The 50,225-nt window shown below is 72.6% G+C and carries 48 protein-coding genes (1 of these 48 only partly in view); 26 read left to right on the top strand and 22 right to left on the bottom strand.

The features are described 5' to 3' along the window. A partial coding sequence (locus AC1DV7_RS07500; protein WP_477596140.1) for an HNH endonuclease signature motif containing protein occupies positions 1-1,205 on the top strand: 1,205 nt, incomplete at its 5' end. 169 nt (positions 1,206-1,374) lie between these two features. On the opposite strand, the gene AC1DV7_RS07495 is transcribed toward AC1DV7_RS07500, so the two are convergent. From AC1DV7_RS07495 to AC1DV7_RS07480, 4 genes are all read right to left on the bottom strand, one after another. Next, complete coding sequence (locus AC1DV7_RS07495) at positions 1,375-2,274, bottom strand: hypothetical protein (RefSeq protein ID WP_477596138.1); 900 nt, start codon at positions 2,272-2,274, stop codon at positions 1,375-1,377. 18 nt (positions 2,275-2,292) lie between these two features. After that, positions 2,293-3,825 (bottom strand): glycosyltransferase family 2 protein, encoded by a 1,533-nt coding sequence (locus AC1DV7_RS07490; RefSeq protein ID WP_477596136.1) that lies wholly within the window; start codon positions 3,823-3,825, stop codon positions 2,293-2,295. Continuing rightward, positions 3,822-4,307 carry an archaeosortase/exosortase family protein gene (locus AC1DV7_RS07485; protein ID WP_477596135.1) on the bottom strand — a complete coding sequence of 162 codons (486 nt, stop codon included), beginning with the start codon at positions 4,305-4,307 and terminating at the stop codon, positions 3,822-3,824. The genes AC1DV7_RS07490 and AC1DV7_RS07485 overlap by 4 nt, the downstream gene beginning before the upstream one ends. A 66-nt stretch (positions 4,308-4,373) precedes the next feature. Then, complete coding sequence (locus AC1DV7_RS07480; RefSeq protein WP_477596133.1) at positions 4,374-4,523, bottom strand: hypothetical protein; 150 nt, start codon at positions 4,521-4,523, stop codon at positions 4,374-4,376. Between the two features lie 124 nt (positions 4,524-4,647). On the opposite strand from AC1DV7_RS07480, the gene AC1DV7_RS07475 reads away from it, so the two are divergent. Both AC1DV7_RS07475 and AC1DV7_RS07470 read left to right on the top strand, forming a co-directional pair. Beyond that, positions 4,648-6,753 carry an NAD(+) synthase gene (locus tag AC1DV7_RS07475; RefSeq protein WP_477596131.1) on the top strand — a complete coding sequence of 702 codons (2,106 nt, stop codon included), beginning with the start codon at positions 4,648-4,650 and terminating at the stop codon, positions 6,751-6,753. A 62-nt stretch (positions 6,754-6,815) separates the two neighbouring features. Then, complete coding sequence (locus AC1DV7_RS07470; RefSeq protein WP_477596130.1) at positions 6,816-7,172, top strand: MmcQ/YjbR family DNA-binding protein; 357 nt, start codon at positions 6,816-6,818, stop codon at positions 7,170-7,172. A gap of 65 nt (positions 7,173-7,237) precedes the next feature. Here AC1DV7_RS07470 and AC1DV7_RS07465 read toward each other — a convergent pair whose 3' ends face one another. Further along, positions 7,238-7,744 (bottom strand): hypothetical protein, encoded by a 507-nt coding sequence (locus AC1DV7_RS07465; protein WP_477596128.1) that lies wholly within the window; start codon positions 7,742-7,744, stop codon positions 7,238-7,240. A gap of 279 nt (positions 7,745-8,023) precedes the next feature. Here AC1DV7_RS07465 and AC1DV7_RS07460 point away from each other — a divergent pair, with 279 nt between their 5' ends. Further along, positions 8,024-9,451 carry an FAD-binding oxidoreductase gene (locus AC1DV7_RS07460; protein ID WP_477596126.1) on the top strand — a complete coding sequence of 476 codons (1,428 nt, stop codon included), beginning with the start codon at positions 8,024-8,026 and terminating at the stop codon, positions 9,449-9,451. 206 nt (positions 9,452-9,657) lie between these two features. Beyond that, the gene (locus tag AC1DV7_RS07455) at positions 9,658-13,071 is read left to right on the top strand and encodes a BTAD domain-containing putative transcriptional regulator (RefSeq protein ID WP_477596124.1); all 3,414 of its coding nucleotides are present in this window, start codon (positions 9,658-9,660) and stop codon (positions 13,069-13,071) included. A 21-nt stretch (positions 13,072-13,092) separates the two neighbouring features. On the opposite strand, the gene AC1DV7_RS07450 is transcribed toward AC1DV7_RS07455, so the two are convergent. The 3 genes from AC1DV7_RS07450 to soxR all read right to left on the bottom strand — a co-directional run bounded on the left by AC1DV7_RS07450 (position 13,093) and on the right by soxR (position 16,716). Next, positions 13,093-13,818: a hemerythrin domain-containing protein gene (locus tag AC1DV7_RS07450; RefSeq protein WP_477596123.1), complete on the bottom strand. Its 726-nt coding sequence runs from the start codon at positions 13,816-13,818 to the stop codon at positions 13,093-13,095. Positions 13,819-13,854: 36 nt separating this feature from the next. Then, positions 13,855-16,041, bottom strand: a complete 2,187-nt coding sequence (locus AC1DV7_RS07445) for an MMPL family transporter (RefSeq protein ID WP_477596121.1) — start codon at positions 16,039-16,041, stop codon at positions 13,855-13,857. Positions 16,042-16,248: 207 nt separating this feature from the next. Further along, positions 16,249-16,716 (bottom strand): redox-sensitive transcriptional activator SoxR, encoded by a 468-nt coding sequence (gene soxR, locus AC1DV7_RS07440; RefSeq protein ID WP_477596119.1) that lies wholly within the window; start codon positions 16,714-16,716, stop codon positions 16,249-16,251. A 57-nt stretch (positions 16,717-16,773) separates the two neighbouring features. Here soxR and AC1DV7_RS07435 point away from each other — a divergent pair, with 57 nt between their 5' ends. Continuing rightward, a complete protein-coding gene (locus tag AC1DV7_RS07435) occupies positions 16,774-17,277 on the top strand; it encodes a mycothiol transferase (protein ID WP_477596117.1) in 504 nt (167 codons plus the stop codon). A gap of 20 nt (positions 17,278-17,297) precedes the next feature. Here the strand turns inward: AC1DV7_RS07435 and AC1DV7_RS07430 are convergent, their stop codons facing one another. Further along, positions 17,298-18,074, bottom strand: a complete 777-nt coding sequence (locus tag AC1DV7_RS07430) for a fructosamine kinase family protein (RefSeq protein WP_477596115.1) — start codon at positions 18,072-18,074, stop codon at positions 17,298-17,300. A gap of 191 nt (positions 18,075-18,265) precedes the next feature. Between AC1DV7_RS07430 and AC1DV7_RS07425 the strand changes: the two genes are divergently transcribed. The 4 genes from AC1DV7_RS07425 (at position 18,266) to AC1DV7_RS07410 (ending at position 22,298) form a co-directional block, all read left to right on the top strand. Further along, entirely contained in the window at positions 18,266-19,465 is a 1,200-nt protein-coding gene (locus AC1DV7_RS07425; RefSeq protein ID WP_477596113.1) for an endonuclease, read from the top strand. A gap of 30 nt (positions 19,466-19,495) precedes the next feature. After that, positions 19,496-20,392 (top strand): GAF and ANTAR domain-containing protein, encoded by an 897-nt coding sequence (locus AC1DV7_RS07420; RefSeq protein WP_477596112.1) that lies wholly within the window; start codon positions 19,496-19,498, stop codon positions 20,390-20,392. A gap of 154 nt (positions 20,393-20,546) precedes the next feature. Beyond that, complete coding sequence (locus AC1DV7_RS07415; RefSeq protein ID WP_477596110.1) at positions 20,547-21,215, top strand: DsbA family protein; 669 nt, start codon at positions 20,547-20,549, stop codon at positions 21,213-21,215. Positions 21,216-21,224: 9 nt separating this feature from the next. Beyond that, positions 21,225-22,298 (top strand): App1 family protein, encoded by a 1,074-nt coding sequence (locus tag AC1DV7_RS07410; RefSeq protein ID WP_477596108.1) that lies wholly within the window; start codon positions 21,225-21,227, stop codon positions 22,296-22,298. A gap of 33 nt (positions 22,299-22,331) precedes the next feature. Here the strand turns inward: AC1DV7_RS07410 and AC1DV7_RS07405 are convergent, their stop codons facing one another. Beyond that, positions 22,332-23,771 carry an MFS transporter gene (locus AC1DV7_RS07405; RefSeq protein WP_477596106.1) on the bottom strand — a complete coding sequence of 480 codons (1,440 nt, stop codon included), beginning with the start codon at positions 23,769-23,771 and terminating at the stop codon, positions 22,332-22,334. Positions 23,772-23,856: 85 nt separating this feature from the next. Here AC1DV7_RS07405 and AC1DV7_RS07400 point away from each other — a divergent pair, with 85 nt between their 5' ends. Continuing rightward, positions 23,857-24,717, top strand: coding sequence for an Fpg/Nei family DNA glycosylase (locus tag AC1DV7_RS07400; RefSeq protein WP_477596104.1), 861 nt, complete (start codon positions 23,857-23,859; stop codon positions 24,715-24,717). 13 nt (positions 24,718-24,730) lie between these two features. Here AC1DV7_RS07400 and AC1DV7_RS07395 read toward each other — a convergent pair whose 3' ends face one another. Then, entirely contained in the window at positions 24,731-25,672 is a 942-nt protein-coding gene (locus AC1DV7_RS07395; RefSeq protein ID WP_477596102.1) for an aminoglycoside phosphotransferase family protein, read from the bottom strand. A gap of 68 nt (positions 25,673-25,740) precedes the next feature. On the opposite strand from AC1DV7_RS07395, the gene AC1DV7_RS07390 reads away from it, so the two are divergent. Beyond that, positions 25,741-26,067 (top strand): rhodanese-like domain-containing protein, encoded by a 327-nt coding sequence (locus tag AC1DV7_RS07390; protein ID WP_477596100.1) that lies wholly within the window; start codon positions 25,741-25,743, stop codon positions 26,065-26,067. Positions 26,068-26,080: 13 nt separating this feature from the next. Then, positions 26,081-26,599, top strand: a complete 519-nt coding sequence (locus AC1DV7_RS07385) for a DUF3806 domain-containing protein (RefSeq protein ID WP_477596098.1) — start codon at positions 26,081-26,083, stop codon at positions 26,597-26,599. A gap of 66 nt (positions 26,600-26,665) precedes the next feature. Here the strand turns inward: AC1DV7_RS07385 and AC1DV7_RS07380 are convergent, their stop codons facing one another. Beyond that, a complete protein-coding gene (locus AC1DV7_RS07380; protein ID WP_477596096.1) occupies positions 26,666-27,214 on the bottom strand; it encodes a hypothetical protein in 549 nt (182 codons plus the stop codon). Between the two features lie 197 nt (positions 27,215-27,411). On the opposite strand from AC1DV7_RS07380, the gene AC1DV7_RS07375 reads away from it, so the two are divergent. The 3 genes from AC1DV7_RS07375 to AC1DV7_RS07365 all read left to right on the top strand — a co-directional run bounded on the left by AC1DV7_RS07375 (position 27,412) and on the right by AC1DV7_RS07365 (position 30,667). Beyond that, on the top strand, positions 27,412-28,623 hold the full coding sequence (locus AC1DV7_RS07375; protein ID WP_477596094.1) for an ATP-binding protein: 1,212 nt from the start codon (positions 27,412-27,414) through the stop codon (positions 28,621-28,623). A 296-nt stretch (positions 28,624-28,919) separates the two neighbouring features. Then, complete coding sequence (locus AC1DV7_RS07370) at positions 28,920-29,789, top strand: peptidase inhibitor family I36 protein (RefSeq protein WP_477596092.1); 870 nt, start codon at positions 28,920-28,922, stop codon at positions 29,787-29,789. Further along, positions 29,786-30,667 carry a peptidase inhibitor family I36 protein gene (locus AC1DV7_RS07365; RefSeq protein WP_477596090.1) on the top strand — a complete coding sequence of 294 codons (882 nt, stop codon included), beginning with the start codon at positions 29,786-29,788 and terminating at the stop codon, positions 30,665-30,667. Before AC1DV7_RS07370 ends, AC1DV7_RS07365 begins: the two co-directional genes overlap by 4 nt. A 160-nt stretch (positions 30,668-30,827) precedes the next feature. Here AC1DV7_RS07365 and AC1DV7_RS07360 read toward each other — a convergent pair whose 3' ends face one another. The 3 genes from AC1DV7_RS07360 to AC1DV7_RS07350 are packed head-to-tail and all read right to left on the bottom strand — an operon-like array spanning position 30,828 to position 32,988. Further along, a complete protein-coding gene (locus tag AC1DV7_RS07360; RefSeq protein WP_477596088.1) occupies positions 30,828-31,418 on the bottom strand; it encodes a mycothiol transferase in 591 nt (196 codons plus the stop codon). Beyond that, positions 31,415-32,392 (bottom strand): DinB family protein, encoded by a 978-nt coding sequence (locus tag AC1DV7_RS07355; protein ID WP_477596086.1) that lies wholly within the window; start codon positions 32,390-32,392, stop codon positions 31,415-31,417. Before AC1DV7_RS07355 ends, AC1DV7_RS07360 begins: the two co-directional genes overlap by 4 nt. 2 nt (positions 32,393-32,394) lie before the next feature. Then, positions 32,395-32,988 carry a dienelactone hydrolase family protein gene (locus AC1DV7_RS07350; RefSeq protein ID WP_477596084.1) on the bottom strand — a complete coding sequence of 198 codons (594 nt, stop codon included), beginning with the start codon at positions 32,986-32,988 and terminating at the stop codon, positions 32,395-32,397. A gap of 37 nt (positions 32,989-33,025) precedes the next feature. Between AC1DV7_RS07350 and AC1DV7_RS07345 the strand changes: the two genes are divergently transcribed. After that, positions 33,026-33,982, top strand: coding sequence for a helix-turn-helix transcriptional regulator (locus AC1DV7_RS07345; protein ID WP_477596082.1), 957 nt, complete (start codon positions 33,026-33,028; stop codon positions 33,980-33,982). 4 nt (positions 33,983-33,986) lie between these two features. On the opposite strand, the gene AC1DV7_RS07340 is transcribed toward AC1DV7_RS07345, so the two are convergent. From AC1DV7_RS07340 to AC1DV7_RS07325, 4 genes are all read right to left on the bottom strand, one after another. Continuing rightward, a complete protein-coding gene (locus tag AC1DV7_RS07340) occupies positions 33,987-35,321 on the bottom strand; it encodes an RNA polymerase sigma factor (RefSeq protein WP_477596080.1) in 1,335 nt (444 codons plus the stop codon). Then, entirely contained in the window at positions 35,321-35,689 is a 369-nt protein-coding gene (locus tag AC1DV7_RS07335; protein WP_477596078.1) for a YciI family protein, read from the bottom strand. Before AC1DV7_RS07335 ends, AC1DV7_RS07340 begins: the two co-directional genes overlap by 1 nt. 98 nt (positions 35,690-35,787) lie before the next feature. Next, positions 35,788-36,327 (bottom strand): dihydrofolate reductase family protein, encoded by a 540-nt coding sequence (locus AC1DV7_RS07330; RefSeq protein ID WP_477596076.1) that lies wholly within the window; start codon positions 36,325-36,327, stop codon positions 35,788-35,790. Between the two features lie 152 nt (positions 36,328-36,479). Next, positions 36,480-37,685, bottom strand: a complete 1,206-nt coding sequence (locus tag AC1DV7_RS07325) for a cysteine desulfurase-like protein (RefSeq protein WP_477596074.1) — start codon at positions 37,683-37,685, stop codon at positions 36,480-36,482. A gap of 106 nt (positions 37,686-37,791) precedes the next feature. Between AC1DV7_RS07325 and AC1DV7_RS07320 the strand changes: the two genes are divergently transcribed. Continuing rightward, complete coding sequence (locus AC1DV7_RS07320; protein ID WP_477596072.1) at positions 37,792-38,337, top strand: dihydrofolate reductase family protein; 546 nt, start codon at positions 37,792-37,794, stop codon at positions 38,335-38,337. Between the two features lie 5 nt (positions 38,338-38,342). Here AC1DV7_RS07320 and AC1DV7_RS07315 read toward each other — a convergent pair whose 3' ends face one another. Continuing rightward, positions 38,343-38,924 (bottom strand): methylated-DNA--[protein]-cysteine S-methyltransferase, encoded by a 582-nt coding sequence (locus AC1DV7_RS07315; protein WP_477596070.1) that lies wholly within the window; start codon positions 38,922-38,924, stop codon positions 38,343-38,345. Then, positions 38,921-39,406: an RNA polymerase sigma factor gene (locus AC1DV7_RS07310; RefSeq protein ID WP_477596068.1), complete on the bottom strand. Its 486-nt coding sequence runs from the start codon at positions 39,404-39,406 to the stop codon at positions 38,921-38,923. Before AC1DV7_RS07310 ends, AC1DV7_RS07315 begins: the two co-directional genes overlap by 4 nt. Before the next feature lie 75 nt (positions 39,407-39,481). Between AC1DV7_RS07310 and AC1DV7_RS07305 the strand changes: the two genes are divergently transcribed. The 5 genes from AC1DV7_RS07305 to AC1DV7_RS07285 all read left to right on the top strand — a co-directional run bounded on the left by AC1DV7_RS07305 (position 39,482) and on the right by AC1DV7_RS07285 (position 44,150). Next, positions 39,482-40,357, top strand: coding sequence for a glycerophosphodiester phosphodiesterase (locus AC1DV7_RS07305; RefSeq protein WP_477596066.1), 876 nt, complete (start codon positions 39,482-39,484; stop codon positions 40,355-40,357). Between the two features lie 134 nt (positions 40,358-40,491). Further along, a complete protein-coding gene (locus tag AC1DV7_RS07300) occupies positions 40,492-40,884 on the top strand; it encodes an ATP-binding protein (RefSeq protein ID WP_477596064.1) in 393 nt (130 codons plus the stop codon). Positions 40,885-40,920: 36 nt separating this feature from the next. Then, positions 40,921-41,805: a DUF5926 family protein gene (locus AC1DV7_RS07295; protein WP_477596062.1), complete on the top strand. Its 885-nt coding sequence runs from the start codon at positions 40,921-40,923 to the stop codon at positions 41,803-41,805. Between the two features lie 12 nt (positions 41,806-41,817). Beyond that, positions 41,818-42,633, top strand: a complete 816-nt coding sequence (locus AC1DV7_RS07290) for a glycosyltransferase (protein WP_477596060.1) — start codon at positions 41,818-41,820, stop codon at positions 42,631-42,633. An 11-nt stretch (positions 42,634-42,644) separates the two neighbouring features. Beyond that, the gene (locus AC1DV7_RS07285) at positions 42,645-44,150 is read left to right on the top strand and encodes an MptA/MptB family glycosyltransferase (protein WP_477596058.1); all 1,506 of its coding nucleotides are present in this window, start codon (positions 42,645-42,647) and stop codon (positions 44,148-44,150) included. Here AC1DV7_RS07285 and AC1DV7_RS07280 read toward each other — a convergent pair. Further along, positions 44,089-46,344 carry a hypothetical protein gene (locus tag AC1DV7_RS07280; protein ID WP_477596056.1) on the bottom strand — a complete coding sequence of 752 codons (2,256 nt, stop codon included), beginning with the start codon at positions 46,342-46,344 and terminating at the stop codon, positions 44,089-44,091. The two genes, AC1DV7_RS07285 and AC1DV7_RS07280, sit on opposite strands and share 62 nt — an antisense overlap. Positions 46,345-46,385: 41 nt before the next feature. On the opposite strand from AC1DV7_RS07280, the gene AC1DV7_RS07275 reads away from it, so the two are divergent. From AC1DV7_RS07275 to AC1DV7_RS07265, 3 genes are all read left to right on the top strand, one after another. Continuing rightward, a complete protein-coding gene (locus AC1DV7_RS07275; RefSeq protein ID WP_477596054.1) occupies positions 46,386-47,783 on the top strand; it encodes a glycosyltransferase 87 family protein in 1,398 nt (465 codons plus the stop codon). Further along, positions 47,780-48,730 carry a D-2-hydroxyacid dehydrogenase family protein gene (locus AC1DV7_RS07270; protein ID WP_477596052.1) on the top strand — a complete coding sequence of 317 codons (951 nt, stop codon included), beginning with the start codon at positions 47,780-47,782 and terminating at the stop codon, positions 48,728-48,730. Before AC1DV7_RS07275 ends, AC1DV7_RS07270 begins: the two co-directional genes overlap by 4 nt. A gap of 159 nt (positions 48,731-48,889) precedes the next feature. Next, on the top strand, positions 48,890-50,225 hold the 5' portion of the coding sequence (locus AC1DV7_RS07265) for an NAD(P)/FAD-dependent oxidoreductase (protein ID WP_477596050.1). Its footprint extends 320 nt past the window's final position; only the first 1,336 of its 1,656 coding nucleotides appear in the window; the start codon lies at positions 48,890-48,892; its stop codon lies off the right edge, out of view.

Here is a 50,225-nt window from a genome sequence, read left to right as displayed (position 1 = left end):
GTGGCGGCGGTCCCGAGGGGCTGGCCGGGCTCTTGTCGGAGGTCGACGCGTTGGGTGGCGCGTGCGACGTGGCGCGGGTGATGGTGACGGCCGAGGCGATGGGCCGGGGGGAGACCTCCGGTGGGTCGGCGGCGTTGACGGTCACCCAGTGGGTGCGGTGTCATGCGCCGTCGACCCGGGCAGGTGGGGCGCGGCAGGTGGTGGAGCTGGCGGCGGCGTTCGGCAAGCCGGTCAATGCGCCGGTGGCCGAGGCGGTGCGGGCGGGGGTGTTGCCGGTGCGGTCCGCTGCCGCGGTCGTGGTCGAGGCCGACAAGCTGCGCCCGCTGCTGACCGGCGGGGCCGAGCCGCACGTGCTGGCGGGGCTGATCGCGATGGCGGCCGAGCACGGGCCCCGCGGCTGCCGACTGGTGCGGCCGGCGCTGCTGGCCCGACACGGCCGCCAGGACGTCCTGCAACGCGAGCAGGACGCCGCCAAGGCGTTCGTGTCGCTGTCCCAGCCGCAGGACTGCCCGACCGGCATCTACGACTACCACCTGACCCTCGACACCGAGGGCAAGGCGGTCCTGGAGGCGGCCCTCGGACCCCTCTCGGCACCGCGCGGCGTCGACGGCGAACGTGACCTGCGGACCTCGGACCGCCGGCGCGGTGACGCGCTCATCGCGCTGGTGCGCCGGGCGGTGGCCGCGGACGACAGCGTGGGCAAGAACGCCAAGACCACGCTGCTGGTGACGATGGACTGGGCGTCGCTGCGCGATGCCACCGGGGCCGGTACGACGTTGGGTGGGCTCGACACCGGCACCCACCTGGCGCCGGAGACGGTGCGCCGGTTAGCGTGCGACGCCTCCGTGGTCCCGGTCGTGCTGGGGTCAAGGGGTGAGGTGCTCGACCTGGGCCGCACGGTCCGGTTCTTCACCCCCGCCCAAACCAGACGGCTGTGGCTGCGGGACGGCGGGTGCACCTACCCCGGGTGCGGGGCCCCACCCGCCTGGACCGACGGACATCACCTGGTGCACTGGGCCGACTTCGGCACCTCGGACCTGGCAAACGCCGCCCTGGTGTGCGAGCGGCACCACACCATCGTCCACCAGCGACGCCTCGCCGGGCAGGTCGTGACCGGTCCGGAGGGTGACCGGGTGCAGTGGGACCTGACCCGCGGCTCCTACGACCAGCTGCTCGCGCGGCGCGCCGCGCAGGAACCAGCGTGACCCCGCCCCACACCCGCCGACCCCGGCGGGGCCGGCGGCATGCCCACGGTCGGTCAGTGGGCGACCGCACTGTGGAGGTCGGCAACCGCAGCCGGGCAGTGAGGGTCGTGCCACAGGCGGGCGGATCTGCGACAGGCGATGCCGGCGGAGCCGCGGCGACGCCGGGATGTCAGCTGGAGACCACTGGGCGGCGGGCGCGGTGACGACGTACACCAGCGATTCCGGCAGTCATCACTCCCGCCGTACCCAGTGCGACGACCAGACCCTCGAGCGGGAGCATCGGGACGTCCTTGGTGAGGGCGTTGGCCCCGCAGGTGACCTTGCCGATGTCGAGGGACAGGATCGAGCTGTTGGGGCCGAGGCCGATGTGCAGCGCGGTGGCGGAGGTGGTCGGGCCGGTCGTGTCGACCTGGTTCAGCGCGACGCTGAGGACGGAGCTGAACGGTGCCGGGATGCTGACCGGCTGGTTCACGTTGAGCGGGATGGTCACGGCAGGGCCAGGAATCCCGAAGACGGTGGACTGGGCGACGATCTTGACGTTCGCCAGGGTGGAACCTGCCGAGAAGCCAGTCGCCGAGTCGGCCTGCGCGGCAGTGCAGAACGCGTACAACGAGCTCGCCTCGAGCCGGAACGTGAAGCCCGTCCCGGCCACGGAGAACGACGGCAGGTTGACGATGGCGGGTCCGCTGGTGCTCGCGACACAGGTGCCATCGGCTCCGACGGTCAGCCCCCCTCCCGTGCCCACGATCCCGCCACACGCGGCGGACGTCCCGGCGGCCGAAGCGATGGCGGTCTGGGCATAGACGCCGGTGTTCGTCAGGCTCTGGCCCGGGATCAGGGGGATGGCGCCGCTGAGGCTGCTGGTCGTCGTCGGGGTGCTGCCGTCATTGGCTGCGCCGGACACCGGGATGAGCGGGGTGGACAGGGCCGCGATGTTGATCGCTGACGCCGTCGACTGGCTCACGGTGGCGGCGTGGGCCGCCACGGCCGTCCCGAGCACGACGGCCAGCGCGGCGGCCGTCGCAGCCGTCGCCCTGCCCAGTGCGGTCTGGAGACGGGTTGTGTTCATGGTTCCTCCGGGTGTCAGTTATCGCTGGGCGATGACGGGCTGGGCAGCGGACTGGACGGCAGGGTGACTGCCGCGGTGGACGGCGGGGTGGACGGCGGGGTGGACGGCGGGGTGGACGGCGGGGTGGACGGCGGGGTGGACGGCGGGGTGGACGGCGGGGTGGACGGCGGGGTGAACGGCGGGCTGCTCGCGGACGGTGGGGTCCGGTTCGCGGTGGCGGAGCACGCGCGCCGTCTTCACCCAGTCGCCCCGCGATCGCAGGATCCGCCAGGCTCCGCGCCAGACGGCGGCGACCATCACGAAGGTGTAGAGCCAGTACGTGAGGCCCAGGACGAGCGCCCGACCACGGCTGACCGTCGGCTCGCCGCGGCGGTAGACCGCGGCCCAGATCGCGATGGGCGCGACGCCGAAGAGGACGACCAGCGGGATCAGACCCCAGGCGCCCGAGGCGAACCACTCCTGCACCCCACCAGGGGTGTGGACGGCGAACCAGCCGATCGAGACACCCGCCGCGACGTAGACGACCGTGCCGAGCAGTTGCGTCCACGGGACGAGGAGGAAGTACGCGATCTCGATCGCCGACGGCGTGCTGATCCGGGGGCTGGCGAGCACCGCCTTCAGGTACTTCGCGCACTGCATGCCGCCCTGGGCCCATCGCGTCCGCTGCCGGAGCAGGGCCCTGACGTCGGGCAGTCCCTCCTGGGCCACCCAGGTGTCGTCGCAGTAGCGGTTCCGTCGGCCGGTGAGCAGGACGTGCAGGCCCAGCTCGAAGTCCTCGAGCAGGGAGCCGTGCCAGGGAGTGCCGTGGCCCTCGGCGATGGTGTCGAGCGTGCTGAGCCGGGAGAACTGGCCGTTGCCACCCATGCCGGCGCTGCCGAGTCGGTGACGGAGGTGCTGCATCGCGGCGATGACTGTCCGGAACTCAAGGTCCTGGAGCGTCACGAGCAGCCGCCCGAAACCGGTGTCGGCCACGGGGTCGTCAGCATCCGGCCCGGCGAGGCCGCGGTTGAGCATGCGCACCTGCACCTGGACCGCGCCGACCTCAGGATCGCCGAACCCACCGTCACCTGAGATCACGGCGAGGGCGTCGAGGGCCAGCCGACCGTCAGCGTCCAGGACGCCGACGACGACCCTGGCGGGGTCGTGGTCGGGCAGGGTTGCCGACAGCCATGCCCGCAGGTGCGTCCACGCGTCGTTGAGCGCGTCCCCCTTGCCCCGTTGGGCGACCGGGTGCCGGCGGCTCACCACGTGGACGTGCCCGTCGTGCTGTGCGAGACGGCTCAGCAGTTCGGGGGTCGAGTCGGTGGACGCGTCGTCGATGCACCAGACATGGGCCAAGGGGTGGTCGGCCCGCAGGCGCCCCACCGACCGGGCGACGACCTGCTCCTCGTTGAGGCAGGGGACGAAGAAGTGCCATGAGAAGTCCTCCGGTCGCCCGAGCCGGGCGGGCGGGCGCCGCAGGTACGGGATGAGAATCGCCGCGACATACGCGAGGAAGACGATGCACAGCACCAAGGCGAGCAGGTCGACCTGCGGAGAGACGCGAGTCATGACGCCGCGGGGATGCGTGGCTGCGGGGCGAACAGGCGGACGAACACGATGGCGCCGAGGACGAAGCCGATCGTCGTGATCGCAGAGCCGAAGAACACGTGCGAGACCTCGTAGCCGCGGTCGAAGCCCCACCGCATCATCGCCACGACGATCACCAGGATCCGCAGCTGGTTGGCCAGGACGAAGATGGCGACGAGGACGACTGCGCTGGCCAGCACGCGCCGGGCCCGCACGGCGCGCAGGTGCGCGATCGGGGACGCGAGCAGGAGGAACACGCCCAGCAGGGGCCCCACGCTGCACCCGGGACTCAGGGTGACTCCAGCCCGCTGGCCGTCGATCGGGAACAGCACGGCCGTCTGCAGGTGGACGGCATCCACGCCCAAACGCTCGAGCATCCAGTGCTGGACGGAAGCCTCGAGCATGCATGCCTGACGGGTCACGGTGAGCAGTGCCGCACCGAAGGCGAAGAGTGCTCCGCTCACCAGGAGACGACGGATCCGGAGGGCTCGGCTGCGGCCCGGTCGCTCCGGCTTCAGCGACACGGTGAGCTACCGGTGGCGAACTGCGACGACTCGGAACAACCCGAGCCCGAGCACCACCAGTGCAACCGCCACGACCACCGTCACCGCAGTGTCGAAGCCCGTGGCCGCGAGCGCCGGCACCGAGCCGACAGTCACCACTGCGCCAGACCTGTACATCGTCATCCTCTGCCCTGAGGTCCACCCACTCGGTCGACTCACCCCATACAGACGCACGACTGGGCTGAGCGTGACGCCACTCCGCGAACACATCTGGCGACCGACGCTCTGACAGACTCGGACCATGGACCACGGGCCCGCGCAGTCTGACTTCCTGTCCGCGTACCGCCACGGCTTCGCGCGCGTGGCAGCGGCCACGCTGCCCGTCGCGCTCGGCGACCCCGCGCGCAACGCCGAGACGACGATCGCGCAGGTCAGGGCGCTGCACGACGACGGGGTCGCGGTGGCGCTGTTCCCGGAGCTGGGGCTGTCCGGCTACGCGATCGACGACCTGCTGCTCCAGGACGTGCTGCTCGACGAGGTGGACCGCGCCGTCGTCACCGTGGCCAGAGCCACCGCGAAGCTGCTGCCGGTCGTCGTGGTCGGCGCCCCGCTGCGTCACGGCAACCGGCTGTTCAACTGTGCCGTCGTGATCCACCGCGGTGAGGTGCTCGGCGTCGTGCCCAAGTCCAACCTCCCCAACTACCGCGAGTTCTACGAGAAGCGCCACTTCGCCCCCGGCGATGACACCCGCGGTGACTTCTTCCACGCGCCGCACTGGCCGGGCGCCGACGAGGAGGGCGACCTCCCCTTCGGTCCCGACCTCGTCTTCGAGGCCGAGGACGTGCCCGGGCTCGCCGTCCACGTCGAGATCTGCGAGGACATGTGGGTGCCGGTGCCGCCGAGCGCCAAGGCCGCGCTGGCGGGCGCCACCGTGCTGCTCAACCTCTCGGCGTCGCCGATCACCGTGGGTCGTGCCGAGGACCGGCACCTGCTCGCCCGCTCCGCGAGCTCCCGGTGCAACGCCGCCTACCTGTATGCCGCGGCGTCCGGTGGGGAGTCCACGACCGACCTGTCGTGGGACGGCATGACGATGGTCTACGAGCTGGGCGACCTGCTCGGCCAGACCGAGCGCTTCCCGCACGGCCCGCAGGCGACCGTGGTCGACGTCGACCTCGACCGGCTGCGCCAGGAACGGATCCGCCAGGGGTCGTTCGACGACAACCGCCGCACCGAGGGGGTCGACGCCGCCGACGGGGCCGACTTCCGCACCCTCGGGTTCTTCCTCAAGCCCCCGACGGGCGACCTCGGGCTCCGCCGCAAGGTCGACCGGTTCCCGTTCGTGCCCGACGACGCGGACCGCCTCGCACTCGACTGCTACGAGGCCTACAACATCCAGGTGTCAGGCCTCGAGCAGCGGCTGCGGGCGATGTCCACCGACAGCTGGGCGCCCAAGATCGTCATCGGCGTCAGCGGAGGGCTGGACTCCACTCATGCATTGATCGTGGCCGCCAAGGCGATGGACCGGCTCGACCGCCCGCGCACCGACATCATCGGCTTCACGATGCCGGGCTTCGCCACGACGGAGGGGACCCGCAGCAACGCCATCCACCTGATGGAGTCGCTCGGCATCACGTGGGAGGAGCTCGACATCAAGCCGGCCGCCACGCAGATGCTCAAGGGCCTGGGCCACCCCGCGGGCGACGGAGAGGCCGTCTACGACGTGACCTTCGAGAACGTCCAGGCCGGTCTGCGCACCGACTTCCTGTTCCGGGCCGCCAACCAGCGCGGTGGGATCGTGCTCGGCACCGGCGACCTGTCCGAGCTGGCACTGGGCTGGTGCACGTACGGCGTCGGCGACCAGATGTCGCACTACGGCGTGAACGGCGGCGTGCCCAAGACCCTGATGCAGCACCTCATCCGCTGGGTCGTGAGCAGCGGCCAGTTCGAGGGCGAGGTCAACGACACGCTCACCGAGATCCTCGACCAGGAGATCAGCCCCGAGCTCGTGCCCACCGAGCCGGGCGAGAAGATCCAGTCCACCGAGGACACCGTCGGCCCCTACGCGCTGCAGGACTTCACGCTCTACCACGTCCTGCGACGCGGCTACCGCCCCAGCAAGATCGCCTTCCTCGCGATGCACGCGTGGGCGGACGCGGCCGCCGGCGACTGGCCGGCTGGCTACCCCGAGGGCCGGCGCACGGCATACGACCTCGCGACGATCCGGCACTGGCTGGAGGTCTTCGTCACCCGCTTCTTCGCCAACCAGTTCAAGCGCTCCGCGCTGCCGAACGGCCCGAAGGTCGTCGCCGGGGGGTCGCTGTCGCCGCGCGGCGACTGGCGGATGCCGTCCGACGTCGCGGCCCGGGCCTGGCTCGAGGAGCTGCGCAGGAACGTCCCCGAGGCCTGACGGCCGATCCTGACCACCTCCGAGGGGTGGCCCGCTGTCGGTGGTCGCTGCGACAGTCGGGGGTGGCGATCACCGTCGAGGACGTCCGTCGCATCGCGGCGCCGCTGCCGCGCGCCTACGAGGTGGTGGTGCGGGACCGGATCAAGTTCCGGGTGGGAAGCATCGTCTGGCTGGCCTTCTCACGCGACGAGACCGAGATGGGGTTCGCCTACCCGCGCGAGGAGCGGGCGGCCCTCGTGGCGGCCGAGCCCGAGGTGTTCTTCATGCCGGGGCCCGTCGACCTGAGGTACCAGTGGGTCGAGGCGTGGACCGCGGCGCTCACCCCCGACCGACTGCCCGAGCTGGTCACCGAGGCCTGGGCGATGGTGGTGCCGCAGAGCGTCTCGGCGGCGTGGTTCGCGCAGCTCGACCTCGACTGACCACTCACACCGATCTGCCGCGCGACCTGGCTGGTCGCGCGGCAGATGGTTGGGGGTCGAGAGGGTCAGAGGTCGCCGGTGACGATCCAGTTGCAGGTCCAGTGCAGGGCCTCCCAGGCGTCGCCGCCGAGGGTCGTGCTGGTGCGCTCGCCCCAGCGAGACTGGGGGTCGACGAGCACGGCCTCCCACGCGGCCGACTTCGCGGACCGGGCCAGGATGGCCTTGCGCAGCAGTGTGCAGGAACGGATCTCCATCGTCATCGCGCCGTCGGGTCCGTTCGAGCGGCTGATCTGGAACGCGTGCCCGGCCACGATGTCGGTGCACCGGGCGGCCTCCGCGGCCCGGGCCTTGGCGCGCTCGTGCGCGGCCTTGACGGCGTTGCCGAGCGAGAGGGCCAGGGCCGTCCGGGTCGGCGCCAGGTTGGCCACGGTCCGCGCCCGCCGGACGTCCTCCTGCGCGGACTCGGCCTCCATCCACGTCCTCGTCACGTCCGCCGCCAGCTGCTCCCGGGCCCCCGGAGCGGCATTGGCGACGTACCAGTCGTTGTCGTAGAGACGCTCGATCACCGTCATGGAAGACCCCCTGCATGAGTCTCGTCTGAGCCAGCCGCCGGGTGCTCCCGGCGTCATGGTCAAGCGTGCCGGTCAGGAGTACTAGGCGCCTCGGCCCGCTGGCGGGCAACCGGTGTCCACCACGCGGCGGAGGCGCCGTTGCCGGATGCCGTCGGTCGCCTGCGTTCGGGTGCGGTTGGGGATCCCAAGTCCGGCCCAAGTTGACCCCAAGGGCCGCGCTCCATGGTGGTGGCACACCACGAACACCGCACCACGAACACAGGACCAGGAGTCACACCCATGACCATCGAGCTCACCACCCCCGACCAACGGGCCGACCGACGCGCCGACGTGCTGCGCGGACTGTCCGACGCCGTCGTCCACCTGCCGGGAGATCCCGGCTACGACGCGGCCCGGATGCCCTGGAACGTCGCGGTCGACCAGCGACCCGCCGCCGTCGCCTACCCGACGAACGTTGCCCAGGTGCAGTCCGTCGTCCGCGCCGCCGCGGCCGCAGACCTGCGGGTGGCGCCGCAGAGCACCGGCCACAACGCCGGCCCGCTCGCCGCCCAGGGGCTGGACGACGTGGTCGTCCTGCGCACCTCGGCCATGACCGGGGTCACCATCGACCCGGTCCGCCGGATCGCCCGCGTCGAGGGTGGCGCCCTGTGGGAGCACGCCACGGCCCCGGCCGGCGAGCACGGCCTCGCCGCCCTGCACGGCAGCTCGCCCGACGTCGGCATCGCCGGGTACTCCCTGGGTGGCGGCATCGGCTGGTACGCCCGCAAGCTCGGTCTGGCCACCAACAGCCTCACCGCGGTCGAGCTCGTGACCGCCGACGGCGAGCACGTGCGCGCGGACGCCCACCGCAACAAGGAGCTCTTCTGGGCCCTGCGCGGTGGCGGTGGCAGCTTCGGCGTGGTCACCGCCCTCGAGTTCCGCCTCTACGGCATCGAGTCCGCGTATGCCGGGATGATGGTGTGGGACCGCGACCTCGCCGAGCCCGTGCTGCGCCGGTGGGCCCAGTGGGCCCCGGGGGCGGCCGACGACGTGACCACCGCCTTCCGCATCCTCAACCTGCCGCCGCTGCCCGACATCCCCGAGATGCTGCGCGGCCGCTCGGTGGTCGTCATCGACGGCGCCGTCCTCGGCAGCGACACCCGCGGCGAGGCGGCCCTGGCCGGCCTGCGGGCCCTGCGACCGGAGATCGACACCTTCGGCCGGGTCCCGGCGAGCTCCCTCGTGCGTCTGCACATGGACCCCGAGGGCCCCTCGCCGTTCGTCTCCGACTCGACGATGCTGGGGTCGCTGCCGGACGCCGCCATCGACGCCTTCCTGGCGGAGGTCGGCCCGGGGTCGACGTCCTCGCTGCTGCTGGCCGAGTTCCGCCAGCTCGGAGGGGCCCTGGGGCGCGACCACGAAGGCGGCGGTGCGCTCAAGCGGCTCGACGCGGCCTTCGCCACCTTCGCCGGAGCCATCGCCGCGACGCCGGAGATGGGTCAGCAGGGCGAGCACGACGCGCACCAGCTGACCTCGGCGCTCGCGCCGTGGTCCAACGGTCGCAACTACCTCAACTTCTCCGAGAACCCGGTCGACCCGCGGACCGCCTACGACGAGGTGTCGTGGTTGCAGCTCAAGGGGATCCGCTCCGCCGTCGACCCGGAGGGCCTGTTCGTGGGGAACCACCGCATCCCGAGGCTCTTCGAGGACGGCCGGGTCACCGACTGAGCAGGCACGACGAAGCCCTCCTCCGGGGGTGAGGGGCAGGCGCCGGTGGTCTCAGACCGCCGGCGCCTGCGTCGGTGCTGACCGCCCCCGGCTCCCGAATCCCGGCTGCACCGCGAGCTGGTCGCCCGGAGGACCGCGTGCGGCGGACGATCGTCTGCGTCGAAAGGCGGAGCGGAGCGAAGCCACCCGGACCTATCCTCGGGCGGGTGAGGCTAGGGGTGCTCGGCGCCGTGCAGGCGTTCATCGGGCCGGACGCGGTGGATCTCGGGACGCGCAAGCAACGCGCCCTGGTCAGCGTGCTCGCCCTGGGGGCCGGCCGGCCGGTCTCGGTGGACACGATCGTCGACACCCTCTGGCCGGAGGCTGCGCCTCCCGGGGTGAGCGGCACGCTGCAGGCGTATGTCGCCGGGCTGCGCCGCGCCCTCGAGCCCGGCCGGGCGGCACGGGCACCGTCGACCGTGCTGGTCACGGTGGCCCCCGGGTACGCGCTGAGGGTCGCGGAGGACGACCTCGACGTCGCACGGTTCGACCGCGCCGTGAGCCGGGCACACCGCACCATCGGGCAGCACGGGCGGCTGCACGAGTCGAGCGGCCTGACCCGCGAGGAGCTGTCGGGCATCGTGGCCGACCTGGACGCGGCCCTCGCCGAGTGGCGCGGCACGCCCTACCTCGAGCTCGAGGACGCCCCCTCGGCCGTGGCCGAACGGGCCCGCCTCGAGGAGCTGCGCGTCGTGGCGTTGGAGGACCGTGCCGTGGCAGCGCTCGAGCTGGGCCACCACGCGACCCTCGCCGGCGAGCTCGAGGCGCTCACCACGGCATACCCGCTGCGGGAGCGGCTGTGGGGACTGCGGGCGATCGCGCTCACCCGCTCGGGACGGCAGGCCGAGGCGCTGGAGGCGCTGCGCACGGTCCGCGAGGTGCTCGACGACGAGCTGGGCCTGGAGCCCGGTCCGCAGCTGCGCGAGCTCCAGTCCGCGGTGCTGCGCCAGGACCCCGCCCTCGACTGGAGACCCAGCAGCACGACCACCGGAGCAACGGTGTCGCCGGCGGCACCGGTCATGTCCACCTCGCCGACCTCGCCGGGCGAGCGTCCGGCCAGGGCCAGGGCCGACGGCCCGGCCGAGGCAGACCACCGGGTGCAGGGGATCGTGCCGACCCTGCCGCCGTGGCCCCTCGTCGGACGCGACGACGAGCTCGATGACCTGGTGGAGGCCCTGGACCACGCCCGGGCGGGGACCCCCGGGCTCGCGGCCCTCGTCGGCGAGCCCGGGATCGGCAAGAGCCGCCTCGCCGCCGAGCTCGCCGCCCGGGCCGTCGAGCGCGGGGTGACCGTGCTGCTCGGACGGTGCTCCCAGGACGACGGTGCTCCTCCGCTGTGGCCGTGGCGGCAGGTGCTGCGCGGGCTCAATCGCGACTTGCCCGACGAGGAGCCGGACGACGACGGTGGTGGCCGGTTCCGCACCTGGGAGGCCATTGCGGGCGAGGTCGTCGACGCCGCGCGCGGGCGACCGCTGCTCGTGGTCCTCGACGACCTGCACTGGGCCGACGTCGCCTCCCTTCGCGTGCTGCGGCTGCTCGGCGAGACCATGCACGACGCCCGGCTGCTGGTGCTCGGCACGTGGCGTAGCCACCCAGAGCCCGCCGACGCCCTGCTCGACGCGGTCGAGACCTTCGCCCGTCGGCACGCCGTGCGACGTGACCTGCGCGGGCTCAACCCGGTCGAGGCCGGCCGGGTCGTGGCCGCCGTGTCGGAGGCGATCCCCTCGGACGAGGAGGCGCGGGCCCTGCGCGAGCGCACCGAGGGCAACCCGTTCTTCCTCGTCGAGTACGCCCGGCTGGCCCGCGAGGGCGGCGACCTGTCCGCCCTCGTCGCCGAGGCTGACCCACCCGCCGCCGTGCACGACGTCCTCGTGCGACGGCTCCAGCGCCTGCCCGAGGCGACGTCCTCCGCCCTGCGCTGGGCAGCCGTCGTGGGCAGGCAGTTCGACCTCGCCACGCTCGCCGGCGCCTCCCGCCTCGACGAGGACGACCTGCTCGACGCGCTGGATCCTGCTCTCGAGGCCGGGCTGCTCCGCGAGGACGGGGTCGACCGTTACCTGTTCGGCCACGCGCTCGTGCGAGACACGATCTACCGCCACATCCCGTCGGCCCGCCGGGCGCGAGCGCACGCGCGGGTGGCCGAGTCGCTGCAGGGTGTCAGCGGACGCGAGACCGAGGTGGCCCGGCACTGGCTGCGCGCTGGACCGGCGCACGCCTCACGTGCCTGGCTGGCAGCGGTCGGTGCGGCGGCCCTGGCCCGCCGGCTGCACGCCCACGAGGAGGCAGCAGACCTGCTGAGGTCCGCCCTCGAGACGCTGCCGCTCGACCCGGACTCCACGCTGCGCGAGCGGTACGACGTCCTGACCGACCTCGCGGCGGCACAGCGGTGGGCCGGCGACTGGACCGGTCTGGTGGCCACGACCCAGGCGGCGATCGAGGTCGCCGAGGAGCTCGAGGACGTCGACCTGCTCGGCCGGGCGGCTTCAGCCACGGCGATCGGCGCGCTCTGGCAGTCGGGTCCCCCGGGGTTCGTCAACGAACGGGTGGTGGGAGCGCTGCGCGCCTCCCTCGCCGGGCTGCCGGACACCGACTCACTGGTGCGTTGCCGCGTCATGCTCAGCCTGGCGCTCGAGATCTACTACGGCTCGACCTTCGAGGAGCGTCGCGCCCTCGTCGACGAGGGGATGGCGATGGCCCGCCGGCTCGGCGACGACGCCCTGCTGCTCGACGCGTGCCAGATCGCCTTCGTCGCCCTCTGGTGCCCTTCGACCGCCGAGCAGCGCCGCGAACGCATCACCGAGGGCATGGCGCTCGCGCTGCGGCTGGGCAACGAGCGCGCCTCGGTGGTCACGACGACGCTGGGCGCGGTGGTGGCGTCCGAGCTCGGGCTGGTCGAGGAGATGTGGTCGTATGCCGCGGTGGCCCGGGACTGGGCGACCCGGTTGCGCCTCCCCTACGGGTTGCTCGTGCTCGACAGCCTCTCGCTGCCCTGGCTCGCGATGCAGGGCCGGTTCGAGGAGTGCGAGGAGCAGATGGCCAGCATCCTGCGGCTCGACCAGGAGATGTCGCTGCACCAGGGCGAGGACGCCACCGCGGGGGCGTGGCTGTCCCTGCGGATGTGGCAGCGCCGCTACGAGGAGGCGATCCCCCGGCTGGCCGAGTTCGAGTCCATGACGCCGCTGCCGGTGACGAGCACCTACTTGACCTACCTCCTGCGCGCCGGCCGCGTCGAGCAGGCCCGGGAGCACGCCCGCCAGCACCCCGTCGACCTGTCCAAGGACGACTGGTTCTCGATGCTGAACTGGTCGTGCGCCGCCGAGGCGGCGCTGGGGCTGGGTGACCGCGACCTCGCCGCCGCGGCATACGAACGACTCGCTCCGTATGCCGGCCGGTGCACGTCCGCGGGCTCCGGCAACGCCACCGGGCCGGTCGACGGCTTCCTGGCCCACGCGGCTGCCGCCGTCGGCGACCTCGACCTGGCCGCACAGCACGCGGACCGGGCCCTGGAGCTGGCCGAGGAGTGGCAGATCCCGCTGGTCGCGCAGTGGATGCGCGACCAGCGGGACCGGTACGGCTTCTGACCCCTGGCGTGAGCCGGGGACTCAGTCGACGTAGGCGAAGGCCAGCCGCTCCCGCTTCTCGAAGGCGCGCCGCGTGAGCAGCCACAGGACGTGGTTGGGTCGCCCTGTCTTGGCGAAGACGGCCCTACGCAGCGGCGACGGCACCCCGTGGGCCGCCCACGGCACGATCGCGAGGACGTCGCTGAACGGCACCCCCTGGCGGAAGTGCTCCTCCTCGATGCGTTCCCAGTCCTCGTTCGTGAGGACCGACTGGATGATGGCGATCGCCTCGGTCTCCTCGTGCCGCAGGTGGCGGCCGAGGCTCTCCTTGGCGGCGCAGAGCCGCACCGCGAGGGCGGCCCGGGCGTCGTCGTCCGCGTGCGAGGCGAGCCGCTCGAACCCGGCGGCGCACGCCGTCAGGATCGGGTCGATCTCGCCGTGCTCGGCCTCCATCGCCTCGAGCACCGCCCGGCCCTCGTCGTCGACCCGCTCCATCAGTGCGGGCCACAGACCGGCGTCCTCGCCACCGTGGTGGTGGTGCAGGACCTGCGCGAACAGGTCCCAGCGGGCCGCCAGGGCCCGCCAGGTCGAGCGGGCGTCCGCCGGGGTGGCCCGTGCGGCTGCGGCGAAGGCCGCGAGGTCGCGGCGGAAGCCGTGGTGCATCACGTACATCATCATCATGTCGACCGGGCCCGGGTGGGCTGCCGTCTGGCCGGGGAAGGTGAGCTGCTCCGGCCAGGGGGCGGGTGGGGTGCTGGTGGTGGTCATGTCGGGATTCCTTTCAGGTCAAGGGTTTCAGGGACGTCAGCGGCTGCTGCCGACGAGCTCGCGCTCGGGCTCGTCCGCCTGCGGCCGGGGCTCCGGGATGGCCGGGATGGCCGGGATGGCCGGGAGGTCCAGCTCGGCGTCGTCGACCTCGGCGCGCACGGTCGGCAGGACGCGGTCGAGCCAGCGCGGCACCCACCAGTTCCAGTCACCGAGGAGCTGCATCGTGGCGGGCACGAGCACCATCCGGACGACGGTGGCGTCGAGGAAGATCGCTGCGGCCATGCCGACGCCGATCTGCTTGACCACCACGTCGACCTCGCTCGCGAAGCCGAGGAAGACGGCGACCATGATCGCGGCGGCGCTGGAGATGACCCGGCCGGTGGACGACAGCCCGCGCACGACGCTGCCGTGCGAGTCACCGGTGCGGAGCCAGTCCTCGCGGATCCGGGAGAGCAGGAACACCTCGTAGTCCATCGACAGGCCGAACAGGATGGCGAACATCAGGATCGGCACCCAGCTCGACACCGGCAGGGAGTGGTCGAGACCCAGCAGGTCGGTCGCCCAGCCCCACTGGAACACCACGGTCATGACGCCGTACGCGGCGCCGATGCTGAGCAGGTTCATGACCGCGGCCTTGATCGGGATGACGACCGAGCGGAAGACCATCGCGAGCAGCAGCACCGAGACGGCGACCACGAACGCGATGACCAGCCACAGGCGACCGGTGAGCATGTCCGAGATGTCGGAGAAGAACGCCGTGCCACCGGTCAGCTCCGCTCCCTGCGGGAGCGACGCCCGGACGCTGTCGACCAGGCCACCGGTGCGGGCATCCGTCGGCCCGTATGCCGGGATGGCGTCGAACACGGTGATCGCACCGTCCGGTGACGTCAGGGCGGGGGTGACCGCCGTGATGTCGGCGCGGGCGTCGAGCGCGGCCGCCATACCTGCCACCTGCCCGTCGCTGAGGCGGGTGCGGTCCGCGACGATGGTCAGCGGGCCGTTGCTGCCCGGCCCGAACTCGGCGCTGACGAGGTCGTAGGCGCGCCGGGTGGTGAGCTCGGTGGACTGGCTGCTCGGGTCCTGCGGCCAGAGCCGCATGTCGAGCGCCGGGATCGCGAGCGTCAGCATCACGATGGATGCGACGGTGGCCCAGACCACCGGCCGCTTGGCGACTCGCGCCGCCCAGCGTGCCGTGAACGGGGTCCGCGTGGAGGGGGCCCGACCGCGTCGGATGCGGCGCGGCAGCAGGCGACGCCCGGCGAGCCGGGACAGGGCCGGCACCAGGGTCAGTGAGGCGGCCATCACGCACAGCACGACGATCGCCGTGGCGAAGCCGAACGAGCTGAACACCGGCAGCCCGGCCAGGCGCAGCCCCATCAGGGAGACGAGAACCGTGCTCGCGGCGAACACCACGGACCGCCCGGCCGTGGCGGTGGCCCGGCCTGCCGCCTCGGCGACGCTGTGGCCCTGGGCGAGGTACTCGGCGTGGCGGGTGAGCAGCAGCAGGGCGTAGTCGATGCCGACACCCAGCCCGACCATGGTGGCGACCATCGGCGCCGCGGTGCTCACGTCGGTCGTCGCGGCCAGCAGCGTGATGCCCGCGCTGCCGATCCCGAGCCCGACCAGGGCGGTGCCGATCGGCAGACCGGCTCCGACGACGGAGCCCAGCGTGAACACGAGGACGACGAGGGCGACGACGATGCCGACCAGCTCGCCACGACCCTCCATGGGGGCGGCGGCGCTCTCAGGGACGTCCCCGCCGAGCTCGACCTGCAGGCCGGCGTCACGCAGTGGTGCGACGGCGTCGTCGAGCGGCGTCAGGTTCTCCATGAGGTCCGGGTGCGTGACCGGGACGTCGTAGCTGAGCGTGACCAGGGCGGTGTCGCCGTCGGCGGAACGCACCGGGGGCATCACCTGCACCACGTGCGGCATCCGCTGCAGGCGGCTGGTCAGGGTCGCGAGGTCGACGTCGGTCGGGGTGCCGCCGTCGCGGTCGTGCACGACGACGCGGGCGCCGGCGTTGCCGGCTCCGGGGAGGTGGTCGCGCAGCTGGTCGATGCCGACCTGGGCGCGGGCTCCGGGGACGTCGTAGTCGTCCTGGGGAGTACCGCCGAGGGCGCCGGCGAGTCCGGCGACAGCGACGGCGACGAGGACCCAGGCGGAGATCGTCCGCCAGGGGTGGACCGCGGCCCAGCGGCCGAGTCGGTAGAGCAAGCCAGACATGGTGTGTCCTTCGCAGGTGCAGGTGAACGGGTCGCGACCAGAGTCGGCCCACCTGCTTGTGCCCCACTTGGGAGTGACTTGGGGTGGCTGTTGCGTCAGTGCGCGGTCGCCGCTGCGCGGTCGTCCACGCGCGGCTGTCAGTGCGCGGCGGTTAGTGCGCGGCGGTTAGTGCGCCGTGGTCAGTGCGCGGTGGTCAGTGCGTTGTCGTCACGGCGCGGGGCGTCGCAGCGCCTCCGGCCAGCGTGCCGCCCCCGGTGCCTGCTCCGAGCCGGCGAGGGTGTCGTCCTTGTTGTAGATGCCGCACGACTTCAGCGACAGGCAGCCGCACCCGATGCACGAGTCGAGCCGCTCGCGCAGCTCCTCGAGGGCGGCCAGCTGCTCGTCGAGGCGGCCGCGCCAGTGGTGTGAGATGCGCTGCCAGTCGGCCTTGGTCGGGGTGCGGTTGCTCGGCAGCCGGTCGAGCTCGGCGCGGATCTCGTCCAGCGTGAGCCCCACCGTGCTGGCGGCCCGGATGAAGGCCAGCCGTCGCAGCACGCTGCGGGAGTACCGGCGCTGGCCTCCTGCGGTCCGGGTCGCGACGATGAGCCGTTCGCGCTCGTAGTACCGCAGGGCCGAGGGTGCGTAGCCGCTGCGGGCCGCCACCTCGGAGACGGTCAACGGGTCCGTCGTCTGCATCGCTCCCCCCAGACTTGAAGCGGACTTCACCTGTCCGGGTCAGTCTAGGCTCGGACCATGACCCTCGGTGAGCTCCTCGTCGACAGCTTCGAACGGATCCGCGACGGGGTGCACGCCGCCGTCGAGGGCCTCTCCCCCGACGAGCTCGCCCACCGGCCGTCGCCGCGGGCGAACTCGATCGCCTGGCTGGTGTGGCACCTCACCCGGATCCAGGACGACCACATCGCCGAGGTCGCCGACCTCGAGCAGGTCTGGACGGCGCAGGGCTTCCACGCCGACTTCGGGCTGCCCTTCGCGCCTGAGGAGCACGGCTACGGCCACACCAGCGACCAGGTGGCCCAGGTCCGGGGCCTCACCGCGGACCAGCTGATGGCCTATCACGACGCCGTGCACTCGCAGTCGGTCGGCTACGTCGCCGACCTCACCCCCGAGCAGCTCGGGCGGATCGTCGACGACCGCTGGGACCCGCCCGTCACGCTCGGCGTGCGGCTGGTCAGCATCGTCAACGACGACCAGCAGCACGTGGGCCAGGCCGCGTTCGTCCGGGGTTTGCTGGAGTAGAGCCCCGCTCGAGACACGACCTAGCGGTACCGCTTGGCCAGGGCGATCGACCGGGCCGCGTAGTCGCCGCCGAACAGCACCGCGTGCACCATCAACGGGTGCAGCTGGTGCAGGGCCACCCGCTGCGGCCACTGCGCATCGAGCCGGTGCTGGTCGAGGTAGCCGCCGATGACGAAGTCCCAGTGCGGACAGCCGAACAGCGAGAGCATGGCCAGGTCGGTCTCGCGGTGGCCGCCGTGGGCCGCAGGGTCGATGAGCACCCCACCGTCGCTCGTCCAGAGGACGTTGCCGGCCCACAGGTCACCGTGCAGCCGGGCCGGCGGGCTCCCGTCGTCGAACTCGCCGGCCGCGAGCCGGCGCGCTATCGCCTCGAACAGCCCAATATCGGAACGACGGTAGACACCCCTATCGAGCCCCATCGACAGGGTGGGGAGCAGCCGCTGCCCGGCGTAGAACTCGCCCCAGGACTCCACGGGCGACAGGCGCAACGGCAGGAGCTCGGAGGCCGGCCCGAGGAACCCGTCGCCCTCCCAGCCAGGTGGTGCGGCACCGAACGCGGGAGCTCCGGCGTCATGGGTGCGGGCGAGGGCGGACCCGAACGCTTCGGCGAGCTGCGGGGTCGGGTTGACGAAGCTGAGCCGGCGCAGGTCGAGGTGGTCCTCCTCCTGCTCGAGCACCTCGACCACCCTGGCCCCGGCCGGTGCCTGCGCCAGCCACGCCAGTCCGGCGGCCTCCCAGCGGAAGTACCCCGCGGGCGCCCTGGCGCTCCCCTTCCGGAAGACCTCCCCGCCGCTCATTCGGTCATCCTCGCGTGCACCCGGCCGGGAGCGAAAGGGCAGCCCGGGTGCACCACGGTGGCCGTGACGAAAGGGGCAGGTCAGGGGCACCGGGGGGCCGCCACGCGGCATACCGGATCTTTGCCAACCGCGGCAGGACACCTGACCGGCCGTTCAACCTCCGTATGCCGCGCGGCTGGGAGCGTGCACGCATGCAGCGAACGATCCGCGTGCGGACCCTCCCCCTCGGCCGCGTGGCGGCCCTTCTCGTCCTCGTCCTCGTGGCGGTGGTGGCGGTCCAGGCCCGCGCCGCGCTCGCGGCCACGCCGCTCACCGTGGCGCAGGCGGTCGCGACCCAGAACGGCTCGGTGCAGACGGTGCGCGGCTACATCGTCGGCGAGCCAGTGGCCACGACGACGGTGAACAAGAGCGGGTTCACGGCCGACTTCGCGATCGCGCTGGCAGACACCGCGGCCGAGTCGAGCACCTCGAAGATGGTCTACGTCCAGCTCACCACCGAGTGGCGGGCCGCCTGGGGGCTCAAGACCAACCCAGGGAACATGGGTCGCCAGGTCGACGTCACGGGGCAGCTGACGGCCTACTTCTCGCACGCCGGGCTCAAGACGCCGACGGCGATCAGCGCCGCGGGCGGCCCACCGCCGACGACGACGACCGGCACGACCACGACGACCACCCCCACCTCCACGGGCACGACCGGGCCGTACGACAGCACGTACTACGCGGGCGCAGTCGGCAGGACCGGCACCTCCCTGCGCACCTCGCTGCACACGATCATCAGGAACCAGACCGTCCTGACCTACGACCAGGTCTGGGACGCGCTCAAGGACACCGACCAGGACCCGGCCAACCCGGCGAACGTCATCGAGATCTACTCGGGTCGCTCCATCGCCAAGTCGGACAACGGCGGCGGCGTCGACCAGTGGAACCGCGAGCACGTGTGGGCCAAGAGCCACGGCGACTTCGGCACGGTCAACGGTCCGGGCACCGACGTCCACCACCTGCGCCCCGAGGACGTCACGGTCAACTCCGACCGCGGCAACCTCGACTTCGACAACGGCGGAACGGCGGTCAACCAGTGTGGCGACTGCTGGCGGGACGCCGACTCGTTCGAGCCGCGCGACGCCGTCAAGGGCGACGTGGCCCGGATGATCCTCTACATGGCGGTCCGCTACGAGGGCGAGGACGGCTGGCCGAACCTCGAGCCCAACGAGTCGGTGAACAACGGGACGGCGCCGGCCATCGGCAGGCTGTCAGTCCTCAAGGCGTGGAGCGCGGGCGACCCCCCGGACGCCTTCGAAAAGCGGCGAAACCAGGTCATCTACGACACCTGGCAACACAACCGGAACCCGTTCGTGGACCACCCGGAATGGATCGCCTCGATCTGGCCGTAGCTCGTTCAACTGCCGGTATACCGTTGTGATGTGAACACGACGACCACCCCTGAGGACGCTCGGGAGGCGGAGGCTGAGGCGGGGGCATCGCAGGAGGCGGCTGAGGCGGAGGACGCTCGGGAGGCGGAGGCTGAGGCGGGGGCATCGCAGGAGGCGGCGGCTGAGGCAGAGCTCGCCCAGGAGGCGGAGGCCATCCACGAGGACGCCGGCACCCGGAGCCTGGCGCAGGCGGAACGCCTCATGCAGGAGCTCGCGGGCAACCTCGAGGGCCTCGACGACCTCGCCCCGTTCCTCGAGCGGCTGGTCGCGTCGGTCAACGCCAACATCGACGGCTGCGACGCCGTCGGGGTCACCGTGGTCATGGAGGACCGTCCTCGGACGGCCGCCTACACGACAGCCGGCACCCTCGAGATCGACGCCGTGCAGTACGCCGTGGGCGACGGCCCGTGCCTCGACGCCTTCCGCAACGGTCGCGAGAACCTCGTCGACTTCGCGGGCGGTGAGGAGCGCTGGCCTGCGTTCATGGACGGCTGCGACCCGGGCGACGTGCAGACGCTGCTGGCTCTCCCGCTCGAGGCCGACGGTCGCCGGTTCGGTGCCCTCAACCTCTACGGCTACGAGCGAAACGCCTTCGACCGCACCGACATCAGGCTGGTGCGGATGGCTGCCCAGCGTGCCGCCGACGCGCTCTCCGCGGCCGTCCGCATCGCCGGGGCCCGCACGGTGGCTGGTCAGATGGAGCAGGCCATGGCCAGCCGGGCAGTCATCGAGCAGGCCAAGGGCGTCCTCATGGGTCGGCACGCCATCGACGAGAAGGTCGCGTTCGAGCTGCTGCGCCGGCAGTCCCAGGAGCAGAACCTCAAGCTGCGCGTCCTGGCCGCCCAGCTGGTTGCCGAGGCTCAGTCCTCCCGCACGGAGGCGATGTGAGTTAGTCTGCAAGCCACCTGAAGCAACCGGGTCGGCCCACGAGGCCAACCGGTTGCTTTTTTGTTTGCCCAGGAGGTTTGCGATGCGAGGGTCCAACGGGGTCGATCCCTGGTGTGCGTTCGGTGGGCGTCGGCCGTCTCGTCGGAGCCGCTGCGTGGCACCTGCGGAGGGGTCGGTCGAGCCGAACGTCCCGCCCGCGCCCGGCGGCCTGGAGCCGACGCTGCTGGTCTACGTGCTCGACCTGTTCGACCCGTGGTCCTACGCCTACCTGCCCTCCGTCGAGGGCGTGCTCACCGAGGCGTCCCAGCTCGTGGGGGTCGAGCTGGTCAACGACAACAGGTATGCCGGGTGCTCGGCCGCCGAGCTCGGCGCCCAGTCGGCGGCCGTCACCGCGACCACGGGCACGGTCTTCGGTGCGGGTTTCCACGAGCTGCTCACCGACGAGGACCTGGTGCTCGACGTCACGGCCGCGGCCGCCGGCCTGATCGGGCTGATGGCGGCTGGTGACGCCCCGGTCGCCCGCGTCCTGCGCGAGGTGCAGCACGAGTTCTTCGTGCGCGGCCGGCCGCTCGGCTCCCCCGGGGTGCTCCACGACGTGGGCACCCGGCTGGGGCTCGACGGCCCAGCGATCGAGGTCTTCGCCAACTCCGACCGCGGTCGCGAGATGGCCGCCGAGGACTTCGACATCGCGGCCGAGTTCGCCCTCGACGGGAGCCCGCTGCTGATGGCGAGCCACGCCGGACGGTTCTTCGAGTTCGACGGCTTGGGGGCCTCGGCGCAGCGGTTGGTGGACCAGTTCAACAGCGTGTTGGCGAGGCCGTAGGGTCTGGGCATGGCCAGACCGCACGCTGCTTCGATCGTCGAGGACGCCTGGCACCGCCGGGTCGACTCGCTCCTGCGTCGCCGCGGGTGGAAGACGCGCGTCGTGGCCCACACCGGCTACGGCAGCGAGGAGTTCGCCCGCGTCCTGGGTCGCGTGCTGCTGACCCGTCGTCCCGAGGCGGAGGGCCGCGAGGACGCCGGGGCGAGCGCCGCCGAGCTGCGGTCGGCAGAGGACGAGCGACGGGGGTGGCGCGCGTTCATCACGGCGCCGGCGATGCACGTCCCCGTGGTCATCACGCTCGGCGACAAGCGGCTGCACTCGCGCTCGGACCGCAGCGGCTACATCGACGTCAAGGTCAAGGGCCACGGCCTGGCTCCCGGCTGGCACGAGGCCACGATCGAGGCGGCGGACGCCGAGCCGATCCGGGCGGCCGTGATGGTGGTCGGCTCCGACCAGACCTTCGGCCTGATCAGCGACATCGACGACACCGTCATCTCGACGTCGCTGCCGCGCCCGATGATCGCCGCCTGGAACACCTTCGTGAAGAGCGAGAACGCCCGCCACGTCGTGCCCGGCATGGCCACGATGTACCGCGAGCTGCTCGACGCGCACCCCGGTGCCCCGATGGTCTACGTCTCGACGGGCGCCTGGAACACCGCCCCGACCCTCACCCGGTTCCTGCGCCGGCACGGTTACCCGGCTGGCCCCCTGCTGCTCACCGACTGGGGTCCCACCAACACCGGGTGGTTCCGCAGCGGCCAGGACCACAAGCGGGCCTGCCTCCACCGACTCGCGAACGAGCTGCCCTCGATCAGGTGGGTGCTCGTCGGCGACGACGGCCAGCACGACCCCAAGATCTACGGTGACTTCGCCGAGCAGCGACCGGACCGGGTAGACGCCATCGCGATCCGCGAGCTCACCCCCAGTGAGCAGGTGCTGTCGCACGGCCTCCCGGTCTCGCTCGAGGAGTTCATCCCGGCCCGCGACCGCCACCACCGCGAGGTCCCGGTGTGCCGTGCCGGCGACGGGTACGGCTTGGTGCGGCTGCTCCGCGTCGCGCTGGGCGAACCGGCCGACGGCTGAGGAGCCGCCCCCCGTCCAGCCAGACACACTGCGTCAGCGGGCGGTCAGGTCCAGGTGGGGCGCGTCCGCGCACGGCGTCTCGGCACGGGCGGCCAGCCCCGCGGCAGTGAGGGCGGCGCCGACGGCCATGAGCACCGCACAGATGAGCATCGCGACCCGGTAGGCGGGCGCGAGCGCATTCGGGTCCGCGTAGTCCTCGCCGCTCAGGCCGACGACGGTCGGCAGCACCGCCACCGCCAGCAGGCCGGCGGTGCGGGACACCGCGTTGTTGACCCCGCTCGCGGTCCCGGCCAGCTCGTCCGGTGCTGCCGCGAGCACGGTGCCGGTGAGCGGGGCCACGGTCATCGCGAGGCCGAGCCCGACGAGCGTGATGCCGGGCAGGATGTGCCAGGCGAAGGACGGCTCCCTCGGCGAGAGGCCGAGGAGGACGAACCCCGCCCCGGCGACGAGGGTCCCACCGATCATGAACGGGCGTGGGCTGCTCTTGGCCGCGAGCGACCCGAAGCGTCGCGCCAGCACCAGCATCACCAGGCTCAGCGGGAGCGTCGCGGCCCCGGCCTGGAGCGCGGACCAGCCCGCCACGGTCTGCAGGAACAGCACGAGGAAGAGCAGCGCGGCCGAGAGCGCCGCGTAGACCACCAGCGTCACGAGGTTGATCGAGGTGAAGACCCTGTTGCGGAACAGGCTCGGCGGCACCATGGCGTGGGGCGAGCGCCGTTCCACCTGGACGAAGCCGACGAGGGCGGCCACCCCCACCGCAGCGACGAGGATGGTGCGCAGGCCCTCGCCGGGCGACGTGAGGGCGTAGGTCAGGGCCCCCAGTCCGAGGACGGCGAGCACGACGCCGGCCACGTCGAAGTGCTTGTCCGCCAACGGGTTCCGGGACTCGGGCACCACCGTCACGGCCAAGGCGACGACAGCCAGCGACAGGGGCACGTTCAGCCAGAACGCCCACGTCCAGTCACGTTCCACGAGCCACCCGCCCACGACCGGGCCACTCGCGGAGGCCACTCCGAGCAGGCCGGTCCACGCCCCGATGGCGGCCATCCGGTCGTCGCGGTGGAAGGACGCCTGCAGGATCGCCAGGCTGCCCGGCACCAGCAGGGCAGCCGCGACGCCCTGCACCGCCCTCGCGCCGATGAGGGCGCCGATGCTGGGGGCCAGGGCACACAACACCGACGCCACACCGAACGCACCCACGCCCACGGCATACATGGCGCGCCGACCGAACCGGTCGCCGAGGGAACCTCCGAGCAGGATGAGGGCCGCCAAGGTGAGGGCATAGGCGTTGACGACCCACTGCAGGCCGGCGAGGTCGGCGTCGAGGTCGCGGCCGATGGTGGGCAGTGCGACGTTGACGACCGTGCCGTCGAGCAGGGCGATGCCGCTGCCCAGCACCGTGGTCGTGAGCACGAGCCGTCCGCGGTGGGTGCTCAGTCGCAGGAGCTCCGGGGCCTGGGCAGTCGTCGTCACGGACCCATGCTGCCACCCGCGGGGGCTGCCGAACCGGTGGTGCCGCCTGACTGCGCCGAGCGGGCCGCTGCGACACAATGACGACGTGCCGGAGCTGCCCGAGGTCCAGGCGCTCGTCGACTTCCTCGCCGAGCGGGTCGTCGGGCTGGCCGTCACCTCGGTCGAGCTGGGGTCCTTCTCGGTGCTCAAGACGTTCGACCCGCCACCCCAGGCGCTGAGCGGCGTCCCCGTCGACGCGGTGACGCGCCACGGCAAGTTCGTCGACCTCGACTGCGACGGCATCCACCTCGTCTTCCACCTCGCCCGCGCGGGCTGGCTGCGCTGGTCCGACGCCGTGCCCAACACGGTGCTGCGACCGGGCAAGTCCCCCATCGCGCTGCGGACCCGTTTCTCGGACGCGTCGGGGTTCGACCTGACGGAGGCCGGCACCAGGAAGCGGCTCGCGGCCTACCTCGTGCGCGACCCCCACGACGTCCCCGGCATCGCGACGCTGGGACCCGACCCCCTCGCGGCGGAGTTCACGCGCGAGGTGTTCGGCGAGCTGCTCGCCGGCAAGCGGTCCCAGGTCAAGGGCTTGCTGCGCGACCAGGGGTTCATCGCCGGGGTGGGCAACGCCTACTCCGACGAGATCCTGCACGTGGCGAAGATGTCGCCGTTCGCGATGGCCGCCAACCTGGACGACGCCGCCGTCGACCGCCTGTATGCCGCGTTACGGGACACCCTGTCGGCTGCGGTCGCGACGGCGTCCGGCAAGCCGGCCAAGGAGCTCAAGGACGCCAAGCGCGCGGGCATGCGGGTGCACGGCCGCACCGGCGAGCTGTGCCCCGTCTGCGGCGACGTGGTGCGTGAGGTGTCGTTCGCCGACTCGTCGCTGCAGTACTGCGCCACGTGCCAGACGGGCGGCAAGCCGCTGGCCGACCGCCGGATGTCGCGCCTGCTCAAGTAGCGGTGACCCGAGGTCACTCGAGCAGCAGCTCGGCCGCGTCGAGGAAGGACTGCGCCGTGTCGGTGTCCTCGAACCACCGCAGGTAGAGCCCCGTCGTGACGCGTTCGACGAACGCCCACTGCCGCACCCGCTCCGCGTCGGTCCCGGTCGCCTCCGCCGCCTGGCGGGTCAGCCGTGCGTGCAGCTCGCGCGCGCGCCGAGGACCGCCCACCCCGAGCAGTTCCCTGCTGAAGTCCCGCAGCACGACGCCCACGTCGTACTCGGGCTCGCAGAGGAAGCCGTCGGGGTCGACGAGCTTGTAGCGAGGGATTCCCTGTGACAGCAACGCATTCCCGCTGTGTGGGTCGCCGTGGCACAGGACGTCCCGCCGCAGGTCCCGGGTGCTCGCGAGGTGCTGGCCGAGCTCGACCGCCTGGTCGAGGGCGCCGCCCCACCGCTCGTCGTCCTCGGTCCGGCGGAATCGCTCGACGATGCCCACCAGCTCCGTGGCCTTGTCACCTCTGTGCGGCAGGTCCGGGACGCCGCCCGGCTCCACCTCCCACGCCTGGCGCAACGCGGTGGTGAGGTGACGGACCTGCTCGTCCGGCGCCAGGCGGGCGGAGGCGAGGCTCGGGCCGAGCCTCTCGAGCAGCACGGCACCTCGGGGGACGTCGGCCGCGAGCACCACGGCATACCCACGACCTCCGGCAGCCTGCATCGTGCCGACCTGCGCGGCGAAGGCGGGCCCGGTCCGGCCGATCTTAAGCACCGCGGGTCGGCCCTGCGACTCCACGGCCAGCACCGGGCCACCGAGGCCCTCGTCGAAGACCTCGCCGAGCGTGAGCGCCCACCGGTCCCCGAGGTCGGCCAGCAGCGCGGGCAGGCCGACGAGGATCGGCGCGAGCGCGGGGTGGTCTCCGATCCGGTCCGCCGCGGTCGCGACGACCCGCTCGATGGCGGCGTCGCTGCTGGTCACGACACCACTGTGCCGGGGTCGGGTGCCTGGGCACACCGCATTTCCGGCGGGGGTGGTTACATGGGCACATGAGCATCCCCCAGGTTTCGGTGGCCGAGGTCGCCGACGACGCCCTCATCCTCGACGTGCGCGAACAGGACGAGTGGGACGCCGGCCACGCACCCGGTGCCGTGCACATCCCCCTCGGTGACCTGCCCGCCCGCCTCGGGGACCTGCCGGACACCGACCTCACGACGCTGGCCGTGGTCTGTCGTGGCGGTGGACGGTCGTCGCGGGCGGTCGCCTGGCTCAGCCAGCAGGGTTTCGACGTGGCCAACCTCGCCGGCGGCATGAAGGCGTGGGAGGGCGCGGGCAAGCAGCTCGTCGCCGACGCCGGCGCCCCGTCGGTCAAGTAGCGGCGGCCGGGTCATGGCCTGGTTCGGACGTCGCCGCGACGACGAGCCTGACGCGCCTCCGGCGGAGGAGCCCGAGCGCACCCTCCCGCAGGCGGGTGACTCCCTCGACATGGGGGCCTCCCTGCGCCCCATCGTCGACCCGCTGGGGGACGACGAACAAGCGCGGATCAGGGCCGGCATCGAGGGCCTGGAGGCCGAGGGGGTCGACATCGACGACCTGGCCTCGCTGGGCGCCGGCCTGGACCGGGCCTATGTGCAGTGGGCGAGTTCCGACGAGGATTCCCGTCCGGACCACTCCGCGATCGTCGAGCGCTATGCCATCGGCATCGGGGTGCACCTCGACCGGCACACCGACCTCGACTGGCAGGTGGTGACCGACGTCTTCGGGACCGACCTGTCGCTGACGGAGGGCTTCAAGGGCTCGTTCGTCGTCGTGCCGCACAACCTCGTGGCTGGGCGCTGGATGCGCGGCGAGACCGGCTGGGTCGAACCGGTCGTGAGCCACATCGTGCGTCGCCGCTCCCGGCACTGAGCCCTTGGCCTCGTGGGGCGGACCGGGTCCCGGTGTCTCCCTCCTCGACCCGGTCCACCCCCTGGCTCACCAGCGGACCTGCGTCGAGACGCTCGCCTGACCGCCCAGCCAGCTGTGCTTGGCTGCGATGAGGCCGTCGCCGATGACCTTGGCCTTCTTGTGGGCCGACCCCGCGTAGCTCAGGTCGTCGCGGCCGAAGGGGGCGTTGACCGTGAGGCTGGCGTCGACGATGTGGGCACAGGCCTCTCCGTTCGTGGTCACGGTCAGGACCTCGCCCGGGCTGACCTGCAGGTCGGCCCGCACTTGGACTGGTTCACAGGTGCCAGGGGTGGTCGGGAAGGCGCCGTCGCTCGCGGTCACGAGCAGGTCGAGTGCGCCTCCGAGGGGTCCGGCGGTCGGGCCGTCGAAGTGCCAGCTCGAGGCCGACACGACAGGAGAGCCGTCGAAGAGGCTGCGGTCGATGCTCTCGAGCGTCGCGCCGTGCGCGCTGGCGGGAACGACCGCCACGAGGGCGAGTGCGGCGCCGGTGCTGGCGAGGAGGCTGCGGACGTTCATGCTGCGGATGTTCGTGGTGCGAAATTTCGTGGTGCGGAATTTCGTGGTGCGGACGTTCATGTGAGTGACTCCAGTGATCCTTGGTCTGGCCGGGGTGTCCGGCGGTTGGTGGTGGGATCACCGTGCCCGTGGCTGCTTGGCGGGAACTTGGGGTCGACTTGGGCCGCCCCGCTGGGTTCGCGAGGGGCGAGCGCGACACGATCGCGGAGTATCGCCAAATCTCAGGGAAACCGTAGAGAGCGCCATACCCTCCGATCGTGGACCCGATTCGCAACCCCTACGCCCCGGGCGCAGGCCAGCGCCCGCCGGAGCTCGCCGGCCGCGACGAGCAGCTGCACGCGTTCGACGTGGTGCTAGAGCGGATCGCCCGAGGCCGCCCCGAGCGCTCGATCGTCCTGACCGGGCTGCGGGGCGTCGGCAAGACCGTCCTGCTCAACGCCCTGCGGTCGGCAGCCGTCCGCGCGCACTGGGGCACGGGCAAGCTCGAGGCGCGCCCCGACCAGCGACTGCGGCGCCCCCTCTCGGCCGCGCTCCACGTGGCCGTCCGCGAGCTGGGCCACCCGGCCGGCGACCAGGTCGACCACGTGCTCGGCGTCATCAAGGCGTTCGCGCAACGCGACTCCGAGCCCGGCGCCAAGCTGCGCGAGCGGTGGAACCCCGGCATCGACGCCCCGGCGGTGACGGGTCGCGCCGACTCGGGTGACATCGAGATCGACCTCGTCGAGCTGCTCACCGACGTCGGCGGGCTGGCTGCCGACGTGGGTCGCGGCGTCGCCGTCTTCATCGACGAGATGCAGGACCTGTCCGCCGACGACGTCTCGGCCATCTGTGCCGCCTGCCACGAGATCTCGCAGTCGGGCCTGCCCGTCATCGTCGTCGGAGCGGGCCTGCCGCACCTGCCCGCTGTGCTGTCCGCCTCCAAGTCCTACTCCGAGAGGCTGTTCCGCTACCAGCGCATCGACCGGCTCGACCGCGGTGCGGCCGACCTCGCCCTCGTCGCGCCAGCCGAGGACGAGGACGCCGAGTTCACGGCGGAGGCCTTGGACGCCATGTATGCCGCGACGGCCGGCTACCCGTACTTCATCCAGGCGTACGGCAAGGTCGCGTGGGACGTGGCGCCCCGCACCCCCATCACCGTCGAGGACGTGAAAGTCGCTGCGCCAGAGGCGGAGGCGGAGCTCGCCGTCGGGTTCTTCGGCTCCCGGTTCGAGCGCGCCACCCCGGCCGAGCGCGAGTACCTGCGAGCCATGGCCGACGCGGCCCAGAGCCTCGCCGACGGCGGTGAGGATCTCGACGACACCGAGTCGGTGCCCACCGCCGCGGTGGCCACGGTGCTCGACCGAAAGCCGCAGTCCCTCTCCCCCGCCCGCGACGCCCTGCTCAAGAAGGGGCTCATCTACTCCGGTGAGCGCGGCCGGATCGCGTTCACCGTCCCCCACTTCGGCAGGTACCTGCGCACCATCGCCTAGGCGGCGCCGGCAGCGACGGCAGCGCGGTAAAGCCCTGTCGAGGAGTTGGTCGATCTTCGTTCCCGGTTCGTCCTCGAAATGGCAGGTGGGCATTTCTCGCGTGGACAAACCCGGACGAAGCCAACAGGCTCGGGCCGCGCGCGATGGGTCATGAGGGAGGACTGTCGGCCCGACGGGCGCAGGGGGGAGTCGTTTCGGCCTGGTGCAGGGTGACCGACGACCTTCTGGAGTCGCCGTTCTTTTCCGTACCCATCTCCACCCGGGCTTCCGCATGCCCAAGGACAAGGAGCTTTGTGATGAAGAAGTTGCTCGCGTATGCCGCCCTCGCAGGAACGCTGTTGACGGCCACCTTCCTGACCGCCGCCCCAGCGGCGCAGGCCGCCGCTCGTGACGGCATCTGCCAGTCCGGCGAGTTCTGCCTCTACTACAACAGCGACCACGCCGGGTCGGTGTCGGACTTCACGACCTCGATCAGCGACTACGGCGCGACCCAGCCGGACTGCTACGAGTTCAAGAGCGCCGGCGCCGGTCAGGGCCAGTGCGTGAAGAACAACGCCGCCTCGGTCTGGAACCGCACGAGCGGCTCGGTCACCGTCTTCTACAACAGCGGCTACTCCGGTGACAGCCAGACGTTCGCCTCGGGCGCCAAGGTCAACCTCAACGCCACGCTCAAGAACGACAACGCGTCGCACCGGCTCGGCGGGGGCACCGCGACCAACGTCGACATGTCCGACGCCCTCTACACCGGTGGCGGCGGTCGCCTGACCACCCCGTTCGACGGGTACGAGACCACGCCCGGGCGCCACGAGGGCATCGACTTCGCGAAGGCCAGCGGGGCAGGGGTGAAGGCCCTGCTGTCCGGCACGGTGACCAACGTCGTCGAGGGCGGCACGAGCCTGTCCACCATCGCCGTCTACAACGCGACCTTCGACAAGACGATCATCTACCTGCACACCAACCCGCTCGACAGCGTCGACACCGGTGACTCGATCAGCAAGGGCCAGCAGATCGCGACCGAGGCGTCCCGGGGCGCGAGCGCCACGCACACCCATGTCGAGATGCGTCTGGGCCGCAGGACCCTCGCAGCCAAGAGCGTCGACGACCCGGTGCTCGACAACCCGAACCCCAGCCCGTTCTGGCAGGCCCGCGGGTACAACGTCCGATGAGCGCGACCCACCTCCGCGGCCTGTCCCGCTCGACCCGCCGGGCCGCTGCCGGACTCCTGGCCGGCGTCGGCCTCGCCGCCTCCCTGGTCGCCGTCGCCCCCGGCGCGCAGGCGGCCGACCGTGACGGCATCTGCCAGTCGGGCGAGTTCTGCCTCTACTACAACAGCGACCACGCCGGGTCGGTGTCGGACTTCACCGGCTCGATCGCGGACTACGGTGCGACCCAACCGGACTGCTACGAGTTCAGGGGCGCCGGCGCCGGTCAGGGCCAGTGTGTGAAGAACAACGCGGCCTCGGTCTGGAACCGCACGGGCGGCACGGTGACCGTGTTCTACAACAGCGACTTCGGTGGGGCGAGCCAGTCGTTCGCCGCCGGCGCCAAGGTCAACCTCAACGCCACGCTGAAGAACGAGAACGCGTCGCACCGGTTCGGCGGCTGGGCACCGTCGTACGGCGCGCCCAACACCAACCCGTACCCCTCGGCAGCGACGAGGGCGCCCAGTGCCACGGCCCGCACGCAGTTCGTCGACGACGAGATCGCGCGGCTCACCGGCGAGCGGGACTGCTGGGTGGGTGACTACCGCAGCTACCAGCCGTCGACGAGCAACCACAACACCGGCAACGCGCTGGACTGCACGATCTCGAACGCGATCGGCACGTACCCGACTGCGGCCCAACGGGACCAGGGCTGGCGGCTGGCCAACTGGCTGAAGCAGTACGCCGTCCGCCTCCAGGTCCGGTACGTCATCTGGGACGGGCAGATCTGGAGCGTCGCCCGCTCGTCCGAGGGCTGGCGCACCTACACCGGTGGCTCGGGCGTGACCGGTGGTCACTACGACCACGTCCACGTCTCCGTCCAGAACCCGTACGGGGACTGAACGGGACCGACCAGCGCCCGACGGTGTAGGTGAGTGAGCGCGATGTGCTCCACCTGGCAACAGGAGACGCGCATCGCGCTCACTCGGCCTTCCGCCGCGGGGCCCAGGTGCCCTCGCCATGACTCGTATGGCGCGTGGGCCAGCGAGTCAGCCCCGCCTGTCAGCCTCTGCCTGTCGGGCGCCACCCTGCGGGTGGGTCCTCGCCCACCCGGCCGTCGACGGCCTCGCGCAGCAGGTCGGCGTGCCCGGTGTGGCGGCCGTACTCCTCGACGAGGTCGAACAGGAGCCGGCGCAGGCTGGCGCTCTGGCCGTGGGCGGTCACGTGGATCGGCAGGTCCAGTCCGCCTTGGGCGAGGGCCGAGGCCACGCGCTCGCGGGACCGCGCCACCGCCCCGTCCCAGAGGGCGTACAGCTGGTCGTCCGGTTCCTGGTCGGCCGACGTGAACTCCCAGTCGTCGTCCTCGAAGTCCGCGCTGGCCCAGACGTCGGGCAGCGGGTCGCCGGACAGCCGCACGTGGGACTTGAAGTCCTCGACGAGCGCGAGGTGCTTGAGCAGGCGGCCCAGGGTCAGCGTGGAGGACTCGATGCTCGTCCGCAGGCCCTCGTCGTCGAGGCCGTCGGCCTTCCAGCGGAACGTCCAGCGCAGCCGGTCGAGCGCGCCGAGCAGGTGCTCGACCTCGGTGCCGGCGAGGGGCGGCTCCCACGGGGTCTCGTCCGAGCCGGGTACGGGGTCGGGGTGTTGGTCGGTCATGTCTCCTCCTCCTGCGGTCGGTGCTCGTCCGGTCGGTGCTCGCCCGGTCGGTGCCCGCCCGCTCGGTGCCCGCCCTGTGGGCGTTCGTCGGGCCCGCGTTCGAGCGCAGCGAGGTCGCGCTCGGCGTACTGCCGGTGCCACCACTCCTCGTTGAGCAGGGTGTCCAGGCAGTCCTTGACGGGGAAGGACTCCGGTGGTGGCCAGCCCGCCCCCGCCACCGGCTCGGTGTGGGACGCGAGCTGCTCCGCGGTCAGGGTGGCCAGGTAGTCGCGAACCTGACCGCTGCGCTCCCGGCGCAGCGCGAGCGCCTCGTCGAGGGAGGGCCGCACCTCGCGGTCACGGGGTACGCCGGGGGTGTCGGGCATGGTGTCCCACGGCAGCTCGAGCGGGTGCCAAGGGCTCGGGTCGCCCTGGATCGCGCGGCGCAGCCACGAGCTGGTGGCGAAGGCGAGGTGGCGCAGCGTCTCGATGAACGACCATTCCCCGTCGACGCTCTCGTGCAGCAGCTCGGCGTCGAGTTGGCGGGCGCGCTCCACCGTGCCCGACCAGAGGTCCTCGAGGATCGCCCACGCGTCGCGGTAGCCCTGCGGGTCGGTCGGTCGCAGCCGGGCCCGTTCGGGATGCAGGCGGTCGAGCTCGGCCTCGACCAACGGGCCGATGTCCACTCCGTTGACCCGCACACGCAGGAGCTCGCCGCTGATCTCGACGTCGACCAGCTCGACCCCTCGCATCCGCACCCGGGTCAGCGCGCTGTCGCGGATCTCGACGTCGGCCAGGTCCACCATCTGCAGGGAAGCGCCGGTGAGGTCCACCCGGTCGAACCGCACGCCGGTGAGGTCGACGTGCTCGAAGCTGGCGCCGACCAGCCGCTGGTCGCGCACGGACAGCGAGTCAGGCGCGGAGGCCGCCTGCGACGCCATACCCTCCGGCACACCGGACGGCGAACCCGGCGGGGAGTCCGACGGCACACCCATCGTCAGAGCCTGGACAGCAGGTCGAGCGAACGCTGGAGGACCAGCTCGGTGGCCGCCTCGTCGTAGTCGGCGAGCGTGTTGTCCGTGAACAGGTGTCCGTCGCCGGGGTAGAGGAACAGCTCGGCCTCGTCGTGGGACTCGAGGAAGGGCCTGGCCGCGTCGAGGTCGCCCTCGTCGACGAAGAACGGGTCAGCGTCCATCGAGTGGATCTGCACCGGAACGCCGTCCGGCCACGACCCGAACCAGGTCGGGTCGGCGAACGAGTGGTAGAACAGCCCGCCCAGGGCGCCGGGCCTGGTCTGCAGCAGCTGCTGGGCGGCCATGACGCCCATCGAGAAGCCGGCGTAGACCACCGACTCCGGCAGGTCGGCGGCGGCCCGGACCCCGCGGGCGCGGACCTCGTCGAACCCGACCTCGCCGGCAAACGCCTGACCCTCCTCGATGGAGTCGAAGGTCCGGCCCTCGAAGACGTCGGGCGTGTGGACGGTGTGGCCGGCGTCCCGCAGCCGGTCGGCGAAGGCGGCGACCCCCGGGGTGAGGCCCTGGATGTGGTGGAACAGCACGATCTCGGTCATGACGACCACCGTAGGACGCATTGCGGACGATCTGCTTCCGCAATGCGAGGATGTCGAGATGAGCGTCGACGTCAGCCCCACCGCCCGGGCCCTCCTGGCCCTCGAGCTCGTGCAGAACCAGCCCGGCATCACCGCCGTACGGCTGGCGCAGCGGCTGGAGGTGACCCCGCGCGCGGCGCGACGCTACGTCGCGATCCTGCGGGAGGCCGGCATACCCATCGCGTCGGTGAGCGGTCCTGCCGGTGGCTACCGGCCGGGCCGCGGGCTGCGACCRCCGCCGCTGCTGTTCTCGCCGGCCGAGACGCTGGGACTGGTCATGGCCGTCCTCGACGGCCACCACGACGCCGGTGACGCTGCCAACCCGGTGGGCAGCGCCCTCGCCAAGATCCTCAGCACCCTGCCCGAAGCCGTTGCGGCGCAAGCGGATGCGGTGCGGCGCACGGCCGCCCCGGCGCCGGACCGAGGTGCCGCCCGACCCGACCCCGGCACCGCAGCCACGCTGGTCCAGGCGTGCGCCGACCGGCTGCGGGTGACCTTCGGCTACCGCACCGAGGCGGGCCGCGAGCTCTCGATCGAGGCCGAGCCGTGGTCCGTGGTCGTGCGGCACAGCCGGTGGTACCTCTTGTGCCACTCGCTCACCTCGGGGGCGGTCCGCGTCTACCGCGTCGACCGGATGCGCGACGTCGTCGTGGGCGAGGAGCCGTGTGAGCCGCCGGACGACCTCGACCCCGTGGCGGCCCTCGAGGCACACCTCGCCGTGGGGTGGGAGTTCGAGGTGGAGGTGGTCGTCCAGGCCCCTGCCGAGCTCGTGGCCCGGCGGGTTCCGCGCACGATGGGGGTCGTCGAGGCGGTGGACGAGGGGTCGTGCCGGTTGGTCGGGAGCACCAGCAACCCCACGGGGTATGCCGAGGACCTCGTGCGGCTGCCGGCGGCCTACCGGGTCGTGCGGGGTGACGAGGTGCGGGCGGCGACGCGGGCGCTCGCGGCCCGGCTCGCAGCGGCCGTCGCGGTCTGACGGCTCAGGCGTGCCCACCGGCGCACTGCGCCGCGCGCGCCTGCATCGTGGCGCGTTCCCGCGTGTTGGCGGTGAGGGCCGCCGACCGCAGGAAGTGCCCTCGGGCCTCGTCGTGGGATCCCTTGCGGCACAACAGGTCTCCGACCACGGCGGGCAAGAGGTGGTAGTCCTTCAGCTCGGGTCGGATGAGCAGGGGCAGCACGATCGCGAGCCCCGCGTCAGGCCCGAACGCCTGTGCCGTCGCGACCCCGCGGTTGAGCTCCACGACCGGTGAGGGGCTGACCTGGGCCAACCCGTCATACAAGGCAGTGATCTGCTCCCAGTCGGTGTCCGCGGCCGTGGCGGCGCGGGCGTGACAGGCGGCGATCGCGGCCTGCAGGGCGTACGGGCCGGTCGTCCCGCGCAGGTCCTCGACCTGGCGGACGTGGTCGAGCCCGCTGCGGATGAGGGTGCCGTCCCACCGTGAGCGGTCCTGGTCCAGGAGCAGCACGGGCTCTCCCTCGGGGCCGACCCGGGCTCTGAGCCGCGAGGCCTGCAGTTCCATCAGGGCGAGCAGCCCGAGGGTCTCGGTGTCGCGCGGCGTGAGGGCCACGAGCATCCGCCCGAGCCGCAGGGCCTCGGCACACAGGTCGGCCCGGACCCAGCTGTCGCCACTCGTGGCCGAGTGCCCCTCGTTGAAGACGAGGTAGATGCCTTCGCGGACGGCCGCCAGCCGGGCCGCCCGCTCCGCGGCCTCGGGGAGCTCGAACCGCACCGAGGCCGCCGCGAGCGTCCGTTTCGCCCGCACGATGCGCTGCGCGATGGTCGACTCGGGAGCGAGGAAGGCGCGCGCGACGTCGGCCGTGCCGAGGCCGCACACCAGCTTGAGGGTGAGCGCAGAGCGCGCGTCCGCCGACAGGATCGGGTGGCAGGCCATGAAGATCAGGCCGAGCAGGTCCTCCGCGAGGTCCGCGTCGACCACCTCGTCGAGGCCGTGCTCGACCGTCCCGGGAGTCGTGGCGGCGACGACCCGGTACTTCGCCCGACCGGTATCGCGGCGGCGGATCCGGTCGATGGCGAGGAACCGGGCGGTCGTCTGCAACCACGCGCCCGGGTTGTCGGGCACCCCCTCGGCCCGCCACTTCTCCAGGGCGGCGACGAAGGTGTCCTGGGCGAGCTCCTCGGCAGTGTCGAGGTCTCCCACCAGGCGCGCGAGGCGGGCCGTGACCCGCGGTGACTCGACCCGCCAGAGGGTCGCCAGCCGCTGCTCGAGCGTGGCGTCTGCCGCGCCCCCAGCGGCCCCAGCGCCCGCAGCGCCTGCCGGGCCCGCCGGGCCTGCCGCGCCCGCCTCGGTGGGCATCAGGCCGAGGGAGCCTCGAGGTCTTCGACCTCGATCACCTTGCGCACGTCGACCCGGTGCGAGCCCACGACCAGCGCGAACTTCCTCGCGTGCTCGACGGCCTCCTCCAGCGAGTCGACGTCGAGGATCGCGAAGCCGGCGATGAGCTCCTTGGCCTCGGCGAAGGGACCGTCGATGACGCGGACCGCCCCGTCGCTGACCTCGACCCGGGCCCCCTTCGAGCTGGGGCCGACGCCCTCGCCAGCGAGCAGCACGCCGGCCTGGGCCGCCTCACGCATGTACGCGCCGATCTCGGCCATCGCCTCGGGCGTGGGCGGGATGCCGTCCTCCATGTCCTGGGTCTGGTAGTGCATCACCATGTAGCGCATCGTCGTCTCCTGGGGTGGGGGGCTCCCGGCCGGGTGTGGCCTGGTGGCCGGGTGTGGGGCTGGCGGCCGGGTGTGGGGCTCCCGGCCATTCTGGCCGGTCAGACGGCGGCGGGGCCGTAGACCAGGTGGACGACTCCGGTCGTGAAGGTCGTCGACGACCTCAGCTCGAGCGGGACGGTCTCGCCCTCCGCGAACAGCCTCTTGCCGTGACCCACCACGATCGGGTGGACCAGCAGGTGCAGTTCGTCGACGAGGCGACGCTCGAGCATCCACCGCACGAGCGTGGCGCTGCCCGTCGTCCCGAGCGTGGTGTGCTGCTTCAGCTCGGTGAGGGCCGCCTCGACGTCACCGCCGATGACCGAGGAGTTCTCCCAGGTGGCCTCGGTCAGCGAGCTCGACACGACGTACTTGCGGGCGCCGTTCATGGTGGCCGTGAACGGGTCCTCGGGGTCGGCCTGCGGCCAGTAGGCCGCGAAGCCGTCGTAGGTCTCGCGTCCGAGGAGCGTGGCCTCGGCCCGGGCCATCTGCTCGCCGACGACCGCTCCCATCTCGTCGTTGAAGTAGGGGAAGTGCCACGTCTCGGGTGCCTCGATGACACCGTCGAGCGAGATGAACAGGCTGGAGGTGATTGATCCCATGGAGGGCTCCTTGCTCGGGTCGGGCGGCTGCCCGACGGGGGTGGTCCTGCGTCCGGCGCCGGCGGTTCCGGTGCCTTCACCCCTGGTGCCGAACGAGCCGTCGTCGATTCGACACCCGCCCACAGATGTTTCGGGCCGTGCGGTCTGAGCCCTCAGAGGCTGCGCAGGGCGTCCAGCAGCCGGGCGACGTCCTCGTCGTTCGTGTACGGCGCCAGCCCTACGCGAACGCCCCCCTCTGCCCCCAGCCCCAGGTGGTGGCTGCACTCCCAGGCGTAGAAGTGGCCGGCGGGCGCGTTGACCCCGGACTCCGCGAAGTGCGCCCGCACCGCCTGCGGTTCGTGCCCGTCGAGCGTGAACAGCAGGGTCGGAGTCCGCCGCTTCGCGTTGCTGTATGCCGTGGCGCCGGGCAGCGCGCGGATGCCGCTCTCGAGGGTGGCCAGGAGGTCGTCCTCGTGGGACTCGAGGGCCGCGAAGGACGCGACGAGGCGCTCGCGCCGCGACCCCGGCGCACCGGAGTCGAGCCCGGCGAGGAAGTCCACGGCAGCGGTCGTCCCGGCGAGGAGCTCGTACGGCAGCGTGCCGAGCTCGAACCGCTCCGGCACGGCGTCACTGGAGGGCAGCAGCTTGGCCGGCCGCAGCGTCTCCAGCAGCTCCGGGCTGGCCGCGAGGACCCCGAGGTGCGGACCCAGGAACTTGTACGGCGAGCAGACCCAGAAGTCGGCCCCCGAGGCGGGCAGGTCGGTGGCCACGTGGGCGGTGGCGTGCACACCGTCGACCCACAGCAGGGCGCCGGCGCCGTGGGCCAGCTCGGCGATGGCCGGCAGGTCCGGCCGCGTGCCGATGAGGTTCGAGGCCGCGGTCACCGCGACCAGCCGGGTGCGTTCCGTGACGACGGCCTCGATGGCGGCGGGGTCGAGCTCGCCCGTCGCGGGGTCGAAGTCGGCGAAGCGCACCGTGGCGCCGCACGCCTGCGCGGCGATGACCCACGGCCGGACGTTGGCGTCGTGGTCGAGCCGGGTCACGACGACCTCGTCGCCCTCGCCCCACGAGGCCGTGAGCGTCCGCGCGAGCTGGAAGGTCAGCTCGGTCGCCGAGCGCCCGAAGACGATGCCGAGGGGGTCCGTGCCGAGCAGGTCGCCCATCGCGGCGCGGGCCTCGACCACGACGGTGTCGGCCAGCCGCTCCGACGGCGTGACCGTGCCCCGGTTCGAGATCGCGGAGGTCAGCGTGTCGGCCACGGCCATCGCCACGACATCAGGCGTCTGCGAACCGCCGGGGCCGTCGAAGTGCGCAGCCCCTGCGCGCAGGGCCGGGAAGTGGGAGCGGACCCGCTCGACGTCATACACACCATCGCTCATCCCCCGATCCTGCACCACCCGCACCTCGGATTCACGAGGGGTGGCGCGGCTGGCACTCTGGGAGACACCACCCGCACCCGCTGCTCGCCAGGAAAGGCCGGACCCCATGGGCACCATCGCAGTTCACGAGTTCATCTCCCTCGACGGCGTCTACGAGGACCCCCGCTGGACGTTCGAGTTCGGGTTCGACCCCGCCATGGGAGAGACGCTGGCGGGCATCACCGGGCAGGCAAGGGCAATCCTGTTGGGCCGCAACACCTTCGACATGTTCGCGCCGGCCTGGCGCGAGCGCACGGTCGAGGACGACCCCGGTGCGCCGTTCTTCAACGACACGACGAAGTACGTCGTCGGCGAGCGGGACGTGACGCAGGAGTGGGCCAACACGCTGCGGCTGGGCGGCTACGACGCCGACACCATCCGCCGGCTCAAGGACGAGACCGACGGCACGATCTACGTGTCCGGCAGCGGCACGCTGGTGCGTGGGCTGGTTGCCGACCGGCTGGTCGACGACCTGCACCTGTTCGTCTACCCGGTCGCGCTCGGGTCGGGCGCGCGGCTGCTGCCCGAGGGACTCGACACGACGCGCTTCGCCCTCAAGGGCACGGACGCCTACGCCAACGGCGTCGTCCACCTGCACTACGGCCCCGCCTGACCCGACTAGTGGGTCGCCTCGAGGTCGAGCAGGTAGCGCTTGGCAGCCAGCCCGCCGGCATACCCGGTCAGGGCGCCGCTGGAGGCGACGATGCGGTGGCACGGGAGCACGACGCACAGCGGGTTGGCGCCCAGCGCCGCCCCCACGGCGCGGGCGGCGCGAGGACGCTCCACCAGGGCCGCGAGCTCGCCGTACGTCGCCCGCTGGCCGTAGCCGACCGACCCCGCCAGCCGCGGCAGGACCGTGCGCTGGAAGTCCGAGGCGAGGGCCAGGTCGGTGCGCAGGGTGAACGCGTGGGTCCGACCGGCGAGGAACGACTCGAGCTCGCGGCGGGCCTCGTCGAGCTCGCCGGGCTGACGCAGCACGCGAGGGGAGATCTTGGCGCTGAGCCGGGTCAGCACGGCCTGCTCGGCGGCGTCGTCGGGAACGAAGGCCGAGGCGACGAGGGCGCCGGAGTCGTTGCGGGCCAACAGCATCCGCCCGATCACGGTGTCCTCGACCACGTACGAGACGTCAGAGGGTGGCAGCACCGGGGGGTGCACGGTCGGGTCGAAGCCGGAGAGGAGTCCGGGAAACAGGTCAGTCATGGCAGGTCCTTGCGCAGGGTGGCGAGAGCGTCGCTGACGAGGCGGCGGCTCATGGCGGGGGTGGTGCCGAGGGCGGCGGCGATGGTCGGGTGGTCGAGGTCGGCGACGTACTTGAGGACGACCGCCTCGCGCTGCCTCGGCGGCAGGGCCCCGACGCGCGACCACAGGGGGCCGTCGGGCAGGGCGGCGTCGGCAGGTGGTGCGGCCGGGCCGGAGGCGAGCGAGGCGGGGTCGTCGTGGGGCACCGCACGGCGGGCCCGTCCACGGTGCAGGTCCATGGCGCACCGGTGCGTGATCGTGAGCAGCCAGCCGCGCAGGTTCGTCGCCGACCGCACGGTGGGATAGGCCGCGAGGGCCTGCGTCCACGCCTGCTGGGCGACGTCGTCGCCGTCGACGGGGCCGGCGAGGGCGTGCGCCAGGCGCGCCACATCGCGCCAGTGCGCGTCGACGAGGGTCTGGAAGGCGGGCAGGTTCACACCCATGGAACGCCGCACCTCCCAGTCGTGTGAGTGCCCCCAGCCGGTATGCCGTGGGCGCGCGGCCCCATCGTGCCGCACGTGCGCGACCGACCGGTCCTGCTGTGGAACCATGGTCGCGTGCTCGACGACGCCGTCCCCACGCGTTCTGCTGCTGTGTCCCGTCGCACCCCCTTGGTCATCGCCCACCGTGGCTCCAGCCTCGCCGAGCCCGAGCACACCCTGCGGGCCTACCTGCGGGCCATCGAGGAGGGCGCCGACGCCCTCGAGTGCGACGTGCGGCTGACTGCCGACTCCCACCTCGTCTGCGTCCACGACCGCCGGGTCAACCGCACGTCCAACGGCCGGGGCATCGTCTCGACGCTCGAGCTGGCCGAGCTCGAGGGGCTGGACTGGGGCTCGTGGAAGCAGGCGCACCCCGGCGACGCCGAGCTGCCCGACCGCGACCGCAACAACCTCCTGACCCTGCGCCACCTGCTGACGACCGTCACCGCGAGCGACCGACCCGTCGGCGTGGCCATCGAGACCAAGCACCCGACGCGGTACGCCGGTCTCGTCGAGCGCCAGCTGGCCCGGGTGCTGGCCGACTTCGGGCTCGACACCCCACGCCGACCGGGTGACCACTGGGTGCGGGTCATGTCGTTCTCGCAGCTCGCCGTCCAACGGATGCGACAGCTGTCGCCGCACGTTCCGGCGGTCTACCTCATCGAGGAGTCGGTGCCCCTACGGTTCCGTGACGGGTCGCTGCCCAAGGGGGTCCACACCGTCGGTCTCGACATCAGGATCCTGCGGCGGTGGCCCCGCACTGTCGAGCGCCAGCACCGTCACGGTCACGAGGTCTTCGCCTGGACGGTCGACGAACCAGCCGACATCGCCCTGTGCCTGGAGCTCGGGGTCGACGGGATCATCAGCAACCGTCCCGGCGCCGTGCTCGACGCTGTGCGCGAGCGTCGGTAGGCTGCGGCAGCAGTGTCGGAAAAGAACGGATTGTTCGCCGAATGACCGCATCACCCCTTCGTCCGGATCGCGCCGCGCCCCCTGTGCGCTCGGTGCCGCATGCTGGTGCCCGCGGGGGCGACGCGGCCAGGACCATGCGGGTCCCCTGGCGGGCCGCGTCGGTCGCCCTCGTGCGCAAGGCCGTGGTCGACGACCTCGCCACCCGCGAGGTGAGCCCGGCCGTCATCGACGAGGCCGAGATCGTCATCTCCGAGCTGGTGTCCAACGCGATCCGGCACGCGCGCCCTCTCGCCGACGGCAACCTGCGGGTGCACTGGAAGGTCAAGGCAGGCGTGGTCGAGGTCGAGGTCACCGACGGTGGGGGTGACAGCACGCCGCGCCCTGCCCCCCGCACCATCTGGGCACCCTCGGGCCGCGGCCTGCGCATCGTCCGCAGCCTCGCGCACGAGTGGGGTGTGACCGAGGACCGCACCGGCTCGACCGTGTGGGCCTCGCTCGGCGGCCCCTCGCGCCGCCGCACGCACTGACGGCACCGCCAACCCCGAGGCCCTAGGGTTTGGCGCATGGGTAAGGCATCGCGGCGCCGCAAGGGCGCAGACCAGGGCTCGGCTCGTGTCGAGCCGGCACCATTCGTCCGTCGGCCCTTCGAGGGGCTGCCGGGCGAGACCGACTGGGTCGCGATGCGCGAGATCCTGCCCGCTGCGACCGCGGCGGTGAGCTTCGCGGCGGGCAAGACGCCCCAGGGAGCCGGTCCCGACGCCACGGTCGCCACGGTCCTGCCGCTCGCGTGGCCGGGGCTGCACCGGGCCGACGGCACCGTGTTCTTCGGGACGCAGACGGGTTCGGTGTCCGGCGACGCGTCCCGTGACCTCGCTGCGGCGCTCGTGGCCGCCGCGACGGCCGAGGAGGGCACGCCGGTCGTCACGACCGACCCGTCCACCGCGCAGAGCCCGAGGCTGCAGGACCTGCTCGACCTGTCCGCGCCGCTGGACGTGACGGTGCACGAGGGTTTCGAGTTCTGGGTCGGCGAGACCGACCTCGACGACGAGGGCAAGGCCTCGCTCGAGCGGGCCAACGAGTCGGTCATCCCGACCGTGAAGATGGCCGCGACGGAATCGGCGTACTGGTGCCGGATCGGCGACCGCACCCACATCCGGCTGGTGCTGCCCGACGACGAGGACCTCGCCACCGACGCCCTGGCCCGGCTGCACGCCGCCGGTGAGGACGGCGTCGGCGAGGGCACGCGCCTGCTCGGTGCCTTCCGCGCCTGCGGGCTGCTCGTCCCCGTGTGGGACCTCGACCCCGAGCTCGCGGCGGCCGACTACGAGGAGGGCCTCGGCGCCTTCGTCACACGGTATGCCGGGGTGCTGGGCTCGCAGGACGCGCTCACCGTCGACGAGCGCCGCGCCCGGTCCGGGTTGCTCAGCCGCCAGGTCACCCTGCGCTAGGAGGCTGCTCCCATGACGTCGACGTTGCCGCTGAGCGTTGCCGCGGTCATCCCCGCCAAGGACGAGGCGCAGCGGATCGCGGCCACCGTGCGAGCGGTGCGCTCCATCCCGGGGGTCGACCTCGTCGTGGTCGTCGACGACGGCAGCAGCGACGCAACCGCTGACCTCGCCCGCGAGGCCGGCGCCGAGGTGGTGCGCCACGCGCGCAACCGCGGCAAGGCCTCGGCGATGACGACCGGAGCGGACTACGTCGCGCGGCACGAGTCAGTGGAGTCTGCGCGGGACGGTGAGTCGCGGACCGGGGAAGAGCTGGACGGCGAACCAGGGCGGGGCGGGGAGCCGGCCGGCGCGGCGGGGGCGGTGCGTTCGACACCGCGTCCGCTGCTCTTCGTCGACGGCGACCTCGAGGAGTCGGCGGTCAACGTCGGCGTCCTCGTGCCGCCGGTGCTGCAGGGCCTGGCGGACATGACGATCGCGACTCTCCCTCCGCAGAAGACCGCCGGTGGGGGTCGCGGCTTCGTCGTCCGCCTGGCGCGCAAGGGGATCGAGGACCTCACCGGATTCGAGGCGAAGCAACCGTTGTCGGGCATGCGATGCCTGTCCCGCGCCGCGTTCGACACTGCCACGCCGCTGGCCCGCGGCTGGGGTGTCGAGGTCGGCCTCACCGTCGACGTGCTGCTCGCGGGGCTGAGCGTCGAGGAGGTGCCCTGCGAGCTGCACCACCGGGTCAGCGGTTCGGACTGGCGCGGCCAGGTGCACCGTGCCAGGCAGTTCCGCGACGTCGCCCTCGCCCTGGCCCGTCGCCGAGTCCGTCGCGGACTGCGCTGATCGCGGGCGTCATGGCTGCGACGAGGGGGGCGGTGGGGCGGCTGTTCCCCCCGTCGGACGGGGGCGTCACCCCGTGGACGCCGCCCCGGGTGGCCACCGCGGCCGTGCTGACCGTCTCCTTCGCCCTGCTGGTGGTCGTCGGGGCCGCCGGTGAGAGCGCCGCCAAGCCGGGGCTGGGACCCGAGGTCGGCTGGCTCCCCGGTGACTGGTCCTGGGCCCCCGGCCCGGCCCTTGTCACCGGACTGTTGTGGGCGGCATACCTGCTCGGGGCCCTGGGGGTGCTCCTGCACCTTCGGCACGGGCTGCCCCAGCGCGCCCAGGTCGTGCTGGGCGCGCTCGTGGTGCTGGCCGTCATCACGCTGACGTCGCCCTTCGGCTCCGCCGACCACACGAACTACGCCGCGTACGGCCAGATCGCCGCGCACGGCGGCGACCCCTACCTCACGCCCCCCAACGCGTGGTCCCCGACCGACCCCGTCACCAGCGCGGTCCGGCCGCCGTGGGACGGCACCGTCAGCATCTACGGTCCGTTCGCGACGGCCCTCCAGGCGCTCGCGGCCCACCTCGGGCAGGACTCCATGCGCCAGACCGTGTGGGTCTGGCAGCTGATGGTCCTGCTCGCCTGGCTGGCCACGACCTGGGTCGTCACGGCCCTCGTCGGCCCCGGCCCCGGCCGCCGTCGCGTCGCGGCCCTCTGGGCGCTCAACCCGGTCGTGGTCGGGGTCGCGGTGTTCGGCGCCCACGTCGAGCTCGTGGCGGTGGCGCTGGTGCTCTTCGCCGTCTGGGCGTCGTCCCGCAGCACCTGGGCGGCGGGAGTGCTCGCGGGTCTCGGTGTGTCGACGAAGTTCACGGTCGGGGTGGCCGTCCTCGCCCTGCTGCTGGCCTGGTGGGTCCACGAGCGGCAGGGCTTCGCCCGCCGCACTGCGGTCCTCGTGGCCAGCCTGCTCGCGGTGGTCGTCCCGCTGCACTGGTGGGCCGGCCCGCACGTCTTCGACCAGCTCGACCGAGCCCGCCGGTCGGTCTCGCTGGCCACCCCGTGGCGCCTGCTGCTCGAGGCGCTCGACGGTCCGATGACCAATGCCGACGCGCGCGACCTCGTTGCCGCCCTGGCGCTGGCCCTGTTCCTCGTCCTCGTCGTCGTCCTGACCCGGCTCACGCGCGGCTTGGCGCCGGCCAGCACGCTCGGAACCGCCGCCCGCGGCACCTTCGTGCTCAGCACCGCCTACGCGCTCTCGGCCCCGTACTCCCTGCCGTGGTACCTCGTCCTCACCTGGGCGACCCTGCCGGTGCTCGCGGCGAGCGTGCTCGACCGCGCCCTGCTGCTGCACCTCGTGGCGATGACGCTGGCCTACGTGCCGGGCCGGGTCGAGGCGATGACCCCGTCCGTCCAACGCGCCACCCTGTGGGTGCGCCGCTCCCTCGTGCCGTATGCCGTGCTGCTGGTCTGGGGGTGGCTCACCCTCGCCGCAGCGCGCGGGTGGAGGCGTTCACCCGCGCCTCGTCCTCCAGCACCCTGACGCTCACCGCGATGATGAGGGGCACGGCGATGATCGCTCCGTTCGCCGGGATGGCCACGCCGGAGTCGTTGATGGCGAAGCCGATCGTGAGCGTGATGAGCAGCGCGATCAGCCCCGGGCGCAGGGTCGGGCACGCCTCGTAGGACCGGCGCAGTGACTGCGAGCCCCACGAGGTGGGCCGCGCCAGGACGTAGATGACGAAGGCCAGGGCGATCGGCACCAGCAGGGTCAGGGTGCTGCTGAACAGGATCGAGATGTTCTGCTCGAGCTTGCGGATCACGATGTCGCCTGCGCCACCGGTGAACAGCGAGTCGAAGAACCGGCCGAGGTGGGACTGGGATGCCGGCGCGCGCAACGAGTCGAGGAAGCCGACGAGCAGGAACAGACCAGCCGTCACGCCGACGATGAGGGCCCCACGGCGCCACGTCAGCTTGATCCCGAGGATCGCCAGCACGAGGTAGGCGAGGCCGGGCAGGAGCGCGGGAGGGCCGCCGCCGTCGGCACCCCAGTTGGGGCTGCCGTCGATCACCACGGCGACCACGCCGATGACGACCGCCGCCGCAGCCCCGACCCGCGGGCGTCCGCGCCGGACGAAGTACCCCGACACGGCGATCGCGAGCAGCAGGGCGGACGTCGCGAAGAGCGCGAAGGTGACGTTGCCCATGCCGTAGAAGCGCCCGCCCACGACCGGCTGCAGGCCCATCAGCGACGAGATCTGCAGCCGCGACCCGAACAGGATGTCGCCACCCAGCACCAGCATCGTCGCGAGGGACACGGCCGCGAGGGGGCCGGTGAGCCGCCGGCCCCACGGCCCCAGGAACGCGATGCCGGAGATGATCGTGACGAACAGCGCGACCGACAGCGTGACCGCGACCAGCGGCACCGGGAACCGCCACCACGGGATGAGGTTGGCCAGGAACGTCGACGCCGGGACGCTCGCCGCGACCACGGCGACCCGGCGCACGAGGCTCAGCAGCCGCAGCCGCCGGTCGTTCGTGCCGAAGTCGCGCCGCCACACGACGGCCGCGAACAGGTAGATCGCGATCTGGGTGTAGACGACGCCGTTGAAGAACGGGGAGACGAGCGCGTGCACGTCGTGGCTGGCGTCGTCGAAGTCGATGAGGTGCCGCAGCCGGTCGCGAGCCGCCTCCTCCGAGTTGCCCTCGGGGTCCTGGCGCTCGAGCCCCCGCCCACCGACCTCCGCGGGCAGCGGGACGTCGGCCGCCTTGAGCAGGGTCGCGGTCAGGTCGGACGCCTGCACGAGCCCCGGCTGGCGGGTGGAGGACGAGTACAAGGTGCCGGTGCCGTACTGCGGCCCCTTGGCCGCGACCAGCCGCAGCCGCTCGCTGCTGCCGGCGTCGGACAGGCTGGCCACGATGATGTCGGAGCCGGAGGGGGCGGCCTCGAGCACCTGCGCGAGCCGCTCGTCGATCTCCTTGACCTGGTCGGCCCGGCTGCCGGCCCCGACCTGCTGCTCGCCCTCGGCGACGTCGTCGGGGTCGCGCAGCGAACCCACGTCGACCAACGTCACCGGGCAGCTCGTGAGCCGGCCGGTGAGCTGGTCGGGGTCGAACGCGGCATACCGGGGCACGGCTCCCGAGCGGTAGGCGGCGCCCACCCCTGCTCCGGGGCCCACCGCCTGGATGCAGGTGTTGTTGCTCGCGAGGGTCTCCCCGAGGAGGCCGGGCCGGGAGTCGAAGCGCTTGGCCGCCGCTGCGGCGACGTAGGTGTCCCAGCCGGGCACGACCCCGCTGTCGACCACCGGGATGGGCGCACACGGCTGGGTGGTCTTGCGGGCGCCACCCTTCTCGGGGCCGGGGGCACCCGCGCGGTTGCCGGCCGAGAGGCTGAGCCACCCGTCGATCGGGCAGGTGTTGGTGAAGACCGACCGCACCGACAGCGCCGCCGTCGCCCCGTCGCGCAGGAACGACCACAGGGCGGGCGTCTGCTCCCGGGAGACGTCGCTCCAGGTCAGGCCGCCGGTGCCGACGAGGATCACCGGGTTGGGGGCGGTGGCGGTGGTGAGCGACGCGTCGGCGGCGGAACGCGGGGAGGCGGCGGCCTGAGGCGAGAGTGCGGCCTGCGGCGAGGGCGCTGCCTGCGGCTGGCTGGCGAGGGCCGGTCCGGCGACACCGAGGATCGCGGTGATCGTTGCGAACAGGCCGGCGAGCAGGGCGAGGGCGCGACGGGTCACCCGTACAGGCTACGGGGCGGGTGGCACGCAACAATGGGCGCGTGACCACGACGACCGCGCCCACGGCTCCCCCCCGGGGGCCGCTGCGACGCACCGGTGCGGTCCTGCTCGGGGTCGCCCGCCGCGCCGGCGAGCGGGTCTCGGTCTGGCCGCCCCGGGCGCGCTGGGCCCTCGGGGTGTTCCTCGTGCTGCTGGCGGCGTCGTTGCCCGTGCTGCGCTACCTCGTCTTCTGGCCGCTCGACCAGTGGCAGGTGGACGTCGAGGTCTACCGCGAGGCCGGGGTCTCGATCCTCACCGGCCGGCCCGTCTACTCGGCGATGACCGAGGCGCCGCAGCTGCTGCCGTTCACCTACCCGCCGTTCGCGGCGATCCTCGCCATCCCGTTGGCGCTCGTGCCGTTCGGCGTGGTCGGCTGGCTCTGGACGGCCCTCCAGATCGCGGCCACCACCGCGATCGTCTGGTATGCCGGGTGGCGCCTGATCCACCGCACCGGCCCGCTCGTGCCCATCACCCTGGCCCTGCTCACCGCCCCGATGCTGTGGCTGCACCCCGTCTCCGACGGGATCCGGTTCGGTCAGGTCAACGCCTTCATGGTGCTGGCCTGCCTGATGGACCTGCGCCACCCCCGTCCGGGCCTGCTCCGCCGGATCCCGCCCGGCGTGCTCGTCGGGCTGGCCATGTCCATCAAGCTGACGCCGGGCGTCTTCGTCGTGCACTACCTGCTCAACCGGCGGTGGCGTGAGGCGTTCACGGCCATCGGCACCGCCGTGGGCGTCACCCTCGGCGCCTGGCTGCTGCTGCCCGAGGCGTCCTTCACGTTCTGGGGCGGCGCCCTGCAGGACCCCGCCCGCCTGGGGCCCAACGCCGGCACCGCCAACCAGAGCATCCGCGGGTTCCTGCTCCGGGTCGGGCCGGACGGGCTGCTCGGCGACGCGATCTGGTTCCTGCTCGTGGCGGTCGTCGGGTTCATCGGGTTCTCGCTCGCCCGCCGGGCCTACCGGCTCGGCGACTCGATCAGCGAGGTCGCCGCGGTCGGCCTGATGGCGGTGCTGCTCTCACCCGTGGCGTGGATCCACCACCTGCACTGGATGGTCGTCGTCGTGTTCGCGGTGCTCGGCGCCAACCCGCTGCGCGACCGCCGCCGGATCGCTGCCGCCGCGCTCATCACCGGGTTCTTCCTGTGCCGGATGCCCTGGTGGGGCATCACCTGGCTCAGCCACCCCGACTGGCCCGACCTGCCGGGGCGGATGCTGCAGAACTCCGACGTGTTCTTCGCCCTCACGGCGCTCGGCCTGCTGTGGTGGGCGCTGCACCTGCCCGAGCCCGGCACGGGGCCGGACCTGCCCGAGCCCGGGACCGGCGCCGGCCTGCCCGAACCCGGGACCGGCGCCGACCTGCCCGCGGCGAACCCGCGCACCACGGCCGGGTCGCCGTCGTGAGGATCGCCGTCCTCGACGACTACGCCGACCACTTCCGTCACACCGCGGCGGCAGGACGGCTGGGCGGACACGAGGTGGTGGCGTTCACCGACAGCGTGACCGGCCCCGACCTCGCGGTGCGGCTCGACGGGTTCGAGGCGGTCGTGCTCCTGCAGCAGCGGACCGCCCTCCCGCGCGAGGTCGTCGAACGGCTGACCACGCTGCGCTTCATCAGCCAGACCGGGCGCAGCACAGGACACCTCGACCTTGCGGCGCTCGCGGAGCGGGGCGTGACCATCTCGGCGAGGGCCGCGCCCAGCTCTCGCGAGACCGCCGAGCTCACGTGGGCGCTGGTCCTCGCCAGCTCCCGCCACCTGCCACAGGAGGTCGCGGCCCTGCGGGCCGGCCGGTGGCAGAGCTCCGTCGGGGTCGGGCTGCACGGCGCGACGCTCGGCGTCTACGGCCTCGGCCGGATCGGCTCGCACGTCGCCCGCGTGGGCGCGGCCTTCGGGATGCAGGTCCTCGTGTGGGGTCGGTCCGGCTCCCTCGACCGCGCCGCCCAGCAGGGGTATGCCGCCGCCACGAGTCGCGAGGCCTTCTTTGCGGGGTCCGACGTGCTGTGCCTGCACGTGCCCCTCACCGACGAGACCCGCTCGATCGTCACGGCCGCCGACCTCGCCCTGATGAAGCCGACTGCGCTCTTCGTCAACACGTCGCGCTCCGCCCTGGTCGAGCCGGGCGCGCTCGCCGCCGCGGTCCGCGCCGGGCGACCGGGACGGGCCGCGGTCGACGTGTTCGACGACGAGCCCGTGACCGGTGGCACGGACCCGCTCGTCGGCCTGCCCGGCGTCACCGCGACGCCGCACCTCGGGTACGTCACGGCCGGGTCGCTCGACCGGCTCTACGACCTCGCCGTCGACCAGCTGCTCGCCTTCGCAGCCGGCGACCCGGTCGACGTCGTCACCTGACCCTGCGCCTGGCCGCGGCGCCATACCGGCCGTGGTGCTGCCGCCCGCGGTCCTGGCGGACCATGGCGCACGCCGCAGGCGTGCAGGTAGCCTGCCGAGCAGCGGAGCGCCGCCGCTCGGGGTGCCCGCCGGGGCCGGCGTCCGGGGACGGAGCAGCCCGTGGCCAAGCCGACCATCCTGGCGGTCGACGACGACCCCGTGGTGTCGCGCGCGATCACCCGGGACCTGCGCGAGCGCTTCGGCGCCGACTACCGCGTGGCGGGTGCCACCTCGGGTGCCACGGCCCTGGAGCTGCTGAGCGAGTTCACCCTGCGCGGCCGCCCCGTCGCCCTCGTGGTCACCGACCAGCGGATGCCCCGGATGACCGGCATCGAGCTGCTCGAGCAGGTACGCGCGCTCAGCCCCGACACCAAGCTGCTGCTGCTCACGGCGTACGCCGACACCGACGTGGCGATCAAGGCCATCAACGACATCGAACTCGACTACTACATGCTCAAGCCCTGGGACCCGCCGCAGGACAAGCTCTATCCCGTCGTCGACGACCTGCTCGGCGACTGGCGCGACGGCCACCGCGACGAGGCCGGCCAGGTCCGGGTGGTCGGGCACCGCTGGTCCGACCGCAGCCAGGAGGTCAAGACCTTCCTCGCGCACAACCACGTGCCGTACCTGTGGCTCGACGTCGAGCGGGACCAGGGCGCCCGCGAGCTGGTCGAGCTCGCCGCTGCGACGCCTGCGGACCTGCCGCTGGTGCTCGTCCCCGACGGTGAGCCGCTGCGCAGTCCGAGCAACCGGGCGGTGGCCGACGCGCTGGGCCTGCACACGCTGGCCGACGCACCGCTCTACGACCTGTGCATCGTCGGAGGTGGCCCCGCCGGTCTCGCGGCGGCGGTCTACGCCTCGTCGGAGGGCCTGCGGACCGTCGTGGTCGAGCGGGACGCACCCGGTGGTCAGGCCGGGCAGAGCGCCTCGATCGAGAACTACCTCGGCTTCCCCAAGGGCCTCTCGGGAGCGGACCTCACCCATCGGGCGGTGGCGCAGGTGGCCCGGTTCGGCGCCGAGATGGTCGTCGCCCGCGAGGCGGTCGGGCTGCGGACTCGGGGCCCCGTGCGCTCCGTCGTCATCGACGGCGTGGACGAGCTCGAGGCCCGGGCCGTCCTCATCGCCACGGGGGTCTCGTACCGCCGCCTCGAGGCCACCGGGCTCGACGAGCTCGGTGCGCGGGGCGTCCACTACGGCGCCTCGGCCAGCGAGGCGGCCCAGTGCGAGGGCGAGGACGTCTACCTCGTCGGGGCCGCGAACTCGGCCGGCCAGGCCGCCCTCAACCTCGCGCGGTTCGCCAAGCGGGTCGTGATGCTGGTCCGCGGCGACAGCCTCGAGCACACCATGTCGCAGTACCTCGTCGAGCGGATCCGGGCGTGCCCCGCGATCGAGGTGCGGCTCGGGTGCGAGGTCGTCGCCGCGCACGGCGAGGGGCACCTCGAGTCGCTGACGCTCC

The organism is Pedococcus sp. P2_E4, assembly GCF_056403935.1.
The sequence above is the reverse complement of the archived record's forward strand: the minus strand, read 5'-3'. Positions and strand labels throughout refer to the sequence as shown.

Excerpts from the sequence above, each read along its gene's own strand:
- AC1DV7_RS07495 (WP_477596138.1), bottom strand. The coding sequence starts at position 2,274 with ATGAACACAACCCGTCTCCAGACCGCACTGGGCAGGGCGACGGCTGCG.
- AC1DV7_RS07490 (WP_477596136.1), bottom strand. The coding sequence starts at position 3,825 with ATGACTCGCGTCTCTCCGCAGGTCGACCTGCTCGCCTTGGTGCTGTGC.
- AC1DV7_RS07480 (WP_477596133.1), bottom strand. The coding sequence starts at position 4,523 with ATGTACAGGTCTGGCGCAGTGGTGACTGTCGGCTCGGTGCCGGCGCTC.
- AC1DV7_RS07475 (WP_477596131.1), top strand. The coding sequence starts at position 4,648 with ATGGACCACGGGCCCGCGCAGTCTGACTTCCTGTCCGCGTACCGCCAC.
- AC1DV7_RS07465 (WP_477596128.1), bottom strand. The coding sequence starts at position 7,744 with ATGACGGTGATCGAGCGTCTCTACGACAACGACTGGTACGTCGCCAAT.
- AC1DV7_RS07460 (WP_477596126.1), top strand. The coding sequence starts at position 8,024 with ATGACCATCGAGCTCACCACCCCCGACCAACGGGCCGACCGACGCGCC.
- AC1DV7_RS07450 (WP_477596123.1), bottom strand. The coding sequence starts at position 13,818 with ATGACCACCACCAGCACCCCACCCGCCCCCTGGCCGGAGCAGCTCACC.
- AC1DV7_RS07445 (WP_477596121.1), bottom strand. The coding sequence starts at position 16,041 with ATGTCTGGCTTGCTCTACCGACTCGGCCGCTGGGCCGCGGTCCACCCC.
- soxR (WP_477596119.1), bottom strand. The coding sequence starts at position 16,716 with ATGCAGACGACGGACCCGTTGACCGTCTCCGAGGTGGCGGCCCGCAGC.
- AC1DV7_RS07435 (WP_477596117.1), top strand. The coding sequence starts at position 16,774 with ATGACCCTCGGTGAGCTCCTCGTCGACAGCTTCGAACGGATCCGCGAC.
- AC1DV7_RS07430 (WP_477596115.1), bottom strand. The coding sequence starts at position 18,074 with ATGAGCGGCGGGGAGGTCTTCCGGAAGGGGAGCGCCAGGGCGCCCGCG.
- AC1DV7_RS07425 (WP_477596113.1), top strand. The coding sequence starts at position 18,266 with ATGCAGCGAACGATCCGCGTGCGGACCCTCCCCCTCGGCCGCGTGGCG.
- AC1DV7_RS07410 (WP_477596108.1), top strand. The coding sequence starts at position 21,225 with ATGGCCAGACCGCACGCTGCTTCGATCGTCGAGGACGCCTGGCACCGC.
- AC1DV7_RS07390 (WP_477596100.1), top strand. The coding sequence starts at position 25,741 with ATGAGCATCCCCCAGGTTTCGGTGGCCGAGGTCGCCGACGACGCCCTC.
- AC1DV7_RS07385 (WP_477596098.1), top strand. The coding sequence starts at position 26,081 with ATGGCCTGGTTCGGACGTCGCCGCGACGACGAGCCTGACGCGCCTCCG.
- AC1DV7_RS07380 (WP_477596096.1), bottom strand. The coding sequence starts at position 27,214 with ATGAACGTCCGCACCACGAAATTCCGCACCACGAAATTTCGCACCACG.
- AC1DV7_RS07370 (WP_477596092.1), top strand. The coding sequence starts at position 28,920 with ATGAAGAAGTTGCTCGCGTATGCCGCCCTCGCAGGAACGCTGTTGACG.
- AC1DV7_RS07365 (WP_477596090.1), top strand. The coding sequence starts at position 29,786 with ATGAGCGCGACCCACCTCCGCGGCCTGTCCCGCTCGACCCGCCGGGCC.
- AC1DV7_RS07360 (WP_477596088.1), bottom strand. The coding sequence starts at position 31,418 with ATGACCGACCAACACCCCGACCCCGTACCCGGCTCGGACGAGACCCCG.
- AC1DV7_RS07355 (WP_477596086.1), bottom strand. The coding sequence starts at position 32,392 with ATGGGTGTGCCGTCGGACTCCCCGCCGGGTTCGCCGTCCGGTGTGCCG.
- AC1DV7_RS07350 (WP_477596084.1), bottom strand. The coding sequence starts at position 32,988 with ATGCGTCCTACGGTGGTCGTCATGACCGAGATCGTGCTGTTCCACCAC.
- AC1DV7_RS07340 (WP_477596080.1), bottom strand. The coding sequence starts at position 35,321 with ATGCCCACCGAGGCGGGCGCGGCAGGCCCGGCGGGCCCGGCAGGCGCT.
- AC1DV7_RS07335 (WP_477596078.1), bottom strand. The coding sequence starts at position 35,689 with ATGCGCTACATGGTGATGCACTACCAGACCCAGGACATGGAGGACGGC.
- AC1DV7_RS07330 (WP_477596076.1), bottom strand. The coding sequence starts at position 36,327 with ATGGGATCAATCACCTCCAGCCTGTTCATCTCGCTCGACGGTGTCATC.
- AC1DV7_RS07325 (WP_477596074.1), bottom strand. The coding sequence starts at position 37,685 with ATGAGCGATGGTGTGTATGACGTCGAGCGGGTCCGCTCCCACTTCCCG.
- AC1DV7_RS07320 (WP_477596072.1), top strand. The coding sequence starts at position 37,792 with ATGGGCACCATCGCAGTTCACGAGTTCATCTCCCTCGACGGCGTCTAC.
- AC1DV7_RS07315 (WP_477596070.1), bottom strand. The coding sequence starts at position 38,924 with ATGACTGACCTGTTTCCCGGACTCCTCTCCGGCTTCGACCCGACCGTG.
- AC1DV7_RS07310 (WP_477596068.1), bottom strand. The coding sequence starts at position 39,406 with ATGGGTGTGAACCTGCCCGCCTTCCAGACCCTCGTCGACGCGCACTGG.
- AC1DV7_RS07300 (WP_477596064.1), top strand. The coding sequence starts at position 40,492 with ATGCGGGTCCCCTGGCGGGCCGCGTCGGTCGCCCTCGTGCGCAAGGCC.
- AC1DV7_RS07295 (WP_477596062.1), top strand. The coding sequence starts at position 40,921 with ATGGGTAAGGCATCGCGGCGCCGCAAGGGCGCAGACCAGGGCTCGGCT.
- AC1DV7_RS07290 (WP_477596060.1), top strand. The coding sequence starts at position 41,818 with ATGACGTCGACGTTGCCGCTGAGCGTTGCCGCGGTCATCCCCGCCAAG.
- AC1DV7_RS07285 (WP_477596058.1), top strand. The coding sequence starts at position 42,645 with ATGGCTGCGACGAGGGGGGCGGTGGGGCGGCTGTTCCCCCCGTCGGAC.